Origin of the sequence: Falsiroseomonas tokyonensis (assembly GCF_019024325.1) — a bacterium.
Classification (GTDB): domain Bacteria; phylum Pseudomonadota; class Alphaproteobacteria; order Acetobacterales; family Acetobacteraceae; genus Falsiroseomonas; species Falsiroseomonas tokyonensis.
Window position 1 is genome coordinate 438,021 of record NZ_JAFNJS010000005.1, and the last position, 54,303, is coordinate 492,323.

A 54,303-nucleotide genomic window follows, 5' to 3' on the forward strand; every position below is an offset into this window, starting at 1 on the left:
GGCCTCCTTGCCCCGCAGCGCCGGCGCGCAGCCGCGCGGCACGGTCACCGCCTCCCTGCTCGGCAACCTGCCGAATATCCACCCCTGGCATGTCGGCAATGTGGAAACGGCGGCGGCCAATCTGCTGGCCTATTCCAACCTGCTGAAGGTGGGCGTTGATGGCTCGCTGCAGCCGGACCTGGCCGTGGCGCTGCCGCAGATTACCGATGACGGGCTGAACTACACCTTCGAACTGCGGCGCGACGTGCGCTTCCACAATGGCGACCGCCTGACCGCGGAGGACGTGCTTTACAGCTACGAGAAATACCTCAGCACCGGCCGCCGCCGTGGCAATCTGCGCCGCTTCATCGCCGATGTGCAGAAGGATGGCGATTACGTCGTCAAGGTCTCGCTGAAGGAGCCCTGGGTCGGCTGGATGCGGCTGATGGGCTACGAGGCCGCCATCGTCCGCCGCGGCAGCGACGTGACGAATGACACCGCGACGGGCGAAAACCTGTATCGCGGCAGCCGCATGGCCGGCTGCGGCCCCTTCATCCCGAAGAATTTCCAGGCCGATGTCGGCGTCGAGTTCGAGGCCTTCCCGGGCTACTTCGGCGGTGCGCCGGCGACGCAGACCATCAAGCTGGTGCGCATCCCCGATGCGGCGACGCAGCTGGCCAATCTGCGCACCGGCAGCGTGGACATCATCTCCAACTGCCCGCCGAAGGATTTCGCTCCGGTCAGCCGCGAGGCCGGCTTCGGCGGCGCGGTGCGGCCTTCCGCCGGCATCTTCTACATGCCGATGAACGTGGCCAAGGCACCCTTCGACAATATCAACCTGCGCCGCGCCGTCTCCTGCGCCGTGGACCGCGACTATATCTGCGAGGAAATCTATTCCGGCCTGGTCACCGCCAGCGCGCTGCCCGCCTCGCCCAATGAATTCTGGTACGAGGAAGACCTGGCGAAGCAGCTCGCCTATGACCCGGACCGCGCAAAATTCCACCTGCGCGCCGCGGGCATGCCGCGCGGCTTCGCCTTCGAGGCAATCGTGCCAGTGCCCTCGGCCTATGTGGAGGCGCGGGAGGCCGCGGTGGTGATGCAGGCCAACCTCGCCGAGGTCGGCATCCGCATGAACATCCGTCAGACCGACTTCGTCAGCATGTATCGCAGCGCGCAGAACGGCGACTGGCAGGCCTTCCCGCATCCCTCGATGCAGTCCTCAGTCGAGGACTATCTGATCTGGAACAACTACCACAAGGACGGCAACCAGGCGCAGTGGATGGGCTACCGCAACCCGGCCTATGACACCGCCGTGATGGAAAGCTTCCGCTACCTGGATGAGGCGCGGAAGAAGCCGGCGCTGCGCAAGGTGTCCGAGATTCTCGTCGATCATTGCCCGGCGCTGTGGATCGGGCGGCTGAATGCCTATCACCTGTGGCGCGCCGATGTGTCCGGCTTCGGGCCGCGCTATTCCTATTTCATGGACCTGACGTCCGCCAAGAAAGGCTGATGGCCCGCTTCCTTCTCGGCCGCGCGGCGACGCTGGCGCTGGTGCTGTTCGGCGCCAGCGTGCTGATCTTCCTGGTGGTGCGCGCGCTGCCGGGCGACCCCGCCATCGCGATGATGACCAGCAACGCGACGCCCGCCGAGATCCAGGCGATGCGGGAGGCGCTCGGCCTGCATCTGCCGCTGTGGCAGCAGTACCTCACCTGGGTGGGCGGCGCCGTCACCGGCGATCTCGGCCGGTCCTTCATGTATTCGAACGGCGTCGCCGCGATGATCGCGGAACGCTTTCCCGTCACGCTGCATGTCTCGCTGGTGGCGCTGGCCATTGCCATGGCGATCGCGATTCCGGCTGGCGTGCTCTCGGCCCGCTACAAGGGCGGGGCGCTGGACCATATGTTCCGCGTGGTGGCGATGATCGGCATTTCGATGCCGGTCTTCTGGCAGGGGCTGCTCTCCATCCTGCTGTTTGCAGTGATTCTCGGCTGGCTGCCGCCCGGCGGCTACCAGCCGCTGAGCGCCGGCCTCGGCCTGTCCACCGCCCACATCATCCTGCCGGCGGTGGCGCTCGGCACCGCCTATGCTGCGACCATCACCCGCATGCTGCGCTCCTCCATGCTTGATGTGCTGGGGCGGGAGCATATCGCGGTGGCGCGTGCGCATGGCGTGCCGGAACGCACCATCATCTGGACCGACGCCTTCCGCAATGCGCTGATCCCGACGCTGACCGCCGCGGGCTTTTCCTTCGGCTATCTGCTGGCCGGCGCGGTGCTGACGGAGGTGATCTTCAACCTGCCGGGCATGGGGCGGCTGCTGTATGAGAGCATCCTCTCGCGCGACTATCCGCTGGTGCAGGGCCTGGTGCTGCTGAACGTCACGCTGTTTGTGCTGATCAACTTCGGAATGGATGCGCTCTACGCCGTGCTCGACCCCCGGATCCGCCGATGAGCGCGACGCTGGCCGCGCCGCGGCGCCCGAACCGGCTGTGGATGGTGATGAAGCGCGATCCGCTCGCGCTGGTCGCCTTCGCTTTCCTGCTTGTCCTGGTGATCGTCGCCATCTTCCCCGAGCAGATCGCGCAGTTCCTGCCGAACCGTCCCTCCCGCCTCCGCCTGCGGCCGCCGGATGCCACCTTCTGGTTCGGGACCGACCAGTTCGGACGCGACATCTTTGCCAGATGCGTGCATGCAACGCGGGTTTCGCTGACGGTGGGGCTGACGACGGTGGGCATCGCGGTGGCCATCGGCGTGCCGCTCGGCGCCATCGCGGCCTTCCGCAGCCCAGGCTTCACGGACTCCGCCATCATGCGGGTCATGGACGTGCTGATGGCCTTCCCGCCCATCGTGCTGGCCATTGCGGTCGTGGCCGCACTGGGCACGCAGGACCTGGAATTCGGCCCCTTTGTCATCCCGCACATCATGAAGGTGATGGTGGTGATCGGGCTGCTGAACGCACCAAAAGTCGCCCGCATCGTGCGCGCCGCCGTGCTGGTGGAACGCAACGAGCAATATGTGATGGCCGAACGCGCGGTGGGCGCCAGCGAGACGCGCATCCTGTTCCGCGACGTGCTGCGCAACTGCGTCTCGCCCGTTGCCGTCTTCGCCACGCTGCTGGTGGCGACGAGCATCCTGACGGAGGCCTCGCTCTCCTTCCTCGGCCTCGGCATCCAGCCGCCGGAGCCGAGCTGGGGCGGCATGCTGGCCGATAGCCGCACCTATGTCATGTCCGGCCAATGGTGGCTGACCATCTTCCCGGGCCTGCTGATCTTCCTCACCGTCGTCGCCTTCAACCTGGCCGGCGACCTGCTGCGGGATGTGCTGGACCCGGCCCAGCTGACACGGCGTGGCGATGCCTGAGCCATTGTTCGAGGTGCGTGACCTGGTCACGCGATTCCGCAGCGAGGGTGGCGAAATCCGCCCCTCCCGCGGCGTCTCCTTCCACATCGCGGCGGGCGAAGTGCTGGGGCTGGTGGGCGAATCCGGCTCCGGCAAATCTGTCACCGCCCGCGCCTCCATCCGCCTGCAGCAACCGGAAAGCGCCACCATCGGCGGCGAGCTTTTCTTTCGTGGCCAGGATCTTCGCAAGCTGGATGCCGAGGCGCTGCGCGGCCTGCGCGCGAAGCAGATCGCCATGGTGGTGCAGGACCCCGCCGCGGCGCTGAACCCGGTGATGACCATCGGCGACCAGCTGACCCGCATCCACCGCCTGCATGGCGGCAGCGAGGCCGAGGCGCGGGAGGCGGCACTGCTCCTGCTGCGCCGCATGCGGATCGCGGAGCCCGAAAGCCGGCTCGCCGCCTATCCGCACCAGCTTTCGGGTGGCATGCGCCAGCGCGTGCTGATTGCCCTCGCGCTGATCTGCCGCCCGTCTTTGCTGATCGCGGACGAGCCCACCACGGCGCTGGATGTGACGGTGGAGGCCGAGATCCTGGCGCTGCTGGACGAGCTGCGTCGCGAACTCGGCATGGCCATGCTGATGATCTCGCACAACCTGTCGGTCATCGGCCGCATCTGCGACCGCGTCGCCGTGATGTATGCCGGCCGCATCATGGAGGAAGCGCCGACCCAGGCGCTGCTCGCCACGCCGCGCCACCCCTATACGATGGCGCTGCTCGCCAGCGTGCCGCGCGGCACCAAGCGCGACGGCCCGCTGCCCGCCATTCCCGGCGAGCCGCCGGATCTCGCGCGCCTGCCGCCTGGCTGTCCCTTCCAGGCGCGCTGCCCCGGCGCCGCGCCCCAATGCACCGCGGAGCAGCCGCTGCGCGACATCGCTCCCGGCCGCAAGGCCGCCTGCTGGCGCGCGGAGGCCGCATGACCCCGCCGCTGCTCAGCCTTGATGGCGTGTCGCGCCATTATGCGACCAAACCCTCCGTGCTCGGCCGGCTGCTGCCCAACCAGCCGGTGGTGCGTGCCGTGCAGGATGTGACGCTGGCCATCGCCCGCACCGAGATCCTGGGCCTGGTCGGCGAGAGCGGCTCGGGCAAGTCCACGCTCGGCCGTGTCGCCCTGGCGCTGGAGCCACCGACCACCGGCAAGGTGCTGTTCGACGGCACGCCACCGGGCGACAACCTGCCCGCCTTCCGTCGCCGCGCGCAGATGGTCTTCCAGGATCCGCAGAGCTCGCTCAACCGGTCGCTGACCATCGAGCGGATTCTCGAATCACCTCTGGTGGTGCATCGCTTCGGCAATGCCGCGGCGCGCCGCGAACGCATCGCCGAACTGCTCGGCACCGTCGGCCTGCGCGCCGACATGATGCGCCGCTATCCGCACGAGCTCTCGGGCGGCCAGCGCCAGCGTGTCGGCATCGCCCGCGCGCTGGCCATCGAGCCCGCCTTCATCGTGCTGGACGAACCCACCAGCGCGCTGGATGTCTCGATCCAGGCGCAGGTGGTGAACCTGCTGGTGGAGCTGCAGCAACGCCTTTCGCTGACCTACCTGTTCATCAGCCACGATCTGCGCCTGGTGCGCTGGCTGTGCGACCGGATCGCCGTGATGTATCTCGGCCGCATCGTCGAGATCGGCCCGGCCGAGGCGCTGTGGCACGCGCCGCGCCACCCCTATACCAAGGCGCTGCTGTCCGCCGTGACGGCGGAGACGCTGCAGCCGCCCGAGGCCGCCGGCGACGTGCCGAGCCCGATCCGCCCGCCGCCCGGCTGCGCCTTCCACCCGCGCTGCCCCGCCGCCGGCCCGCGCTGCTCGCGCGAGGCGCCGCGCGACGTGACGGCCAATGGCGTGACGGTGGCCTGCCATCTGCATGACGGAGGCGTTTCCTGATGAAGCTGATCATCGGCGGCAAATGGTCCTCCACCTGGACCATGCGCGGCTGGCTGGCCTGCAAGCTTTCGGGCCTTGAATTCGAGACGGAGACGCTGCTGCTGTCGCGCGACGACAGCAAGGCGAAGCTCGCCGCCATTTCCCCCACCGGGCTGATCCCGATCCTGTTCGACGGCGACCTCGCCATCACCGACACCTGGGCGATCGCGGAATATCTTTGGGAGAAGGCGCCGGGCTGCGACATCTGGCCGGCCGACCTGCCCGCGCGCACCGCGGCCCGCGCCTCGGCCGGGGAGATGCATGCGCATTTCGTCGAGCTGCGCGCGGCGATGCCGATGAACCTGGTGAAGCGCTGGCCCATCGCCAATGGCGTGCCGAGCAATGCGAAACTGCTCGGCCGTCCGGGCGTCGCGCCGCAGGTGGCGCGGGTGCAGGAAAGCTGGCGGCAGACCCGTGCGAATTGGGGGCAGGGCGGGCCGTACCTTTTCGGCGCGTGCTTCTGCTTCGCGGACGCCATGTGGGCGCCCATGGCCAGCCGCTTCCGCACCTATTCCGTGCCGCTGGCGCCGGACGCGCAGGCCTATGCGGATGCCGTCCTGGCACATCCCTTCGTCGCCGAATGGGTGGCGGGCGCCGAGGCGCAGGCGCGCGAGATCGGCTGGGAAGCCTGCGCCGCCTTTCCGTAATTCAGACCCTCAGGCGCCGGGCGGCGTCGGGGCAGTGCCCCGACCCGCGGCCTTGGCTCGCCGCATAAGCGGCGGCGCCCATTCGGGCGCAGGGTGCGCTATCCCGACTGGAGGCTCGGCCCCGCCAATTCCGGCTCCCGCGCTGCGCCGCGCAGCGGGCCGGTCGGAAAGCTGTAAAGCCGCTCCGGCCCCAGCAGGAATGCGCGGCCGCCGCGCGGAAACAGGGTCGCGATCGCCGGGTCGCGCACCTCCAGCCCACCGGTATAGGCGCCGAAGGCCGGCAGCAGCAGGCGGCGGCCATCGGTGAGGAAGCAGGGCCGTGTCACCGCGCCGGCGCGCACCGGCATGGTGGCCTTCGGGTGGTAATGGCCCGAGAGCTCGCCGGGCGGCAGGCCGCGGGCGGGATCCGCGATATGGCGGAAGACGAAGGGGCCACGCCGGAATTCCGCCATCGCGATGCCCGGCAGACCCACCGGCGGTTCCGGATCGTGGTTGCCGAGCACCCAGACCACCTCCGCCAGCGTGCCCAGCATCCGCTGCAAGGCCGCGCAATCCGAAGGGTGCAGCCGGGCGCAGCCGTGCCGGTCATGAAAACTGTCGCCCAGCAGCACCAGCCGTTCCGGCCGCCAGCGGCGCAGCGCCAGCGCCAGGCGTTCCAGCGTTTCCCGCGTGTCATAGGGCGGCACGAAGCTGCCGCGGGCGGCAAAGCTGCTGCCCTTCTCCAGATGCAGGTCGGAGACGACGAGCAGTTTTTCGGCAGGCCAGATGGCAAAGCCGGCGGGGTCCAGCATCAGGCGCTGGCCGGCGATGTGCAGAGGCGCGGCGGTCATCGCGGCGCGCCCAGGTTCTTCGGCGCGTTGCGGATGAAGCGCGCATTGCGTCGCTTCGGATCGCGCGGGCGGCGGGCGCGGTCGCGATCGCCGCGGGGAGGGATGGCTTCGGTCACGTTGGCCAGGATCTCGTTGAACAGGTCGGCGCCGTCGGTGGCTTCCGCGACGAGGTCCGCGGCCTCCGCCAGCAGCGCGTCCTGCGCCCCGCCGGCGACCCATTCGCGGCCTTCCTCGATCAGCGCCGGCACCGACAAGGGCGAGGCGCGGTCCAGCACCATGTGGCGGATGCCGCCCGCCCGCGCGCGCGCCAGCAGCAGGGAGATGCGCGCCACATCGGTCAGCCCCGCCGCCGCCTCCCGCCGCGTGGCGCGCAGCAGGATGTGGTCGGGCTCGTGCCGGCGCAGCACGTCGTAGATCAGATCGGCATTCATGGTCATCGCGCGGCCCGACTTCTCCTGCCCGGGATGGTTCTTCTCGATCAGCCCCGCAATGGTGGCGATGTTGCGGAAGGTGCGGCGGAGCATGCTGCTTTCGGCCATCCAGGCCTCCAGCTCCTCACCCAATATGTCCTCCTCGAACAGCCTTTCGATGCCGGTCGGCGCGAAGGCAGACCAGCAGGCGAGGACATAATCCGTGGCGAGATAGCCGAGTGGCGCCATGCCGAGCCGTTCCATCCGCTTGGTCACGAGCATGCCGAGCGTCTGGTGCGCCAGCCGTCCCTCGAAGCAATAGGCCACGAGAAACCAGCGCTCGCCCCGCGGAAAGGTCTCCACCAGCAGCCCGTCGCGGGGCGGCATGATGGAGCTGTGCTGCTGCAGCCGCAGCCATTCCCGCACGGATTCGGGCAGCGCCGGCCAGGATTTCGGATCGTGCAGGATGCCGCGCACGCGGGCGGCGAGATGGGTGGTCAGCGGCATGCGGCTGCCGGCATAGGCGGGCACGCGCGGCTCGCCCTCGCCGCCGCGCGTGACGACGCAGGCCAGCGCGTCCAGCCCCTCGAATCGCAAAAGCTGGCCGGCGAAGATGAAGCAGTCGCCGGCGGTGAGGGTGGAGACGAACCATTCCTCCACCTCGCCCAGCACCGGCCCGCCGCGCAGCCGGACCTTGACCAGGGGCGTCTCAACGATGGTGCCGAGGTTCATCCGCAGCTGGCGCGCGGCGGCGGGGCCGCGGATGTGGATCATCCCCTCCGCATCGCGGAACAGGCGGCGGAAGCGCTCGTAGGATTGCAGGGCATAGCCGCCATCCTCGACGAAGCGCAGCGCATCGTCGAAATCTTTCCGCGTCAGCGTGGCGTAGGGGGAGGCCCGCAGGATCTCGGCGTAGAGGTCGTCCGGGTGGAAGGGACTTGCTACCGCACATGCCAGAATGTGCTGGCAGAGCACGTCGAGCCCGCCCTCCCGCGGCGGGTCGCCATCCAACTCATGCGCCGCGACGGCCTGGCGGGCGGCGACGCATTCGATGACCTCGAAGCGGTTCGCCGGCACCAGCACGGCCTGGCTCGCCTCGTCCATCCGGTGATTGGCGCGGCCGATGCGCTGCAGCAGTCGCGACACACCTTTAGGCGCGCCCACCTGCACCACCTGGTCCACCGCGCCCCAGTCGATGCCGAGGTCGAGCGAGGCGGTCGCCACCACCGCGCGCAGCCGCCCCTCCGCCATCGCGGCCTCCACCTTGCGGCGCTGTTCCACCGTCAGGCTGCCGTGATGCAGGCCGATCGGCAGGTTGTCGTCGTTCAGCCGCCACAGCGCCTGGAAGCAGAGCTCCGACTGCGCGCGGGTATTGACGAAGACGATGGTGACGCCGGCGCCGCGAATGCGGCGATAGACCTCCGGCATCGAGGCCAGGCCCATATGCCCGCCCCAGGGCAGGCGGCCCTCCGGCAGCAGGATGTCGAGCGAAGGCTCCGCCCCCGCCGCGCCCTGCACCAGCGCCACATCGGTGGCGATGCCGGTGGGGGAGAGGAAGGCGCGCAGGGGGGCGGGATGCGCCACGGTGGCGGAAAGCCCGATGCGGCGTGCGCCGGGCGCCAGCGTCGCCAGCCGCGCCAGGCCAAGCGAAAGCTGGTCGCCGCGCTTGCTGCCGGCCAGCGCATGGATCTCGTCCACCACGATGGCGTGGAGCCCGGCGAACATCTCCGCCGCATCCGGCAGGGTCAGCAGCAGCGCCAGGCTTTCGGGGGTGGTCAGCAGGAAATTGGGGGGGTCCACCCGCTGGCGGGCGCGGCGATTGGCCGGCGTGTCGCCGGTGCGGGTCTCGATGCGGATCGGCAGGCCCATGGCCTCGACGGGGGTGGTGAGGTTGCGGGCGATATCGACGGCCAGCGCCTTCAGCGGCGAGATATAGAGCGTGTGCAGGCCCGGACGTGGGTTCTCATGCAGATCGACCAGGGAGGGCAGGAAGCCCGCCAGCGTCTTGCCGCCGCCGGTCGGCGCCACCAGCAGCGCGCTGGCCCCGCCTTGCACGGCGCCGAGCAGCGCCAGCTGGTGCGGCCGCGGCGCCCAGCCGCGATCGGCGAACCAGGCGCGAAAAAGTTCCGGCAATGTTCCCATTCGCCGGGGAATATGCTGGCGGAGCGGCGAAAGGGGAAGGGGTCTCGGAGCCTGACCCGGAAGGTCGGCGGCTGAGGGCCGGTCGCGGATTTTTCGTCCTGGCCAGGACGGCAACGCCGCCGATGCTGGTTGCACCGGCAAGTTGTCGGACGCCGCCAGGGCGGAAAAGATGTCCCGGACCGACCCGACGATCTTTTGGGTCAGGCTCTCAGCCCAACGCGGCCCGCAGTTCCGCCAGCGAAGCCTCCAGGCTGCGCCCCGCCGTGTCGATGCGCAGCGGCGGGCGGTCCCAGCCTTCGTAGGCGCGGCCCTTCACCGCCGCCCAGCTGGGTGGAACGAGGCCGGGGATGTCGATGTGCCGGGTCTCGACCCGGCGGCGGTGCTCGGCGGGGTCGGAGCAGACGACCTCCACCTCCACGATCCGTGCGCCGGCCCGCCGCGCCGCCTGGCGCCAGGCCGTGCGGGTGATCTGCAGCGGGTTCACGCTGTCCGCCACCACGTCCAGGCCGAGCGCGAGATTGGCCTCCGCCAGCGCATAGCCGGCCAGGTAACCGGCCGGCCCGACCTCCGCGATGCCGGCCTCGCGCAGCGCCTGCTCGATATGGTCGATGCGGATCCAGGTGGCGCCGAGCGCCTGGGCCAGGCCGCGAGCCAGGGTGGATTTGCCGGTGCCCGGCAGGCCGGCGAAGGCGAGGAGGAGGCTCACACCCGTTCCAGCGCCCGATGTGGCTCCGCCGGCAATTCCACGCGCAGCGTATCACCCGCCGCCAGCTCCCCGCCCTCCACCACCACCGCCATGATTCCGGCCCGCAGCAGCAGCGCCCCATCCGGCGCCCGTTCCAGCGTCGCCTTCATCAGCCCCTTCTGGAAATCGTCGAGCTGGTGGCAGGGGTTGCGCAGCCCTGTCACCTCCACCACCGCCGTCGCGCCCAGATGCAGCCGGCTGCCGCGGGGCAGGGCAAAGAGGTCGACGCCCTCCGTCGTCACATTCTCGCCGAGCGCGCCCGGCGCCACGTCGAATCCCTGGGCGCGCAGCGAGGCGAGGCGTTCGGCCGGGATCAGGTGCAGCTGGCGCAGGTTCGGCTGGTTCGGATTCGCCCGCACGCGGGACCGATGCTTTACCAGCTCCCCGCAATGCGCATCGCCCTGCACGCCGAGCCCGGCCAGCAGCGTGATGCGCGGCAGCACCGGCTTCGAGAACTCATGGCCCGACGAGGCCGCCACCGCCACCACACGACCCTGCATGCCCTGATCTCCGCCTGACGGCGGCGGTTATTGCAGGAATCCGATCCAGCGTCCCGCCAGCAGCGCGCCCAGCCAGGCCGCCAGCGACACCGCCGCCGCCACCCGCAGCCGCCCCGCCACCGCCCCGCCGGCCAGCGCCGCGCGCCAGGGCCGCCCGGCATGAAGCAGTGCCAGGTTCAGGACCGCCAGCGCCAGCAGCGCCAGCTTCGCCAGGAAGGCCGGATTCTCCAGGTAGGTCCCCGGCCGCGTGCTGAACAGCGCGAGGCCCGTCAGCGCCGCCAGGCCGAGCCCCACCCCCGCCACCCGCACCAGCGGCGGCGCCAGCACCGCCACCGGCGCGGCCCGGAAGGCGCCCAGCAGCCGCAGGTCGAGCGTCGCGATGGCGCCGACCAGCAGGCCGAGCCCCAGCACATGCGCCGCATTCACCAGCAGATAGAACGTGACGGAGCCGCGCAGCGCCACCGCGGGGGCGGAGGCCGCGAGCAGGTCCAGCACGCGCCGTCAGCCGCCCTGGATGCGCTCCGGATAGAAGTCGAAGCGCCGGTTGCCGGCGGTCACCCGCACCGCCTTCAGCCGACGCTCCGAACTGTCGCGGGACCGGTTGCCGAGCGCCACGATCTCCTGCCCCGGGCGCAGCGAGGTCTCGGTGAAGCCGGCGCGTTCGGTCTGGCGCGGATTGCCCAGCTCCACCGTCCAGATCTGGCCATTGGCCTCGACGCGCAGCGTCGGGTGCGGCGGGCCGACATAGATTTCCCGCACCGTGCCGGTCAGCGTGCCCTGCTCGCCCTCGGCCCAGGACCAGCCGTGATGGGCGAGCGCGGTGCCCGTGCCGGCCCCCAGGCTGGCGCCGATGCTGCCGAGCAGGCCGAGCGCGCCGCGCCGGCCGATTTTCGTGAAGGCCATGTCATCCTCCATCCCTTCGCCTGCCGCAGGTTGGGTCCACCTGTCGGCATGTCGAGTCGGGCAGGATGACAAGCCGTTCATCCGGGCAGGCGCGCATTCACCATCGCCACCAGGTCGCCGAAGGTCGGGCAGTCCGCCAGCAGCGCCGCATCCACCGCGGCGCCCGTCTCCGCCTCGATCTCCACGCTGATCAGCGTGTGGTTCAGGCTGTCCCAGCCGGGCACATCGGCGGCCTCCATCTCCGGCGCCAGGACGATCTCCCGGTCGCCGATCACCGTGCGGGCAATGGCCTGCAGATGGGCCAGGGTGAAGGCGGGCATGGGGGTCACTCCGGGCTGCGAAAGGTGGCGAGGTAGCGGTCGCGATTGGCGGCGCGGCTGATCTTGCCGCTGGTGCTCTTCACCAGCCAGCGATCGGCGACGATTCGCACGTCGCGCGGCTTCACCAGGAAGGTTTCCGTCACTTTCCGGCTGATGGCGGCACGGCAGGCAGCCTCCGCCACGCCGCTGGCGGCGTCATGCTCGGCCACGATCACCAGCTCCTCGCTGCCGGTCTGGTCGCTGTCCAGGCCGAAGGCCACGGCGCGGCCGGGGCGCAGCCCGGCGATGCCGCCGAGCGCCGCCTCCACATCGCCGGCAAAGAGGTTCTTGCCATTGACGATGATGATTTCCTTCAGCCGGCCGAAGACGAAGACCTGTTCGCGCAGCACCGCGCCGAGGTCGCCGGTGCGGAACCATGCCGCGATCGGCGGCTGGCCGCGATAGCCGGCAAACAGGAAGGGCGCGCGCACCGCGATTTCCCCGTAGTGGCCCGCCGGCAGCACCCGGTCGCCCTCTAAGACCGCCAGCTCCACCCCCGGCAGCGCGCGGCCGGAGGACATGACGAGCCGCGCGCCCGCGGGCGCCGGCTGCGCCAGCCATTCCTCCGGCACCGCCTCGCCCGGGGCCAGGTCGCGCGCAACGGCCAGCCCGATCCGCTCCGCCGGCCGGCCCTGGCTGACGGCAAAGACCGTCTCCGCCATCGCATAGCAGCCGACGACGCTTCCGGGGCGCAGGGCGAAGGCGGTTTCAAAGGCCTCGGCATCGGCCAGGCGGCAGGGTTCGGAACAGTCCACCCAGAGCTTCATGCTCTCCAGCCGCGCCGGCTTCAGCGCGCGCTTCAGCCGCACGAAATGGCGGAAGGCGAAGTTCGGCATCCAGGCGATGTCGCAGCCATCGGCCTCGATCATCTCGAAGAATCGGCCCGGCGCGGCGATCCATTCGAAGGGATCGAGCAGGGAGATGCTGTCGCCCCCCAGCACCGGCAGCAGGAAGCCCGCCACCAGCCCCATGTCGTGATAGAGCGGCAGCCAGGTGGCGACGGATAGCCGTGCCACGCCGAGCTCCGCGCGGAGCCCGGGCCAATAGGCGGCGAACTGCCCCGCCAGCATCCGCCCGCTGATCTCGACCGCCTTCTTGATGCCGGTGGTGCCGGAGGAGTGCTGGACGAAAAGCGGCGCATCCTCCGCCAGCCGCGCCCGCAATACGCCGAGCGCGGCGATGGACGGGCCGGTGGCGGTGGCCGGCGCCAGGCGCACCGTGGCGGCGAGAGCCGGGTCGATGGCGCGCACCGTCTCCGCCGTCGCCGCCTCGAGTACGCAGATCGCCTCCGGCGCGATGGCGGCGAGCGCCGCACGCTGCTGTTCGAAGAAATGCCGCTGGTCCTGCAGGGGCGAGGCCGGCGGGAAGAAGGCGCCGATCCGCCCGGCGGCGGCGATGCCGAGGAAGAGCGCCATCGCCTCAACCCCCGTGGCGCCGATCACCAGCACCAGGGCCCCGGGCCTCGTATGGGCCGCGACCCAGTCGGCGCGGGCGGTGACGCGCTGCCAGAAGTCGCGGCCCGTGACCGCCTCCCGCTGCCCCTGCCGCCAGTGGCGCAGCAGGATGCGATCCAGCCCGTCCTCCGCCAGCGGCGCGGTCATGCGGCCATGCCCCAGTTCTGCAGGCAGGCCAGCAGCGCCTCCGCATAGGCCTGCTCGAAGTCCAGCCCCTGGGCGCTGTCGGCCTCGTCGTCATTCGCCCAGACATAGCGCGGATGCGGATAGGGAACGGCGATCAGCGCCGTGCCATCCTCCAGCCAGGTCAGGCCACGGGTGCCGCCGCGGCGCGGCTGGCTGGTGAGGATCAGGCGGCAGTCCGGCTGGCCGGTGGCGCGCGCCAATGCCTGGCGCAGCGGGGCGAGGAAGGGGATGGGCGCCTTGGGTGGCACATCGACGCGGCTGTCGCCCATCAGGAAGACCAGCCCCTCCGCCCGGCAGGATTGGCGGAAGGACTCGGCGCGGAGGGTCAGCGACTGGCGCAGGCCGGCGTAATCCTCATCCAGCCAGGCGGGGCCGCGATGGTGGTTCCACACCGCGCCGCCATCCTGGCGCATGGCGATGCGCTGGCCCTGCGGCGTCGTCGCCTCCCGCATCAGCGCGGGCTCGGCATAGGCGCCGAAATCCTGCGCGATGGCCTGCACCACCGTATCCGCCTTATGCACCGCCATGCAGAAGGGATTCTGCAGGCTGATGAACTGCGGCGTGTCCCGGAAGCCCCAGCGGTTCACCAGTGTCCAGGGCAGGCAGTGCAGGCCGAGCGAGACGAGGGTGAGGGGGCCCTTACGGCCTGCTTGAAGCCGCAGGCGGAAATCCTGCCGCCGCGCCACCGCCTGCCAGACCGGGCGCAGCCCCGCATCCTGCTCTGCCCGGTCGCGCAGCGCATCCAGCAGCCCCTGCAGCAGCGACGGCTCCAGGCAGGCGCGTTCCCCGAAGCGAAGCAGGAACAGCAGATGCGAAAGGGAGGGTTGCGCAATCCGGTCGAGATGCGCGACCGCCTGGCGCAGCAGGGACTGGAAGGCCTCGTGCTTCTCGGCATGGAACAGCTGGCGCAGGCTGGCGCCGAGCGGGCCCTCCTGCGTCAGATCCACATCCGGCGCGGCCCGCGGCACGGCGTGGCTGGCGTTCATGCCTCGGCGGGCGCCGCCAGGCGCTGCAGCACGCCCCAGCGCAGCAGGCTGCGGATCAGCGTCAGCATGTAGCTGCGCTCGAACTCCTGCCCCGCCGGGCTGTCGGCCACCGCATCGTCGTGCCAGACGTAGTCGGGGGAAGGGAAGGGGCTGTAGGCGAAGGTGGTGCTGGCATTCACGCGCAGGCTGGCGGCCGCAGGCCGATGCGCGGTGTGGTTGGTGATCAGGATGCGGTTGCCGCCGCGGCCGGTGAAACGCGCTAGCGCCGCATCCAGTGCGGGCAGGAAATCCAGCTTCTCCTCCGGATATTCCACCTGGCAGCCGGCCAGCAGGAAGACCGCATCCGGCCGGCGGCAGGCCGCCCGGAACAGCGCGGCCTTGGCCTGCATGCTGGCGCGCAGCGGGGCGGCATCCTGCCCCAGCCAGTAGGGGCCGCGATTATGGTTCCAATGCGCCGCGCGGTCCTTGCGCATGGCCATATCCTGCCCGCGCGTGGTGGTGACGATGCGCAGCGTCTCCGGCGTGCAATAGGTGGCGAAATCCTCCTCCAGCGCCGCGATCATGCCGGGGATGCGGTGGCCGGCGAGGGAGAAGGGGCCGAAGAGCGCGGTGAAATCCTCCTCCCGCCGCAACCCCCAGCGGCCCGGCAGGTGCCAGGGCAGGCAGTTGGTTCCGAGCGAGATGAGGGAGACGCCGCCGGCGAAGCGGGTGGGCATCGCATCCCGGTAATTCTGCCGCCGCCGCGCGGCGCGCCAGGCCAGCAGTAGTTCGGGCGCGGCCAGCGCGGCGGGCCTGGTCGCATCCAGCGCGGCGGCGATCTCGGCCGGTGGCAGGCAGCAGCGTTCGGCGAAGCGCAGCAGCGTGGCGAGCCATTGTACGGTGGCCGGCGGCAGCGCGCCGCCCGGCAGCCCCGCTGCGCCGAGTGCGGCAAGCTGCCGGCGCGTGGCCTGCTGCAGCCCGGCATAGTCCTGCAATTCGAACAGATAGCGCAGCTGGATATAGCCGGCCTGCGGGTCCGCCGCCGCGTCGATGCCGGCCAGCGACTGCACCGCGCCGGGCAGGTCACCCGCTTCGCGAAGCCGCGCTGCCTGGCGCAGGGGGGAGGCGTCCGGATGTGTCATGCCTGCCGCTTGTCTGGGCGGGGCATTGGCCCCGCCGCCTGTTTCATCCGCCGCCTGTTTCATCCTCTGCCGGGCGGCATCGTCCCGGTGAAGGCCGGCGCCCCCGGGGGTCCGGCCGAGCGATATGTGCAGGGTAATGCCCATCCCGGCAAGGCCGCGCAGCAGGCAGTGGCCGATGCGCCGGTCGCCGCGGCAGGTCTCCGGCCAGCCTTCGCGCCTCAGCCTGCCGCCCGCCCAGCCCGGGGGGCGGGCCGGCTTCAGGCACCGGACTCATCCGCGGCACCCGGCTTGCCGGCGCCACCCGCCTGGCCTGGGCGCTTCAGGATCAGCCCGCGGCCGGCAAGGTCCAGCAGCACCGTCTCGCCCAGCCGGGTCCATTCGCGGCGATTGCCGGCCCAAAGTTCCTGCATGTCCTCGCGCAGCTTGGCGCTGCTCAGCCCGGGATTGGCGCGCAGATGCAGCTGGCGCCAGATGCTCTGGCCCAGGGTGCGGGAGAGTTCCGGCAGGTCCTCCATCACCGGCTCCGGCAGGGTCTGGGCCGCGGCGGGGCGGGGCGGGGCGGGGGGGGCGCTTGGCGCCGCGGAAGGCGGCTCGGCCGGGGTGGCGGCGAAATTGGGCACGGCCAGGCCGATGGCGATATGCGCGCGCAGCGCCTCCGCCTGTTCCGGCCGGGCCAGCTGGGCGACGATGAACAGGTCGCGCCCGCTCTCGCTGCCATCCCGCGGGTTCCAGTGGCCGGCATAGGTGATGTCGAAGCCCAGCTTCTCCAGCAGCGGCCGCACCAGGCCGTAGCTCTGGAATTCGAAGCGCGCGCAGGTCTGCCCCTGGAAGGCGAAGTAGCGTCGGATATCGGCCAGCAACCGGGCAAAGCCGGCCTCCGTCGTCGCATCCGCCAGCTGCAGCACCAGCCAGCCGCCGGGCCGCAGCAGCAGCGCGGCGTTCAGCCAATAGGCAAGCTGGTATTGCAGGTCGACATGCACCATGGCGTCGATGCTGAAGACCGCGTCGATGTCCCGCGCCAGGCCCTCGCGCTCGAACAGCTTCAGCATGCCGTCCGGATGCACCGGATCGACCGGCTGGAAGCCCAGCCGCCCGGCGGCCACCGCCTCTGGCAGCTTCGCCGCCGCCGCCTTCATCAGCCGCTCGCTGACATCGAAGACGGTCAGCTGCAGCGTGGGATTGGCCTGCAGCACCTCCGCCGTGAAGCGGGCATCGCCGGTGCCGATCTCGATCGCCCGGCGCCAGCGGCCGATCTCCGCCATGTCGAACAGCCGCCGGCGCACCGCGGCCGCATCCGGCCGGTCCCCCCGCCCCGCCAAGGCGCGGGAGGCTTCGCGAGTCCAGTAGTCGGCATAGGAATCGGGGCGGCCGGACTGGCCGGGCGGGGTCGCGGCGGGGTCGGCGCGCAGCGCGTCGCGGAAGGCTTCGGCCTTCGCCGGATCGGCCAGTCGGGCGCTGAGATAAAGGTCGCGCGGCGGCCGGCCGGGATGGTTGGACCAGGGCTCCAGCAGCTCGATCTCGAAGCCCAGCCGCGTGAGGATGGCGCGCACGATATCGGTCGAGAGGTATTCGAACTTCGGGCAGATGCGGCCCTGCATCCGGTAGAACTTGCGAATGTCGCGCAGGATCTTCTGGAAGCCACCGCCGGTATTGGGGTCGGCCAGCGTCATCAGCACGCGGCCGCCGGGCTTCAGCAGCAGCGCCGCATTCATCCAATAGGTGGTCAGGTAGGTGAGGTCGACATGGACCATGGCATCGATGCTGAAGACTGCATCCAGCCGCCGCGCCTGCCCTGCCTCCGCCAGCAGGGTGAACATCCCGTCGGGATGGGCCGCATCGATCTCATGCAGCGAAAGCCGGCCGGCCTTGATGTCGTCGCCCAGCCGCGCCGCGGTGGCATCCAGGAAATTGCGGGAAACATCGAAGCCCCAGACCCGCACCGCCTGGCCTGCGCGCAGCACGCGCTCTGTGTACTTGCCGCTGCCGCCGCCGATCTCGATCGCTGCCTGCCAGGACTGTACGCCGGCGGGGACGAAGAGCTTGTCGAAGATGCGCTGCCAGCTTGCCTCATTGCCCCATTCCTGGCCGGGCCAGGCGAGGCGCTGGTCCTCCTTCTGCAGGCGCGGGAAGGACTCGGCGACATAGACGTCCCAGAGCTGGCCATAGGTCTGCTTCTGCATTGCGCCCCGCTTCGTCCCGGCTCCGCCCGGTCGCGGCCCCCGGCCACTTCTGGCATAGGTTACCAGGGGGTTACTCGGGAGGGAAGCCAATGCTGCGGCGCGGCGCGGCGGGGCCTTCCGCCTTTCGTGTTGCCCTGGCCGCGCCTGCACGGTGCCGCGGCCCCTTGTCTGCCTCGCCGGCCGAGCGATCTGGGGTGGCATGCCTCACCCCGAGACCTGGATGCGCGTGACCCCGCAGGGCCTCTACTGCATCCCCGGCGATTTCTTCATCGACCCCGCCCGCCCCGTGCCGATGGCCGTCATCACCCACGGCCATTCCGACCATGCGCGGCCCGACCATGGCCGCGTGCTGGCCAGCGCCGAGACGCTGGCGGTGATGCGCATCCGCATGGGGGCGGACCGCGCCGGCCGCCAGCAGCAGGTGGTGGCGATGGGGGAGGTCGTGACCCATAACGGCGTCCAGATCCGGCTGGTGCCGGCGGGCCATGTGCTGGGGTCCTGCCAGGTGGTGCTGGACTGGCAGGGCAGCCGCATCGTCATTTCCGGCGACTACAAGCGCCGCCGCGACCCCACCTGCGCGCTGTTCGAGCCGGTGCCCTGCGACGTCTTCGTCACCGAGGCCACCTTCGGCCTGCCGGTCTTCCGGCACCCGGATGCGGGGGCGGAGATCGGCCGGCTGCTGGAAAGCCTGCGGCTGTTCCCGGAGCGCACGCATCTCGTCGGCGCCTATGCGTTGGGCAAGGCGCAGCGGGTGATCGCCTTGCTGCGGGAGGCCGGCTGGGACCGGCCCATCTATCTGCACGGCGCGCTGCTGGCGCTGTGCGAGCTGTACGAAAGCCTCGGCGTGAAGCTGGGGCCGCTGGCGCCGGTGCCGGTGCCGGCCAAGCGGGGCGGCGGCGGGCTGCTGGCGGGGGAGGTCGTGCTGGCGCCGCCCTCGGCCGAGGCCACCGCCTGGGTGCGGCGATTGGCGGAGCCGGTGATCTGCGCCGCCTCCGGCTGGATGCGCGTGCGCCAGCGCGCCAAGGCCAAGGGCGTGGAACTGCCGCTGATCATCTCCGACCACGCCGATTGGGACGAGCTGCTGGACACGGTGGCGGAGGTGCAGGCGCCCGAGGTCTGGGTGACGCATGGCCGCGACGATGCGCTGGTGCATGCGCTCGCGCTGCGCGGCATCCGCGGCCGTGCGCTGCATCTGCTCGGCCGTGGCGATGAGGAGGAGGACCAGGCGCCGGCCGAGGTGGTGGCGGAGGCCACGGCATGAGCCTGCCGGCTTTTGCGAGCCTGCTGGAACGGCTGGCCTTCACCCCGGGTCGCCTGGCGAAACTGGCCTTGCTGCGGCACTGGTTCGAGACCCAGCCAGACCCGGATCGCGGGATCGGCCTCGCTGCGCTGACGGGCGAGCTGGTCTTTCGGGCCGCCAAGCCGGGGATGGTGCGGGAGCTGGTGGCGGCGCGCACGGACCCGGTGCTGTTTGGCCTCTCCTACGACTATGTCGGGGATCTCGCCGAGACCGTCGCGCTGATCTGGCCCGCGCGCCACGGCGTGAATACGCCGCCGCCCGGCCTGGCGGAGGTGGTGGCGGCGATGGGATCGACGCCCAAGGCCGCACTGCCTGATCTGCTGGCCGGCTGGCTGGATGCGCTGGATGCCAATGGCCGGCTGGCGCTGATCAAGCTGGTGACGGGTGGGCTGCGCGTCGGCGTCTCCGCCCGGCTGGCCAAGACCGCGCTGGCCGAATGGGCCGGCGAGGATGTGGCGGAGGTGGAGGAGGTCTGGCATGGGCTGACCCCGCCCTATCTCGACCTGTTCGCCTGGCTGACGGAGCAGGGGCCGCGGCCCTCCTCCGAGGATCGCCCGGTGTTCCGCCCGCTGATGCTGGCGCATCCGCTGGAGGAGCCGGATTTTCCAAGCATCGGGCCGGAGACACATCGGGCCGAGTGGAAGTGGGACGGCATCCGGGTGCAGCTTTCGGCCACGCCCGGCGGCCGCGCTTTGTGGTCGCGCGGCGCCGAGGAAATCTCGGGCGGCTTTCCGGAAATCGTCGCGGCGATGGACTTCCATGCCGTGCTGGATGGCGAGCTGCTGGTGATGCGCGACGGGGAAGTGGCCCCCTTCGCCGACCTGCAGCAGCGCCTGAACCGCAAGGTGGTGACGCTGAAGATGCAGGCGACGCATCCCGTCGGCGTGCGGCTCTACGACATCCTCTTCGACGGCGCCGAGGATTTGCGCGCGCTGCCCTTCGATGCGCGCCGTGCCCGGCTGGAGGCCTGGTTCGCGCGCACGCAGCCCGCGCGCATGGACCTCTCCGAGCTGATCCCCTTCGCCAGCATGGCGGAGCTGGAGGCGGTGCGCGCCGGCGCCCGCGAAGCCGCGATCGAAGGCCTGATGTTGAAGCGCGCCGACAGCGAATACGCCGCCGGCCGCCAGAAGGGGAAATGGTGGAAGTGGAAGCGCGCGCCGCTCGGCGTGGATGCGGTGCTGATGTACGCCCAGCGCGGCCACGGCAAGCGCAGCAGCTTCTATTCGGACTTCACCTTCGGCCTCTGGCGCCCGGACGGGCAGGGGGGGCAGGAGCTGGTGCCGGTGGGCAAGGCCTATTCCGGCTATACCGATCAGGAGCTGCTCTGGATCGACCGCTGGATCCGCAACAACACCACGGCCCGATTCGGCCCGGTGCGGGAGGTGGAGAAGACCCTGGTGATCGAGGTGATCTTCGACGCCGCCCAGCGCAGCGGCCGCCACAAATCCGGCGTCGCGCTGCGCTTCCCGCGCATCGCCCGCCTGCGCACCGACAAGCCGGCGGAGGAGGCGGACCAGCTGGCGACGCTGGAGGCGATGATCGTGGGGGAGGAGGCGGCGGATTGACCCGGGCGGCGCGCGCATGGTCGCCTGCCGCATCGCCGGGGAAGGAAACCACGCCATGCCGCTCGTCCCGAATCACGTCCGCCGCCGCCTGGCCGAAGGCAGCCTGGCGCTGGGCTTCGGCGTGCACCACCTGCGCGGCAGCGCCACCGGGCTGATCGCGCAGGCGACCGGCTTCGACTGGCTGTTCATCGACATGGAACACGGCGCGATGAGCGTCGACGATGCCAGCCGCATCGCCGTCGCCGCGCTGGGCCAGGGCATCACGCCCATCGTGCGCATCTGCAAGGACGCGCTGCATGAGGGCACGCGCTGCCTGGACAATGGCGCCATGGGTGTGGTGGTGCCGCATGTGGATACGGCGGCGGAGGCCGAGGCCGTGGTGCGCGCCTACCGCTTCCCGCCGCTTGGCGCGCGCAGCTGGGGCGGTCCGCCCTTCGCCTATGGCCTGGGCGCGGTGGATGCCGGCGCGGCGCAGGCCGAGCTGAATGCGGAGATCCTGGTCGCGGTGATGATCGAGACGCCGGAAGCCGTGGCCAATGCGGAAGCGATCGCCGCGGTGCCGGGCGTGGACGTGCTGATGTTCGGCACCAGCGACCTGACGGCGACCATGGGCATTCCCGGTCAGATCGGCCACCCGGATGTGCGCGCCGCCTATGCGAAGGTGGGCGCCGCCTGCGCCGCCCGGGGCAAGGTGATGGGCATGGGCGGCGTGTATGACGAGAAGGTGGCGCCGGACTACATCGCCCTCGGCGCGCGCTTCATCCTGGGCGGCAACGACCATTCCTTCCTGATGGCGGGTGCCGCACAGCGCGCAGGCTTCCTGCGCGGACTGGGCTGAGGCGGCCGGCAGGGCGCGGCCCGCCGGGGCCGCGTGCCGGGCGTGATCGCGGCGCTTGCGAACGCTTCGCAATTGCGCTATTGCCCGGCCACGCCACGTCAGACGAGAGACCCAAGCAATGCGCCGTCGCCATCTGCTTTCGATGCTCGCCCCCGCCGGCCTTGCCCTTCTGGCCTCGGCCGCGCTGTCCCCGGCCGCCCTGGCCCAGGGCCAGGAAATCAATGTCTATTCCTCCCGCCACTACGATACCGACCGGGAGCTGTACGATACCTTCACCCGGGAAACCGGCATCCGCATCCGGCTGATCGAGGGCGATGCGGACCAGCTGATCCAGCGCATCCGGACGGAGGGGGCGAACAGCCCCGCCGATGTGCTGATCACGGTCGACGCCGCCCGCCTGGCCCGCGCCAAGGAAGCCGGCATCCTGCATCCCGTGCAGAGCGAGGTGCTGACCAGCCGCATCCCGGCCAATCTGCGGGACCCGGAGGGCCATTGGTTCGGCGTGTCCAAGCGCGCCCGCGTCATCATGTATGACCGCCAGGCCGGCCGGCCGGAGGGTCTGAACCGCTTCGAGGACCTGGCCGATCCGCGCTTCCGCGGCCAGATCTGCGTCCGCAGCGCGTCTCACCCCTACAACACCTCGCTGACCGGCTCGGTGCTGGCGGCCAATGGGCCGGAGGCGACGGAGGCCTGGGCGCGCGGCCTGGCCAACAACATGGCCCGCCCGCCGCAGGGCGGCGACCGCGACCAGTTCCGCGCCATCCCCTCCGGCCAGTGCAAGCTGGCGATCGCCAATACCTACTACCTGGGCGGCATGCTGACCTCCCAGAGGGCCGAGGACCGTGAGATCGCGCAGCGCATCGGCGTGATCTTCCCGAACCAGGGCGAGGGCGATCGCGGCGCGCATGTGAACATCTCCGGCGCCGGGGTGGTCCGCACCGCCCCCAATGCCGCGGGCGCGCAGCGCTTCCTCGAATACCTGACCAGCCCGCGGGCGCAGGAGATCTTCGCGGTGGGCAATATGGAATACCCGGTCGTGGCCGATGCCCCGGTGCATCCGGCGCTGGCCGGCTTCGGCAGCTTCCGCGAGGACCAGCTGAACGCCGGCATCTATGGCGCCAATTCGGCCGAGGCGCTGCGCATCATGCAGCGCGCGGGCTGGCGCTGAGGATCGGCGGCCGGCGCCGGGCCCCCAGCCTCGGACCCCGGCGCCAGGTTGCAGGGCGGGCGGCGGATGCACGCCTGGGCGAAAGGGACCGGCTGGCGGCTGCCCATCCGGTGAGAATCGTTCGCGTTCCAAAACCCCTGGTGCAAAAAGGATCGGCTGCATGTATGTCTGCATGTGCAATGCGCTGACGGATAAGCAGATCGCCGCCGTCGTGGCGGCGGGCGCCGACCGCCCGCATGATGTCTATGCGGCCTGCGGCTGCCGCGCCCAGTGCGGCGGCTGCACGGGGACCATCCTTTCGATGGTCCGCGCGGGGTGCAGCGCCGGCGGCAAGTAGCCGCCCCGCCCGCCTCCCGGCCGGGCCACTGGTGCTGGAGAGGATGCGGACGTGCGCGACGCCAAGGTCATCGAATATCTGAACATGCAGCTCACCAACGAGCTGACCGCGATCAACCAGTATTTCCTGCATTCCCGGACGCTGCGGCACTGGGGCGTGACCAAGCTGGCACGCAAGGAATACGAAGAGTCGATCGAGGAGATGAAGCACGCCGACTGGCTGATCGAGCGGATCCTCTTCCTCGGCGGCCTGCCCAATGTGCAGCGGCTGAACCAGGTGCTGGTGGGCCAGAACGTGCAGGAAATCCTCGAATGCGACCTGAAGCTCGAGGAGAAGGCGCTGGTCGACCTGCGCGACGGCATCGCGCATTGCGAATCGGTGCGCGACTATGTCTCCCGCGACCTCATGCTGAAGATCCTGGCGAATGAGGAGGAGCACGAGGACTTCCTCGACCGCCAGTTCGACCTGATCCGCCAGATCGGCATCGAGCGCTACATCCTGCTGAACAGCGACGCGGCGCCCGACCAGGAGTAACTTCTACGCTGTAACGCTGCTGCCGCCGAACACCACCTGGCGGCGCAGCGCCGGCGTGAACAGGCCGTAGAGCATCGGCAGGTCCGGCGCGCTGGCGGCATCCAGTGCGCCGCGCTGGTCCTCCGTCAGCCGCAGGTCGGTAGCCGCGATGTTGTCGTGCAGCTGCGAGACGCGGCTGACGCCCATCAGGGCGGTGGTCACGCCCGGTGTGCCCAGCACCCAGGCCACCGCCACGCGGGACATGGGCTGGTCCATGCCCTGCGCCACCTCGCGCAGCGCCGCGACGATTCGCCAGTTGCGCTCGGTGAAGAGCATGTCGCCAAAGGGATTGGCGCCGTCGAGGCGCTTGTCGCCCTCCGACCGCGCGGCGCCGCCGGCCTCATGGGGCAGGCCGCCCTGGCGCGCCGGGCCGGCCTCGACCGTCGCGCGGTCGTATTTGCCGGTCAGCAGCCCATAGGCGAGGGGACTCCAGGGCAGGAAGCCCAAGCCCAGCTCCCGCGCCATCGGCAGATGCTCCGCCTCCAGTTCCCGGCTCACCAACGAATAGAAATGCTGCACGGCGATCGGCCCCGGTTTTCCGTGAATCGCGGCCAGGGTCGCGATCCTGGCCACATACCAGGCGGGCGCATTGGAGATTCCCCAATAGCGGATGCGGCCGGCGCGGATCAGCGCCGCCATCGTCTCCAGCAACTCCTCCGCCGGCGTCACCGTGTCCCAGACATGGGCCCAGTAAAGGTCGATGTGATCCGTCCGCAGCCGGCGCAGCGAGCCCTCGAGCGCCTTATGGACATGCTTGGCGCCGTTGCCGCCGGCCTGCGGACCCTGTCCGTCGGCGAAGCCGGACTTGGTGGACAGCACGATGCGGTCGCGCAGCCCGCGCGCGGCGATGATGGCGCCCAGCATCTCCTCGCCCGCGCCGCTGGCATAGACATCCGCGGTGTCCACCAGATTGCCGCCGGCCTCGACATAGGCGTCGAACACCGCCTCCGCCGCCGCCTGGTCCATGCCCCAGCGGCCGACGCCGAAGGTCATGGTGCCCAGCGCCAGCGGGCTGACGGCCAGGCCGGAGCGGCCGAGGGTGCGGTAGTCGGCGAGGGCCATGATGCATATTCCATAGTGATTACTATGGAAGGTCATCGCCCGCTTGTCCGCCCTGGTCAAGGACAATATAGTGATCGCTATGAAACCCTCCGCGCATCCGCGACGCGGCGGCCGCCCCCTGTCTTTCGACCGAGACGCGGCGCTCGACGCCGCCATGCGGCTGTTCTGGCAGCAGGGCTATGAGGCGACCTCGGTGGCGGAGCTGACCCAGGCCATGGGGATTACCCCGCCCAGCCTCTACGCCGCCTTCGGCGACAAGCGCCGCCTGTTCCGGGCGGCGGTGGACCGCTACCTGACCGGCGCGCGCACGGTCGAGCAGATCATCGGGGAGGCGCCGACCGCCCGCGACGCGGCGCGGGACCTGCTGATGGCGGCTGCCCTTGGCGACACCGGCGAGTCCACGCCACCCGGCTGCCTGTTGGCCAGCTCCCTTGTCACGGGCTCCGCAGAGGCGGCGGCCCTGCGGGAGGAGTTGGCAGAGATCCGGCGCGGCATCGAGGCCCGGCTGCGGGCGCGCATCGCGCAGGAGCAGGATCCGGGCGAGGCCGAGGCGTTGGCCGGCCATGTGATGGCGGTGATCCAGGGCATGTCCACCCTGGCCAAGGATGGCGCGGACCGGGCCAAGCTCCTGGCGATCGTCGAGACCGCCCTGGCCGGCTGGCCGCCGGGCTAGCGCCCGCCCAGCGCCCGCGCGATGGCTTGGCCTTCCTCCACCACGCTGCCCTGGCCTGGGCTGCGGCCGGCGCGGCGGTACCAGTAGCCGGCATTGGCTTCGTCGCCCTCCACCCGATGCAGCCAGGCATGCACCCAGGCGGCGTCGGCGCCCGGCTCGGCCTGGGCGATCTCATGCGCCGCCTGCCAATCCCCCGCCTGGGCCAGGCGAACCGCCTGCAAAAGCGCCTCGTCCGTCATCCCCGCCGCATCCCCCGCACGAGCGCCGCCACCGGCAGCAGCCCCACCAGCACGATCAGCAGCGCGGCGGTGGAGGCCTCCGCCAGCCGCTCGTCGGACGCCAGGTTGTGCACCCGCACCGCCAGCGTGTCGAAGTCGAAGGGCCGCACGATGAGGGTGGCCGGCAGCTCCTTCATCGTATCGACGAAGACCAGCACCCCCGCCGTCATCAGCGCCCCGCGCGCCAGTGGCAGCTCCACCAGCCGCACCGCCTGCCCCGGCGTGCGGCCCAGCACGCGGGCGGCGCCGAAGAGGCTCGGCCGGATCCGCGCCAGCCCTGATTCCACCGCCGACAGCGCCACGCCCAGAAACCGCACGAGATAGGCAAAAACGAGCGCCGCGATGCTGCCCGAAAGCAGCAGCCCGGTGGAGATGCCGAAGCGCGCCCGCATCCAGGCATCCAGCGCATTGTCGAAGAGCGCGAAGGGCACCAGCGCGCCCACCGCGATGACCGATCCCGGCAGCGCATAGCCCAGCGCTGCCACGCGGTTGGCCGAGGCCCGCAGGCGGGAGGGGTGCAGCCGCTGCCCCCAGGCCAGCAGCGCCGCCAGCGCCACGGCGAGCACGGCGGCAATGCCCGCCAGCGTGATGGAATTCAGCGCATAGGGCAGGGTGCGGCGGTGGTCCAAGGGGTCGCCGGCTTCCAGCATCAACCCGAACAGCGCGCCGGCGGGGATCAGGAAGCCGAGGCAGACGGGAAGGGCGCAGGTCAGGATCGCCGCCGCCTCCTTCCAGCCGCGCAGCACCACCGGCCGCAGCGGCGGGCTGCGCGTGGTGGTGGGGTGGAACCGCCGGCCGCCGCGGGAGGCCCGCTCCGCCAGCAGCAGCAGGGCCACCAACCCCATCAGGGCGGTGGCCAGCTGCGCCGCGGCCGGCCGGTCCCCCAACCCGAACCAGGCGTCGTAGATGCCGGTGGTGAAGGTGCGCACGGCGAAATGCTGCACCGTCCCGAAATCCGCCAGCGTCTCCATCAGCACCAGCGCCACGCCGCCGGCCAGCGCCGGGCGCGCCATGGGCAGCGCCACATGCAGGAAGGTGCGCGGCAGGCCGTGGCCGAGCGTGCGGCTCGCCTCCAGCAGACACACGCTCTGCTGCAGGAAGGCGGTTCTGCACAGCAGATACACGTAGGGGTAGAGTACGGCCGCCAGCATCAGCGCGGCGCCGGGCAGGCTGCGGATCTCGGGGAACCAGTACTCACCCCAGCGCAGCCCCGTCGCCTCCCGCAGCGCGGTCTGCACCGGGCCCGCCACATCCAGCAGCCAGACATAGGTATAGCCGCAGACATAGGCGGGCATGGCCAGCGGCAGCAGCAGCGCGATCTCCAGCAGGCCGCGGCCGCGGAAGGCGCAGCTGGCCACCAGCCAGGCCGTCACCGCCCCCATGATGGCGGCAAGCGTGCCGACCAGCCCGGCCAGCAGCACCGAATTGGCCAGCAGCTCCGGCAGCAGGGTCTGGAAGATATGCGCCTGGTCGTCGCCCAGCGGCGCCACCGCGGTGACCAGCACGGCGGCCAGCGGCGCCGCGATCAACCCGGCGGCGAGCAGCGAGATCCAGGCCCAGGCCGGCGCCAGGCGTCGGCTGCGCGGCGGTCCCGGCTGCTGGCGTTCCGCCGGAAAGCCGGCCAGCGACATGGGCGAGGTCAGCCTTCCGCCTTCGCGGCCAGCTGGGCGGCGCTGACGCGCTTCACCTCCAGCCGGTCGTCCAGCCGTGCGTACCAGCCGGCGCCATGCATTCGCCCCACCAGGCCGAGGGCGGGGCTGTCGATGTAGCAGCGCTCGACGTCCATCACCGCCTCGTCCCGCACATGCATGGCGCGCACCTGGCCCAGCACCAGGCTGTGGCTGGCGCCCAGCGTCACGGTCTGGAACAGGGTGCATTCCATGGCCACGGGGCTGTCGGCCAGCCGCGGCGGGGCCACCTTGGTGGAGGGCAGGGTGGCCAGGCTCGCCTGCGCAATCTCATCCACCCCCGCCGGGAAATCGGCGGCGGTGATGTTCATGCCGGGCAGGGTGGCCTCGGTCACCAGGCAGATGGTGAATTCACCGGTGGCCAGGATATTCGCCATGGTGTCCTTCGGCAGGCCGCTCGGCCGGTTGCCGACGCCGAGGCCAATGATGGGGGGGTCGGAGCCAAAGACATTGAAGAAGGAATAGGGCGCCGCATTCCGCACCCCGGCCGCGTCCTGCGTCACCACCCAGGCGATCGGCCGCGGCACCACGGTGGCGGTCAGCAGCTTGTAGCGGCTGGCGGTCGGCAGGGCATCGAGGTCGAAGAGCATCGGCGGGCTCCGGCAGGTTGAGGCCCTACTGCCGCCCGGCGCCGCCCTTGTCGAGGCCCCGCGGGCCGGCCCGCCCTGCCTTCAGCAACGGCGGCTTTTCGGCACCTGCATCCCGCGCAGCTCTCCTTCCGCGACCAGCTCCGCCGATTCTGCGAGCGCCGCCGTCAGGGGCAGGCCCAGCGAGCGTGCGATGCGGGAGAGCGCGGCGCCGCAGGCGCGCAGCGCCTCCACCGAGACCGTGCCAGGGTCGTCGCCCAGCTCCAGCGGCCGCTCCATCGGGTCCACCATGTCGAAGACGAAGGTCCGGCTGCCATCCTCGTGCCGGGTGACCAGGGGGGTTTCCTGCAGCAGGGCGCGCAGCAGGTCCTGGTCTGGCAGCGTTTCCAGCCGTCCTTCGCGGTCACGAACAAAGAGGGTGATCCGTGCGACCTGGCTCATGGTCCTCCGCGGCCGATGCCACCTGGCTGCGGTGCGGCCCGGGAGGGGCCACACCGTTGGTTGGCACAGCACCGTCTAACGAAACCACCACGGGTTGAATGTCAAGCCGAAATGGTTGTATTTCGCTCAACCAACGGTATCGGGTGCAGCCATCCCGCGCAACAGAACAGAATCCACGTTTCCCAGGGCGCGCTGGCCCATCGCGTCGCGCGTCTCGATGGTGGCGCTGCCGAGATGCGGCAGCAGCGCGACATTCTCCAGCCCCAGATAGCCGGGGAAGATCTTCGGCTCCCCGTCATAGACATCGAGTCCCGCGGCGCGGATCTGGCCGGAGCGCAGCGCCTCGACCAGCGCCGCATCGTCCACGGAACCGCCGCGGCCGGTGTTGATCACCAGCGCGCCGGGGCGCATCCAGGACAGGCGCTCGGCATTCAGCCATTTCCGCGTCGCCTCCCCGCCCGGCATATGCATCGACAGGATATCGATGGCGCCCAGGAATTCCCGGTCCTCGCCATGGAAGGTTGCGCCCTGCTCCAGTTCCGGCGGCACGCGCCGCAGGTCGCGGTAATGGATATCCATCCGGAAGCCGCGCGCCATGGCGGCCAGTTCCCGTCCGATGCGGCCGAAGCCGGCGATGCCAAGGCGCTTGCCCTCCAGCGTCACGCCCATCAGCTGCGTCGGCGCCCAGCCTTCCCACTTTCCGGCGCGCACCAGGCGCTCGCCCTCGCCGGCGCGGCGGGCGGCCATCAGCATCAGGGTGAAGGCGGTCTCGGCGGTGGCGAAGGACAGCACCTCGGGCGTATTCGCCACCGTGATGCCGCGCGCCTTGGCCGCCGCCACGTCGATATGGTCGGTGCCGACGGAGAAGGTGGCGATGATCTTCACGCTGTCCGGCAGGGCGGCAATCGTGGCGGCGCCCATCGGGTCGCCGGCGGCGCAGAGGATGCCGGCGGCCTGTACCTCGGTGGCGCGGCGGGCGATCTCGGCGCCGTCGCGGTACCAGGGGTCATCGGCGCTGTTCAGCCGCGCATCGTAGTCGCGCACGGCGCGCGCCTCGATGGCCTCGGGCAGGCGGCGGGTCAGCAGCAGGATGGGCTTCGGCATGGTGCGTCACATCTCCCAGGCGGTGTCCACCCTGGTAGCAGACGCAGCTTGGCTTGCCAGCCGGGGCCGCAGGTAGCAGGTTCCGGCGCAAGCGCCGGACAGGAGTTCCGGCCCAAGCCGGCAAGGGAAAGACAACATGGATCTGGGTCTCAAGGGCAAGCGCGCGCTGGTCATGGGCGCCTCAAAGGGCCTCGGCCGCGCCATCGCGGACAGCCTGGCGGCGGAGGGCGCCGCGGTGGTGGTCAGCGGCCGCGACCAGGCGAAGCTGGATGCGGTGGCGGCTGAGCTGAAGGCCGCCGGCGCCTCCGCCGCCTTCGGCGTGCCGGCCGATGTCGCGAATGGCGCCGACATGGACCGCTTGGCGGATGAGGCCACGCGCCTGATGGGCGGCGTCGATATCCTGGTGCTGAACCATGGCGGCCCGCCGCCCTGCATCGCCTCCGAGATCACGGATGCGTCCCTGCACACCTGGTTCGAGCAGATCGTCGCCTCCCCCATCCGCATCTGCAACCGGCTGATGCCGGCGATGCGCAAGCAGGGCTGGGGCCGGGTGATCGTGGTGGGCAGCACCGGCATGCAGCACCCGATTCCGAACCTGGCGCTGTCCAACACCCTGCGCGCGGCGATCTGGGGCTGGCTGAAGACCTTCTCCGGTGAGGTGGCGAAGGACGGCGTGACGATGAACGTCCTGGCGCCGGGCAGCATCATGACCGACCGCATCAACCAGAATGCGGCCTCCCGCGCCGAGAAGGCCGGCACGACGGCGGAGGCGGAGATCGCGCAGATGGCCTCCGAAGTGCCGGCGCGGCGCATCGGCCGGCCCGACGAATTCGGCCCGATGGGCGCCTTCCTGGCCAGCGAGCAGGGCGCCTATATCACCGGCAGCATGATCCGCGTCGATGGCGGCCGCGTCCGCAGCATGCTCTAGGATTTGTCGCTGTGATCCCGAACCTCTCCCCCGATGTCGAACTGGCCGCAAAGCTGTTCGACGAGCTGCGCGAAGCGAGTTTCGACGGTGTCGGCATCACGCGCGACGCCTATGGCGCCGGCGAGCGCCGGGCGCATGAGATCGTGCGCGCGGCGGCGGAGGGGATCGGGCTGGAATGCCGCGCCGACCCCGTGGGCAACCTGCTGATGACCCTGCCGGGCAGCGACCGCGCGGCGAAGCGCGTGCTGCTCGGCAGTCACCTCGACAGCGTGGCGGAGGGGGGCAATTTCGATGGCGCCGCCGGCGTGCTGTGTGGGCTGGCGACCGTGGCGGGGATGAAGCGCGCGGGCTTCGTGCCGGGGCGGGACGTGACGGTGGTGGCGGTGCGGGCGGAGGAGGCGGGCAGCTGGTTCCCGATCTCCTACCCCGGCTCGCGCGGCGCGCTCGGCCTGCTGAAGGCCGAGGAGCTGGCGGTGAAGCGGCAGGACAATGGCCGCTCGCTGGCGGACCATATGCGCGACGAAGGTTTTGAGCCGGGCTTCGTCGAGCGCGGCGGCAAGACCTTTTCGAGTGACGACACCGCGGCCTTCCTCGAACTGCATATCGAGCAGGGGCCGGTGCTGGAAGGGCAGGGCGTGCCGGTCGGCATCGTCACCGGCATTCCGGGCTCCCGCCGCCTGCGCGCGGCGCGCGTGCTGGGCGAGTACAATCATTCGGGCGCGACCCCCCGCAAATACCGGCGCGATGCGGCGATCGCACTGGCCGAGCTGGCGCATCGCGTCGATGACCGCTGGGTGCAGCTGGAGGCGCAGGGCCACACGCTGGTCGTCACCTTCTGCGTCATGGGCACGACGGAAGACGCCGGCTTCACCAAGATCGCCGGCGAGGCGCGCTTCCAGCTGGATGTGCGCAGCGTGAACCCGCGCAGCTGCGACCTGCTGATGGAGACGCTGTATGACGCGGTGCCGGGGATCGAGGCGCGCCGTGGCGTGCGCTTCGAACTCGGCGCCGAGACCACCAGCCGCGCCGCGCCGATGGATGCGGCCATCCGCGAAGGCCTGGCGCGCGCGGCCGATTCACTGGGTGTGAAGCATCTGGCGATGGCGAGCGGCGCCGGCCATGATGCGGCCGCCTTTGCCATGGCGGGCATCCCCGCGGGGATGATCTTCGTCCGCAACCAACATGGCAGCCACAATCCGAAGGAAGCGATGCGGATGGACGATTTTGCCCAGGCCTGTGCCGTCGTGACGCGTTGGGCGAGCGAGGTCGCGCAGTGACCATTGGCGCGCGTTTGGCCGTCGATATCGGCGGCACCTTCACCGATGTGGCCGTCGAACGGGACGGCGAGCGCTGGACCGGCAAGGTGCTGACCACGCCGCATGCGCCGGAGCTTGGCGTGCTGAACGGCGTGAAGCTGGTCATGGAGAAGGCGGGACTGACGCCGGCCGATATCGCGCTGGTCATTCACGGCACCACGCTGGCCACCAATGCGATCATCGAGCGCAAGGGCGCGAAGACCGCGCTGCTGACCACCGAGGGCTTCCGGGATGTGCTCGCGCTGGGCAATGAGTCCCGCTACGACCAGTACGACCTGAATATCGACCTGCCGCAGCCGCTGATCCCGCGCCGCTGGCGCCTGACGGTGCCGGAGCGGCTGGACAATGAGGGCCATGTCCTGCTGCCGCTGGACGAGGCCGCGCTGCGCGCGCAGGTCGCGGTGATGCGCGCCGAGGGCATCGAGAGCCTGGCCATCGGCTTCCTGCATGCCTTCGTGAACCCCGCGCATGAGAAGCGCGCCGCCGCCATCGTGCACGACATGTGGCCGGACCTGCCCATTTCGCTGTCGTCCGAAGTCTCGCCCGAGATGCGGGAATGGGAGCGTTTTTCGACAACCGCCGCCAATGCCTATGTGCAGCCGCTGATGGCGAGCTATCTGCGCCGCCTGGAAAAGGGCCTCGCGGCCGGCGGCTTCACCTGCCCGCTGTTCATGATGCTCTCGGGCGGTGGCCTCACCACGCTCGACACCGCCGCGCGCTTCCCGATCCGCCTGGTGGAGTCCGGCCCGGCGGGCGGCGCCATCTTCTCGGCGCATGTCGCGAAGCAGCGCGGCTGGTCCAAGGTTCTGTCCTTCGACATGGGCGGCACCACAGCCAAGGTGTGCCTGATCGACGATTTCGCGCCGCAGGCGTCCCGCACCTTCGAAGTGGCGCGCGTCGGGCGTTTCAAGAAGGGCTCCGGCCTGCCGCTGCGCATCCCCGTGATCGAGATGGTGGAGATCGGCGCCGGCGGTGGCTCCATCGCGCATCTCGATGCGCTCGGCCGCATCCAGGTGGGGCCGGAAAGCGCGGGCGCCGATCCGGGCCCGGCCTGCTATGGCCGCGGTGGCGACAAGCCGGCCGTGACGGATGCGAACCTCTCGCTCGGCCGCTACGAGCCGGACCTCTTCGCGGGCGGCGCGCTGAAGCTGCATGTGCAGCCCGCGCTGGATGCGCTGGAGGCGCATGTGGGTCGCGGGCTCGGGCTGGCGCCGGAAATGGCGGGGCTCGGCGTGGTCGAGATGGTGGATGAGAACATGGCCAATGCGGCACGTGTCCATGCCATCGAATCCGGCAAGGGCTATGGCGGCCGCGGCATCATCGCCTTCGGCGGCGGCGGGCCGGTGCATGGCTATCGCGTGGCGGAGAAGATCGGCGTGGACCGCGTGCTGGTGCCGTCCGGCGCCGGCGTCGGCTCCGCCATCGGCTTCCTGCGGGCGCCGGTTGGGTATGAGGTGGTGAAGTCCCTCTACCAGCGTTTCCGCACCTTCGACGTGAATGCGGTGAATGCGCTGCTGGCCGAGATGTCGGCGGAGGCGTCGCGCGTTGTCGCGGAAGGCTCCTTCGGCGCGCCGACCGAGGAGCATCGCATCGCCTTTATGCGATATGTCGGCCAGGGCCATGAGATCAACGTGGCGCTGCCCGCGCGGCCGCTCACGGTGCAGGACGTGGCCGAGATCCGCGCGGCCTATGATGCCGAATACACACGCTTCTACGACCGGCCGGTGCCGGGCAGCGATGTCGAGATCCTGTCCTTCGCGGTGACGGTTGCGACGGTGGCGGATGCGGTGGAGCCGGTCGCGCCCGTCGCCGATGCGCCCGCCCCGGCGCCAATCCGCGTGCAGCAGGTGCGTGACACGGCCACGGGCCAGGTGGCGCCCTGGCAGGTCTATGACCGGCCCGCGATGCCGCCTGGCTGCACCGTGCCCGGCCCCTGCATCGTCGCGGAAGCCGAGACCAGCACGCTGGTCGGGCCCGGCTGGCGTTGCCGCGTGGATGGCCTCGGATACCTTGAACTCACCCGCGGGGAGGCTGCGTGATGTCGGATGCCCTGACAAAAATCCAGCAGCAGATCCAGTGGAACCGCCTGATCGCGGTGGTGGAGGAGCAGGCGCAGATCATGATCCGCACCGCCTTCTCCACCACGGTGCGGGAAGCCGGTGACCTTTCGGCCGGCGTCTTCGACCTGCAGGGCCGCATGCTCGCCCAGGCCGTTACCGGCACGCCGGGCCATGTGAATTCCATGATGGAATCGGTCGGCCACTTCCTCGCGAAATTCCCCGCCGAGACGATGAAGCCGGGTGACCACTATATCACCAACGACCCCTGGCTCGGCACAGGCCACCTGCACGACCTCACCGTCGTCACGCCGGCCTTCCAGCGCGGCAGAATCGTCGGCCTGTTTGCCAATACCGCGCATGTCATCGATGTCGGCGGCCTCGGCATGGGCCCCGAGGGCCGCAGCGTCTTCGAGGAGGGGCTCTATATCCCCATCGTGAAGTGCTTCGACCAGGGGAAGCCGAACGAGACGCTCTTCGATTTCGTCCGCGTCGGCACCCGCACGCCGGTGGAGCTGGAGGGCGACATCTACTCCCTCTGCGCCTGCAACGATGCCGGCGCCAAGAGGCTGGTGGAGATGCTGGACGAGTTCGGCATGGACAGCCTGGACCCGCTGGCCAGCTACATCTTCGACAGCTCGCTGAAGGCGACGCTGGAAGAAATCGCGAAGATTCCCCAGGGCAGCTACGCCGCCCAGATCACCTCGGACGGCTACGAGGCCCCCGTCACGCTGAAGGCCGCGATGACGGTGAAGGCGGATGAGATCGTGGTGGACTATACCGGCACCTCCGGCCTTTCGGGGCGCGGTATCAACGTGCCGGCCTCCTACTGCCGCGCCTATTCCTGCTTCGGCATCAAGGTGGTGGTGGCGCCGGAGATTCCGAACAACTGGGCGTCCCTGGCTCCCTTCCGCATGGAGATCCCGGAGGGCTGCATCCTCAATGCGCCGCGGCCCTATCCGGTCTCGGTGCGGCACGTGGTCGGCCAGCTGCTGCCGGACCTGATGATGGGCTGCCTGCACCAGGCGGTGCCGGATCGCGTGACGGCGGAGGGCTCCTCCGCCCTGTGGAACCCGCCCTTGCGGGGCGGAGCCCAAGTCTCGGGCGCGGCTGCGGAGCTGCCGGATTTCGAGATCATCACCTTCAACTCCGGCGGCACCGGCGCGCGTCCCACCAAGGACGGCATGGACGGCACCGCCTTCCCCTCCGGCGTGCGCACCATGCCGGTGGAGGCGACGGAAAACGTCGCGCCCGTGATCTTCTGGCAGAACCAGATCCGCGAAGGCTCCGCCGGCGCCGGCCGCACCCGCGGCGGCTTCGGCAAGGTCATGGAGATCGGCACCAAGGGCGAGGCCGAATTCGCCGTGAACGCCATCTTCGACCGCGTGGCCAATGCGCCCAAGGGCCGGGACGGCGGTGGCGACGGCGCGGCCGGCTGGGTCGGCCACACCGATGGCACCACCATCCGCACCAAGGGGTTCCAGATTGTCCCCAAGGGCAAGCGCCTGTTGCTGAACCTGCCCGGTGGCGGCGGCATGGGCGACCCGAAGCAGCGCGACCGCGCGCTGGTGGCGCGTGACGTGGCCGATGGGCTGATCAGCCCGGAGCAGGCGAAAGCGCTCTACGGCGGCTGAACCCGTTCCGGTCTAGTAGCCTTTTCAAGGTGTAACCGAAGCCTCCGCCGCTCTTGGGCTGGCGGAGGCAGCCCCCAACTCCGGGGCATGATCGAAACCACCCGACGCGCCGCGCTCGCCGGCGGCTTTTTGCTGATGGCTGCCCCGGCACTGCGGGCGCAGCCACGCCCCCCGGCCGGGCGCCTGGCCGCCGGCCTCGAACTTGCCGGGGAGACGCCCGGCCTGCGCAGCCTGATCGTCGCCCAGAACGGCACGCCGATGGCGGAGCGGGTGTTTCGCGGGGGCGGGCTGGACCGGCCCACCAATATCAAGTCGGCCTCCAAGACCATCCTCGCCATGCTGGCCGGCATCGCCATCCAGCGGGGCGTGCTGCGCGGGCTGGATCAGCCGGTGGCGCCGATCCTCGGCAGCCGCATCCCGCGCGATGCGGACCCCGCGGTGCGGCGCATCACGCTGGGCAATCTGCTCTCCATGCAGGCGGGGCTGGAGCCGACCTCCGGCGCCAATTACGGCCGCTGGGTCAGCAGCCGGGACTGGGTGGGCTTCGCGCTGTCCCGGCCGATGGTGGATGAGCCGGGCGGGCGGATGCTCTATTCCACCGGCACCTCCCACATCCTGGCCGCCGTCCTGGCACGTGCCAGCGGCCGCAGCATCCGGGACCTGGCAACGGAGTGGCTGTTCCAGCCGCTCGGCCATGCCGTGCCGGAGTGGACGCGGGACCCGCAGGGCCTGCACTTCGGCGGCAATGAGATGGCGATCTCGCCCCAGGCGCTGCTGGATTTCGGCGAATGCTGCCGCAATGGCGGGCGCCATGCGGGCCGCCAGGTGATCCCGGAGGCCTTCCTGCGCGACTCGTGGCGGCCGCGTGGCCAGTCCTTCTGGTCGGGTCAGAGCTATGGCCTCGGCTGGTGGATCGCCGAGGCGCGGGGCGAGCCGGTGGTCTTCGCCTGGGGCTATGGCGGGCAGATGGTCTATCTGCTGCCGGGGCTGGGGCTGACGGTGGTGATGACCTCGGATGCCGATGTGCCCCGCGTCCGCGGCCAGGTGCAGACCCGGCACGCGCTGTTGGTGGAGGGCATCCTGCCGGCCTTTACCGAGACCTAGTCGTCCGGCGCACCCTTTGTCTCGTCCGTCACACCCGGCGGGTCCGGGTAGAGGTCGGAGGGCACCTTCGCCTTCGGGTTCCGGGTGGTGCCGCCCTGCTGCACCTTGTCGGCGGTGTTCTTGCTGGCGGGGTCGGCGCTGTTCATGCGCTCGGCGGCGCCGGTCGGCGGGGTCTTGCTGTCCTGGGTCATGCGGCCTGAACGCGCTGGCGGGGCAGGGGCTCCCTATCGGAAAGCGGCGCCGCTTGCCATGATCGCGGCGCCTCATCCAAGGGACCCCCGGCATGGCGCTCCGCTGCGACCTCATCATCCGCGACGCGACCCTCATCGACGGCACCGGCGGGCCGCGGCGCACCGGCGACCTCGGCGTGAAGGGCGACCGCATCGTGGCGATCGGCGACCTCGGCGGCGCCTCCGCGGACCGGGAGGTGATGGCCACCGGCCGCGCCCTCGCGCCCGGCTTCATCGATGCCCATACGCATGACGACCGTGCGGTGCTCTGCGGCCCCGCCTGCACCACCTGCAAGACCAGCCAGGGCGTCACCACCGTCGTCGTCGGCTGTTGCGGCGTCTCCCTCTCCCCGGCGCGCTTCAAGCGCATGCCGCCGCCGCCGCTGGACCTGATCGGCGCCGAGGGCTGGTGGCGCTTCGGCGACTTCGGCGACTATGCCGAGGCGCTGCGCAAGCAGGGCAGCGAGGTGAACACCTACGCCCTGGTCGGCCACCAGACCATGCGGGTGGAGGCAATGGATGGCGACGTGATGCGCCCCGCCAATGACCGCGAGATCCACCACATGCACCAGCGGCTGAAGCAGTCGCTGGCCGAGGGCGCCTCCGGCTTCTCCACCGGCCTCTACTACGACCCCAACAAGCACGCGACGACCGAAGAGGTGATCGCGGTGGCGGAGGCGCTGCGCACCACCGGCGGCCTCTATTCCACCCATATGCGGGACGAGGCCGACAAGGTCCTGGCCTCGATCGAGGAGACGATGAAGATCGGCAAGAAGGCCGGCGTCGGCGTGCAGATCAGCCACCACAAATGCTCGCTGCCGGAGAATTTCGGCCGCTCGACCCAGACGCTGCCGCTGATCGCCGAATATGCGCGGACGCAGGAGGTGGCCTACGACGTCTACCCCTATCCGGCCGGCTCCACCGTGCTGATGCCGGACCGGCTGCGCGACGACGTGAAGGTGATGATCACCTGGTCCGTCCCGCACCCCGAGATGGCGGGCAAATACCTGCATGAGATCGCGCGCGGCTGGAACAGCGACATCAAGGCGGCGGCCGAGCGCCTGACGCCCGCCGGCCAGATCAGCTTCCAGATGGATGAGGAGGATGTGCGCCGCATCATGGCGCATCCGCTGTCGATGATCGGCAGCGACGGCATCCCGCACGACGCCCATCCGCATCCCCGCCTCTGGGGCACCTTCCCGCGGGTGCTGGGGCATTACGTGCGCGATGTCGGCCTGTTCTCGCTCGAGACCGCCGTGCACAAGATGACCGGCCGCTGCGCCGAGGCCTACGGCATCGTCGATCGCGGCACGCTGGTGGAAGGCGCCTATGCCGACCTGGTGCTGTTCGACCCCGCCACGGTGATCGATGCCGCCACCTTCGAGACGCCAACCCTGCCTTCGATCGGCATCGAGGAAGTCTGGGCCAATGGCGTGCCCACTTTCCGCGCCGGCTTCGGCGACAAGGGCGGGGCCACCGGGGAAAAGCCGGGCAGGCTGGTGACGCGCCATCGCGGCTGAATCGCTCCCACCGCCGCGGCCGCGCGCCTGGTACCAGCCTGCGCCGACCCCGGCCAATGACCTGGGGCCGACGGGAAGCGGGCAGCCCCTTGGGCGGCCGGACCCAAAGCCACGCACCGCCCGCAACGCGCTGATCATGGGGCTGCTGCTGCTGGTCGCGCTGTTCCTCGGCGCGCAGCTGTTCAGCGGCGGCTGGACCGCCCGGCCGGAGATGGAGCCCTATGTGAAGGCCGGCACCCGGGCGGGGGCGGAGCGTCTGCAACGGGACCTGCTGGCGGCGCATCCGCCCGGCGCCAATCTTGGCCCGCTGATGGCCCGGCTGCAGCGCTACGGCTTCACCTGCCATCCGGTGCGGAAGGACGGCGTGGCGGAGACCTGCCGCTTCCGCCTGCGCCGCAGCGACGACCAGGTGCTGACGGCGGAGGTCGATCTCGGGCATGATGGGCTGGTGGTGCAGGCCATTGCGGTGCGCATGGCGCTGGCGCCAAACTGAGCTTTCAGAACGTCAGCATTGCTGTCACGATCCGCGCATGGACTGGTTGCCCCTCTTCGGCTTCGCCATCGCCTCCTCGGTCACGCCGGGGCCGAATGTGCTGATGGTCGCGGCCTCCGCCGCTGCGCACGGCCTCCGGCGCGTCTGGCCGCATATGCTGGGCATCACCTTCGGCTTCGGGGGGATGATCCTGGTGGTGGGGCTGGGCCTGGCGGGGCCGCTGCTGGCCAGCCGGGTCCTGCATGAGGTGCTGCGCTGGGCCGGCGCGCTGTGGCTGCTGTGGCTCGCATGGAAGATCGCGACGGCGCCACCCCCCCAGGCCGTGGGGCAGGGGGCCGCAAAGCCGCCGTTGGGTTTCGTGGGCGGCGCGCTGTTCCAATGGGTGAACCCGAAGGCCTGGATGATTGCCGCCGCCGTGGTGCCCGCCTTCACCCGGCCGGGCGAGCCCATGCTGCCGCAGGTGGTGGCGATTTCGCTGGTCTTCCTGTCCATCACGCTGCCCTGCCTGCTGGTCTGGGCCGGCATCGGCGTCGGCACCGGAAGGCTGCTGCGCAAGCCCGCGCATCTGCGCGCCTTCAACATCGCCATGGCGCTGCTGCTGGTGGCCAGCCTGGTGCCGATGCTCCGATAGGGGGGCGGCGGTAGACGTCCGCGCTTTCGCGCCTTAATCCCGGGGGTAACCCCGGGAGACGCCCTCGATGGACATGCACCAGCCCGCCACCGATCCGCATGCCGAGATCCGGGAGGAAGTGCGGAAGCTCTGCGCCCGCTTCCCCGGCGAATACTGGCGCGAGCTGGATGCCCGCCGCGGCTACCCCACGGAATTCGTCAATGCGCTGACGGAAAGCGGCTACCTGGCCGCGCTGATCCCCGAGGAATTCGGTGGCGCCGGCCTGCCGCTGGCGGGTGCCGCCGCGATCCTGGAGGAGATCCAGGCCAGTGGGTGCAACGGCGCCGCCTGCCACGCGCAGATGTACATCATGGGCACCATCCTGCGGCATGGCAGCCCGGCCCAGAAGGCGCAGTACCTGCCCGCCATCGCCGAGGGCCGCCTGCGCCTGCAGGCCTTCGGCGTCACCGAGCCCACCAGCGGCACCGACACCACCGCGCTGCGCACCACCGCCCGCCGCGAAGGCGACAAGTACATCGTCAACGGCCAGAAGATCTGGACCAGCCGGGCGGAGCATTCCGACCTGATGCTGCTGCTGGCCCGCACCACGCCGCGGGACCAGGTGACGAAGAAGACCGAGGGCCTGTCCACCTTCATCGTCGACATGCGGACCGCAAAGGGCCTGACCATCCGCCCGATCCGCACCATGATGAACCACAATTCCTGCGAGGTCTTCTTCGACAATATGGAAGTGCCGGCGGAGAACCTGCTCGGCACCGAGGGCAAGGGTTTTCGCTACATCCTGGACGGCATGAATGCCGAGCGGCTGCTGATCGCCGCCGAGTGCATCGGCGACGCCAAGTGGTTCATCGCCAAGGCCAGCGCCTATGCGAAGGAACGCGTGCTGTTCGGTCGCCCGATCGGCCAGAACCAGGGCGTGCAATTCCCCATCGCCAAGGCCTATGCCCAGATGCGCGCGGCGGAGGCCATTATCGAGAAGGGCCTCGCCAAATTCGCCGCCGGCCAGAACTGCGGCGAGGAGGCGAATATGGGCAAGATGCTGGCCGCGGAGGCCAGCTGGGCCGCCGGCGAGGCCTGCGTGAACACCCATGGCGGCTTCGGCTTCGCCGAGGAATACGACATCGAGCGCAAGTTCCGCGAGACGCGGCTGTACCAGGTGGCGCCGATCAGCACGAACCTGATTTTGTCCTATATCGGCGAACACGTGCTGGGCATGCCGCGGAGCTACTGAGGATGATCCCCGTCGCGATCGCCTACGACTTCGATGGCACGCTCGCGCCGGGGAATATGCAGGAACACGTCTTCCTGCCGGCGCTGGACATCAAGCCGGACGTGTTCTGGGCGAAGACGGAGCGGCTGGCGCGGGACCAGCAGGGCGACCCCATCCTCACCTATATGCACCAGATGCTGCAGGAGGCGCGCGATGCCGGCCTGCCGATGCGACGCGAGGACTGGGTCGCGCATGGCCGCGACATACCGCTTTTCGCGGGTGTCGAGAGCTGGTTCGACCGCATCGATGCGGCGGCCAGCGCGCGCGGCATCGCCGTTCAGCACTACGTCATCTCCTCCGGCCTGCGGGAGCTGATCGACGGCACGCCGATCCGCAGCCACCTCGCAAAAGTCTTCGCCTCGGGGTTTCTCTACGATGCTTCGGGCGTTGCCGTCGCAGCGGCGATCGCGGTGAACTACACCACCAAGACGCAGTACCTGTTCCGCATCAACAAGGGCGCGCTGGACATCGCGGACAACAAGGCGGTGAACGCCTATCAGCCGCCGGACCAGCGGGCGGTGCCCTTCAGCAACATGATCTTCATTGGCGATGGAGAGACGGACATCCCCTGCTTCCGGCTGGTGAAGGAACAGGGGGGCCATTCGATCGCCGTCTACAATCCGACCCATGCGGCCGGTCCCGAACTGGGCCAGCGCCTGATCCAGGAAGGCCGCGTGCATTGCGCCGTGGCGGCGGATTACCGGGAGGGTGGCCCGCTGGAAGCGCGGGTCCTCGCCGTGCTCGACCTGCTGCAGGCCCGCGCCCTGGTGACGGCACCGGAGACACCCCGCCCATGACTGCCAAGCCGCTGGAAGGCCTTCTCGTCGTCGCCATGGAACAGGCCGTCGCCGCGCCGACCTGTTCCGTGAAGCTGGCCGATGCCGGCGCCCGCGTGATCAAGATCGAGCGCGCGGAGGGCGACTTCGCCCGGGGCTACGACACCGCCGCGGCGGGCCAGTCCAGCTATTTCGTCTGGCTGAACCGCGGCAAGGAATCCCTCACCCTCGATATCAAGCAGCCCGGGGACAAGGCGCTGCTGGCCCGCATCCTGGCGCGCGCCGATGTCTTCATCCAGAACCTCGCCCCCGGCGCCATGGCCCGCGCCGGCTTCGGCAGCGCGGAGCTGCGCGCGAAACATCCGCGCCTCATCACCGTCGATATCTCCGGCTATGGCGAGGAAGGCGACTACGCCGCGATGAAGGCCTATGACCTGCTGGTGCAGGCGGAATCGGGCCTGGCCGCCATCACCGGCCACCCCGCCGGGCCGGGGCGCGTCGGCGTTTCGGTGGTCGATATCGCCTGCGGCATGAACGCCCATGCGGCGGTGCTGGAGGCGCTGATCGCGCGGTCCATCACCGGCCAGGGCACCGGCATCGCCGTCTCGCTCTTCGACGGCATGGCGGATTGGATGAACGTGCCCCTGCTGTATTTCGAGGGCACCGGCAAGGCGCCCGCCCGCGTAGGCCTCGCGCATCCCTCCATCTGCCCCTATGGCGCTTTCGCCACGGCGGATGGGGCGCTGGTGCTGATCTCGATCCAGAACGAGCGCGAATGGGCCGCCCTCTGCGCCGGCTTCCTGGGCGAGCCCGGCCTTGCCACCCGGCCCGGCTGGTCCTCCAACAATGACCGCGTGGCGAACCGCCCGGCGGTCGATGCGCATGTCGCCAAGGCTTTCGCCGGGCTGACGCGGGATGCCGCGGCGGCGCGGCTGAACGCGGCGGGCATCGCCTATGGCTTCGTCAATGGCGTGGCGGAGCTGGCCAGCCACCCGGCCCTGCGCCGCCTGGTGGTGGAAACCCCCAATGGCCCGGTACCTGTCGCGGCCCCCGCGGCGCGGCTGGCCGGGCAGGCGCGCAGCTACGGCCCGGTGCCCGCGCTCGGCGCGCACAGCGCCGCCATCCGCGCCGAATTTGCCGCCGAATGAAGCCGGCCTTTACGATCGGCTAGCCTCCCGCCGCTAGGCTGCGCGCCGCCATCGACTGGAAGTGCCGCATGAACCGCCTGGCCTCGATTCGCCTGCAACTGGCTGGCGGCTTCGCCGCGGCCGCCATCTTCGCCTGCCTGGCCCTCTCGGCCTGGTCCTGGTGGGCCATGCAGGATCGCCATGCGGCTGCGGCCGTCCAGGCCCTGGCGCAGGGTGAGGCCTCGCTGGACGACGCCCTGGCCGAGGAACAGCATCGCCAGCTGATCCTGGCCCGTGCCCTGGCGGCGCTGCCCCAGGTCCAGGCGGCCGCGGCCGCCAAGGACCGCGAGGCCATGCTCGCCGCCATCCTGCCCGCCTTCGAGGCGCTGCGCGCCGCCGGCGACGTGACCAATATGTCCTTTGTCGTGCCGCCCGGCGTCACCCTGCTGCGGCCCCATGCACCGACCAATTTCGGCGACGACATCACCACCCGCCGCCCCGACATGGTGGCGGTGCTGCAGGGCGGCCCGGCCAGCAGTGGGGTGGAGCAGCTGGTCAGCGGCACCGGCATCGCCGCCATCGTGCCGATCCGCCAGGGCGGGCAGGTGGTGGGCGTGCTCAATGTCGCCACCGTCTTCAACCAGGCCGAGCTGAACCGGATCCGCGATGCCACGGGCCTGGCGATCGCGGTGCATGCCGTGCGGCCGGATGCGATCCGCACCTTCGGCGCCACGCCCGGCTTCCGCCGCGTGGCGGATGACGCGGCGCTGCGCGCGGCGCAGACCCAGCCGCCGGCGCCCTGGGCCACGCGGCAGGACGGCGTGCCGGTGATGGTCACGCTGAAGCCGCTGCGCAATTCCCAGGGTCACACGGTGGCGGTGGCGGAACTGCTGCTGGATCGCAGCGGGGCGGAGGCCGAGGCGGCGCAGGAGCGCGCCTGGCTCGCCGGCCTGGCGCTGGGCGTGCTGGCCCTGGTGATGCTGCTGGCGGCGGTGCTCGGCCGCGCCATCGCCGGCCCGATCGATCGCATGACGCGCGCCATGTCGGACCTCGCCGGCGGGCGGCTGGAGACGGAGATCCCGGGCCTCAGCAAGGGGGGCGAGCTCGGCGCCATGGCGCGGGCCGTGCAGGTGTTCAAGGACAATGCCCTGGCCGTGCGGCGGCTGGAGGCGGAGCAGCGCGCCGCGGAAGGGGCCGCCGCCGCCCAGCGCCAGGCCGATATGCGCAAGCTGGCCAGCGACTTCCAGGCGGAGATCGGCGGCATCATCGAACAGGTGGCGGCCGCGGCCAGCCGCATGGAGAGCTCCGCCAAGGGGCTCACCGCCTTTGCCGAACGCTCCAGCGAAAAGGCGGGCGCCGCCAGCGATGCGACCCAGGATGCCAGCGCCAATGTGCAGACCGTCGCCGCGGCGACGGAGCAATTGGCCACCAGCGTGAACGAGATCTCGCGCCAGGTGGTCAATTCCTCCGCCATCGCCAGCCGCGCGGTGGCCGAGGCGCAGGCAACGGATGGCCGCGTGCAGGGGCTTTCGGCGGCGGCCAACCAGATCGGCGACGTGGTGCGGCTGATTTCCGACATCGCCGCCCGCACCAATCTGCTGGCGCTGAACGCGACCATCGAGGCCGCTCGCGCCGGGGAGGCCGGGAAGGGCTTCGCCGTGGTGGCGGCGGAGGTGAAGAACCTGGCCGAGCAGACCGCGCGCGCCACCGGGGAGATCGGCGCCAAGGTGGGCGAAATCCAGACGGCGACGGCGGAATCGGTCGGCGCCATCCGCAGCATCGGCCAGGTGATCGACGAGATGGCGGAGATCGCGCGCGGCATCGCCGTGGCGGTGGAGGAACAGGGCAATGCCACCCGCGACATCGCCCGCAACGTGCAGCAGGCGGCGCGCGGCACCAGCGAGGTAGTGGGCCATATCGGCGGCGTGGCCGAGGCGGCGCAGGAGGCCGGCGCCTCCGCCGGCGGCCTGCTGCAGGAAGCCAGCGGCCTGTCGCGTCAGGCCACCCGCCTGCGCAGCGAGGTCGCGACCTTCCTCGGCACCATGCGCGCCGCGTGATGGCGGCGCGCTACTTCCGCCCGGCGATCCGCCGGTTCTCCAGCCGCGAGAGCAACCGCACGAAGGGCCAGAGCAGCAGGAAGTAGATCACCGCCGCCACCATGATCGGCGTCGCGTTGTAGGTGATGCTCTGCGCCTGGCGTGCCTGGTAGAGCAGTTCCGGCACCGCGACGACGCTGGCGATGGAGGTCAGCTTCACCACCTCCAGCGTATTGCTGATCAGGTCGGGCAGGACGTTGCGCACCGCCTGCGGCAGCACCACGAAGATCCAGACCTGCCAGCGCTTCAGCCCCAGCGCGCGTGCGGCTTCGGGCTGGCCGCGCGGCACGCTCTCGATGCCCGCGCGCAGGATCTCGGCATAATAGGCGCCGGTGTTCAGCAGGAAGGCCAGGGCGACGGAGCCCCAGGCGCCGAGGTCGATGCCGCCGAAGGGCAGGGCGGCATAAAGAAAGATCAGCAGCACCAGCGGCGGAATGGCGCGGAAGAAATCCGTGAAGGCCATCAGCGGCCAGCGAAGCCAGGGGGTCTTCTGCGTCGACAGCACCGCCAGCAGCACGCCCATGAGCATGCCGAGCGGCACCGTCATCAGCGCCAGCAGCATGGTCTGCAGCAGCCCGATCCACAGCAGGTGGGAGGAGGCGACGGCGATCTCGGCGTTGAGGAAGGCCTGGACGAAGTCGTTCATCGGCGCCACGCGAAGCGCGTCTCGATCCAGCGCCCGGCGATGACGACGGGGATGAAGAGGACGATATAGGCCAGCGCACCGAGGGTCAGCGGCGTCGGGTTGCCGGAAAAGGCCATGCCGGATTGCGCCGCCCCGAGGATTTCGGAAACCGCGACGACGCTGCCCAGCGCCGTGCCCTTGGTGATGGCGATGGTGCGGTTGACCAGCGGCGGCACCGCGATGCGGATCGCCTGCGGCAGCACGATTTTTGTCAATGTCGGCAGGAAGTGCAGGCCCAAAGCCCGGCCGGCTTCCCACTGGCCCTGCGGCACGGCCGAGATGCCGGCCCAGAAGATCTCCTCCGCAAAGGCCATCAGCACCAGCGTCAGGGCGAGCCAGGTCGCCCAGAAACCGGACATGGAAAGCCCCGCCGCGGGCAGACCGAAATAGATCAGCACGATGATGACCAGCGGCGGCAGTGCGCGGAACACGTCGACGATGAAGATGATGCCCCAGTTCACCACCCGCAGCCCGAAGGCGCGCAGCACCGCCAGCGCCAGGCCGAGCGTGAGCCCGGCCAGGATCACTAGCACCGCCAGCAGGATCGTCACCCCCAACCCCGCCAGGATCATCGGCGCGTATTGCGCCGCGACCTCGGGGTTGAGGAAGTTCTGGGCGAAGGCCTGCCAGCCCGTCATGCCATCAGGCCCCGCAGCTGCATTCAGCAGCGCGGCTCGCGCGGCGCCGGGTCGTAGCCCGCCAGGCCCGGCACGCCGGTGCCCGGGAAGACGGTGTTCTCGGCATCATCCGCCGCCGGCGCCGTGCCGAACCACTGCTGCGAGAGGCGTGCGATCGTGCCGTCCCGCTTCATGCATTCCAGCGCATTCTCGAGCTGCACGCGCATCTCGGTCGCGCCCAGCGGCAGCGGCGCGGACCAATGCGCGCGGGTGTCGGTCATCACGAAGTCGGCCACGAATTGCGGCGTGCGGGTGGCGGCGTAGCGCACCACGGTATTGCCGCCGAGATTGGCGTAGGCGCGGCCCGAGGTCACCGCCTGCACCGCATCTGTCTGCGTGTCGTAGGTCTGCACGGTGAAGCCGTAGCGCGCCGCATTCGCCGCGGCCCAGGCGTCATAGGCGCTGCCCTTGTTCACGCTGATCGCCTTGCCGCGCAGGTCGTCCATGCTGCGGATCGGCGCGCTGCCGCGGCGGATGCCGAACTGGAAGGCGGTGTAGAGATAGCCCTCGGTGAAGAGCATATTCGCCGCGCGCTCCGCCGTCGCCGTGGTCGGCGCGCAGAGGAAGTCGTAGCGGCCGGCATTCATCGCCGGGATCAGGCCGGAGAAGCTGGCGCTGTCGATGGTCAGCTCGCGGCCCATGCGCTTCGCGGCTTCGCGGAACAGGTCGATGTTGAAGCCCTGCACGCCGCCCTGCAGCGTCGGGAAGGCATGCGGCGCGAAGGTTCCGTCCACGGCGCAGCGCAGCGGCGGCTGGCCTTGGGCGAGCGCAGCGGTGGTGGTGAAGGCCATGCCGAAAAGGCATGCGGCAAGCAGGCGGCGCATGGTGAAGCTCCCGATTTATGAAGTTGTCTCCCGGGCCGGACGATCCCATCGCGGGGGATTCGGCGCAACCTCCAGGGACCCTCGGCTGCCGCATTTCGGGGCAAATGTGGAGCGATTTTCATAATACTCCGGCGATTGCCCCAATCCTGCCGCGACAGCGTCGCGCCGGGGCCAAGCCCTGCGCGTAGAACCCAGCATGTCAGCACGGACCTTTTGGAACCTCGCCATGCCCCGTTTCGCGCTTCTGCTGGTCGGTCTCGGCCTCGTCGCCATCCTCGGCACGGTGACGCTGGTGCTGGGCGATGCAACGCTGCCAGGCCGCGTGCCCCTGTTCGCCGCCGCCTGCCTGGCCGGCTTCGGCGGGCTTTCCCTGGTGGCCGGCCTCTGGCTGCTGGAGCCCTCCGGCCGGGGCCGGGCCGCGAATCAGACCTTTTCGGGGTAAAGCCCCCGCAGCCCTTCTTCGGAGGCGGCGCAGCGGCCGCGTTCCGTGATCAGCCCGGTCACCAGCCGCGCCGGGGTGACGTCGAAGGCGGGGTTGGCGGCGGCGCTGCCCTCGGCCGCCACGCGGATGGTCTCGATCCGGCCATCTGCGGTGCGGCCGGTGAGGTCGGTGACCTCCGCCCCGCTGCGCTCCTCGATCGGGATCTCCGCCACGCCGTCGCCCACCGTCAGGTCCAGCGTGGAATGGGGCAGGGCCACCCAGAAGGGCACGCCGTTGTCGCGCGCCGCCAGCGCCTTCAGGTAGGTGCCGATCTTGTTGGCGACGTCGCCCTGGCGCGTGACGCGGTCCGTGCCGACGATCACCATATCCACCTGGCCATGCTGCATCAGGTGCCCGCCGGCATTGTCGGCGATGATGGTGTGCGGCACGCCGTGCTTGCCGAGTTCCCAGGCGGTCAGCGCCGCGCCCTGGTTGCGCGGGCGGGTCTCATCCACCCAGACATGCACCGGAAGGCCGGCGTCATGCGCCATGTAGATGGGCGCCAGCGCCGTGCCCCAATCCACCGTTGCGATCCAGCCGGCATTGCAGTGGGTGAGGATGTTCACCCGGTCCTTGCCCTGAGCGGCCGCCTCGATCAGCGGCAGGCCGTTCTCGCCGATCCGGCGGCAGGTCTCGGCATCGTCGTCGCAGATCGCCGCCGCCTCGGCATAGGCCGCGGCCACGCGCTCACTGGCCGGCAGATTGTGGAGCGCCGCGCGCATGCGGGCCAGCGCCCAGCGCAGGTTGATGGCGGTGGGGCGCGTTTCGCCCAGCTCCGCCACCACGCGCTCCAGGTTTTCGGTCGAGGCGTCCTGGCGCAGCGCCAGCGCGACGCCATAGGCGGCGACGGCGCCGATTAGCGGTGCGCCGCGCACCTGCATGCTGCGGATGGCCTGCGCCACCTGGCCGGGCACGGTCAGCCGCAGCACCTCCAGCGACCAGGGCAGCCTGGTCTGGTCGAAGATGCGGATGGACCAGCCGTCGCTGGGTTCGACCCAGACGCTGCGATAGGAGATGCCGTCGATCTTCATGTTCAGTCCGCTGCCTCAGATCCGCTGGTGCAGCGCGCAGACCAGGGTGAAGAGGCGCCGCGCCGTCTCGAAATCGATCTCGACCTTGCCGTCCAGCCGTTCCGTCAGCAGGGTCGCGCCCTCGTTGTGCAGGCCGCGGCGGCCCATGTCGATGGCCTGGATGCGCGCCTCCGACCCGCCCTCGGCCACCGCCTTCTCATGGCTCTCGACCACCATGTGGTAGTCCTTGATGAGCCGGCGAAAGGGACCCAGCGCCAGGACCAGCGCATGCAGCGGCGCATCCGCCGCGTCGCGGATTTCCAGCATCAGCCGCCCGTCGCGCACCGCGATGGCCAGGCCGAAGGGCCCCGGGCCCAGCCCGGCCGGGCGGAAGCGGTTGCCGGCCAGCAGATCCTCCACCGCCTGGCGCCGATCGGCCTCGGCATAGGGGCTGGGCAGCAGGGCATGGCCGTCCGGCAGTTCGATGCGGATCAGGTCGCGCAGACCGGCGGGCTGGCTGTCAGGCATGGTCTTGGCGCGGCGGTCCCGGCGGCGCTGCGACCCCCTTGGGGGACGCCCCCAACGGCGCAGACCCCAGCGGCGTCGCCTCCTCGGGTGCCTCGAAGCCCAGCCGCACCATCCAGCCCACGGTCGCGCCCTTGATCGGTCGCAGCAGCAGGGTGCAGGCGATGGCGAAAGCCGGCAGCCAGACCACCATGTGCAGCCACATTGGCGGCATCCAGGCCTTCTCCACCCAGAGCACGGGCGGGAACAGGATATGGCCGGCCACGAAGATGGTCACATAGGGCGGCAGGTCGTCCGCGCGCAGCGCGCCGAGCGGGGCCTGGCACACCTCGCAATTGTCGACGACCCGGAGGAATCCCTTGAAGACCTTGCCCTCGCCGCAGACCGGGCAGCGGTTGCACGCACCCCGGCTGACCGCCGTCCAGAAGGAGGTGGGGGGAGTCTCGGTATAGGCGGGTGCCGGTCGGGTGGGCTCCCAGCGCGTCATGAGGCGTTCCTTTCGGCCTTGTCGCCTGCCACTGGAGTGCCCGGTGGCAGGCGCGGCCGTTGTGCGATGCAATATGTCGTCTCGGAGGCAACCGATCAAGCTTGGCGCGGCCCAGGCGCCACGAAGACGAGCCTGGCGGCCTTCGGCATGCCGCCCGCTTGCAACGGGATCCGTGCAGGGCGATCCTGTCCCAACGCGAGGCAGGGCGCGAGGTTCGGCCCTTGCGGGAGGGCGGATGGATGGCGGACCGGATCCTGGTGATCAACCCGAACAGCAGCGCCAGCTGCACCAGCGGCATCGACGCCGCGCTGGACGGCTTCCGCGCCCCCGGCCTGCCGCGGATCGAGGTGACGCAGCTGGAAGGCGGCCCGCCGGCCGTGGTCACCTGGCGGGACTGGTTCGGCGTGGCAGAGCCGCTCTGCCGGCTGGTGGAGCGGGAGGCCGCTGCCGCCTATGTGATCGCCTGCGTCTCCGACCCCGGCGTGGATGCGGTGCGGACGGTCACCCGCGCGCCGGTCTTCGGCCCGCTGCGCAGCGCGGTGGCCGCGGCGCTGGCGCGCGCCGACCGCTTCGGCATTATCGCCTTCGGTGACCCGTCCCTGCCGCGGCAGCGCCGGGCGCTGCAGGCCATGGGGGTGGAGGGCAGGTTGCTCGGCCACATCCCCCTGAACCTGCCGATGGAGGTGCTGACCGATCCCGCCGCGCCCCGCGCCGCGCTGATCGCCGCAGCGCGGCGCATCGCGGAGATGGGGGCGGAGGCGGTGATCCTCGGCTGCGCCGGCATGGCCTTCCACCGCGCGGCGGTGGAGGAGGCCTGCGGCATCCCGGTGATCGAGCCCTGCCAGGCGGCGGTGGCGCTGGCGCTGCAGGCGGTGGTGGCGGCGCAGCCCGCCCGGGTTCTTGCCCAGGCGGCGGAGTAGCGCCGGCCTACTTCAGCTTCGGGCCGGCCGGCTTGCCGTCCCAGCTCTGCACCATCCAGGTATAGGCGGTGGTCCAGGCCGGGTCGGTGTTCGGCGGCAGCCGGCCCGCCTTGAGGTCGGCCAGATCCACATCCGCCAGCTGCAGATGCGGCGTCTCGCCGGGCTTGGAGACCAGCCCCTCATCGGCGCCCACCGCATGCAGGCGGTCCCACATCCGGGCCTGGCCCTCATCCGCATCCCAGGACCAGCGGCCTTCCAGCGCCAGCACGAAATCGGCGGCCAGGCCGTACTGGTGCAGGCTCTCGAAGGCCTGGACCGGGGTCAGGATGCGGCCGGTGCGGCTGCGGCCGGAGGCATAGAGGTGGTTCTGCCGCCAGGGGCCGCGCATGCCCTCATAGATGCCGAAGGGGATGCCCTCCGCGTTCAGCCGGGCCACGGTGCGCAGGGCGCGGTTGCGGAAGGCGGGGTGCAGCATCTTCGGGTCGCGGTTGACGCGGTCCACATTCCGCCAGGGGAAGGTCTCGGTCACGTGCTGCGGTGCCTTGGCACCGGCCACCTGGCGGCGCAGCAGCCCGGCCGGGGCGAAGCCCTGCTGGCCGGAGGGCGCCTCCACCGGCAGCCAGCCTTCCGCGACCTCTCCCACCAGCACCAGCACCTGGTCGATCGGCAGCGTGCGGATCGCCTTCTGGTCGGGTCCCGGCCCCTCGCGCAGCTCCGTATTGGCGATGACGCGATACAGGACGGGGTAGGCGGAAGCTTCACTCATGCGGAACGACCTTTTGGGGAGGGTCTCTAGGGTAACGCGGCGCTACCGGCTTCACCAGCCAGGGGGGCGTCAGGCCTTGGGCGACCAGACGGAAGGCGGTTCGCTGCCGGTCTGGCCGGTGATGCGGCCATAATGCTCCGGCCGGCGATGGCGGGCAAAGTTGAAGATGGTGCTGCGGCCGAGCTCGCACATGCCGAGGTCGCAATCGGCGACGATCACCTCATCCGCCCAGCTGGTGGCCTGGGCCATGATCTCGCCCTGCGGATTGACGATGATGGAATGGCCGAACAGCTCGTGCCCGTCCTCCGTCCCCGCCTTGGCGACGCCGACGCCGAAGCAGGAATTCTGGTAGCAGCCGGCCTGGATCGAGAGGTGGCTATGGGCGACGCGCAGGTGATGCGCCTCGAAGCCCCGGTTTTCCATGTTCAGGCTGGGCGTGTTGTAGCCGAGCATGACCAGCTCCACCTGCTGCAGCCCCAGCACGCGCCAGGCTTCCGGCCAGCGGCGGTCGTTGCAGATCAGCATGCCGACATTCACCGGCCCGGCGCTGCCGACCGGCGCGCGGACCACGGGGAAGCCGAGGTCGCCCGGCTCGAAATAGCGTTTTTCAAGATGCTGCACGGTGCGCACCGGGTCGTATTCCGCGTGGCCGGGCAGGTGCACCTTGCGGTATTTCAGCACGATCTCGCCGCTGGGATGCACGAAGACCGCGGTGTTGTAGCGATGACCGTCGGCCGTCTTCTCGGCGTAGCCGAGATGAAAAGCCACGCCGAGGCGCCGCGCCGCGTCGAACAGCGGCGCCGTCTCGTTGGACGGCAGCGCATGCTCGTACCAGTGGTCCGCCTCGGCCAGGTTCTCATGGTACCAGCGCGGGAAGAAGGTGGTCAGCGCGAGCTCGGGATAGACCACCACCTCCGCCCCCCGGCGCGCCGCGGTCTCCATCAGCCCGACCATGCGCGCCACGGCGACATCGCGGCCCTCGGCCTTCTGAATGGGACCCATCTGGGCGGCGGCGACAACGAGGCGACGGGACATCGGGTGGTCTCTCACGGCTGGTGGCCGGCAGATGCCAGAGCGGGCGGGGCAAGGCCAGCCCCACCCCCCTGCACATCGCCCGGCAGCGGGGCTTTGACGTGGGTGTTAAAGCACGGCGCGTACTTGATCATAGGTTAAGAAATCACCTTTTCCACGCGCCATGGTTGCAGTATGTGGGCCTAGGACAATTCCTACGGTGTCAGCCTTGGCGAAACCTGTTCAGCTCCCGGTTTTCGCATCGCGCCTGCGCACCACCCTGATCACCGGCGCGCTCTGCCTGCTGCTGGGCGCCGTCTTCTCCACCGTCGCCCTGATGCGGGAGCGGGACAGGTTGGTGCAGGACCACGGCGCCCGCCTGGCCGCGGTGGCCGGTGCCATGGCCGCCCGGCTGGATGCAGGCCTCAGCGCCTGGGCCCGCGATGTCGCCCTCCTTGCGCGTTTCGCCGCCTTCCAGCAGGACCCGCCCGACCCGGCCGCGGCACGGCGCCTGCTGGAGGATCTGCAGACCCGCTCGCCAGAGTTCTCCTGGATCGGCTTCGCCGGCCCCGATGGCCGGGTGATCGCCGCCACCGGCGGGCTGCTGGAGGGGCGCGACGTCTCTGCCCGCCCCTGGTTCGGCGGCGGGCTGCGCGGCCTCTACCTGGGCGATGTGCACCCGGCCGTGCTGCTGGCGCGGCTGCTGCCGGCTTCGGAGGGCGGGGACGGTGCCTATTTCGTCGATGCCGCCGCCCCCGTCATCGGCGCGGATGGCCAGCTGCGGGGCGTGGTCGCGGGCCATATGAACTGGCTCTGGGCCGAGGGCGTGCGGCAGGAGATGCTGCGCCTGTCCAGTGAACGCCCGGCGCCCGAGCTGCTGGTGGCGGGTAGCGACGGCAATCTTCTCCTGGGGGCGGAGGCGGAGCGGGGCCAGGCCGTGCCGGGCACCGCCATCCTTCGCGCGCGCCAGGCGCTGCAGGATGGCTGGCAGGAGGAGGCGGATGGCCCGCTGACCGGCTTCGCCCCCACCCGCGGCACGGCGGATCATCCGGGCCTCGGCTGGGTGGTGCTGGCGCGACGGGACATGGCCGCGGTGCTGGAGCCGCTCTGGACACTCGGCCTCTGGCTCGCGCTCGGCACGCTGGGCCTTGCCGCGGCCGGCGGGCTGCTGGCCGGCAGCGTGGTGGCGCGCTTCGGCACCGCGCTGCGGGCGATGAATGACGGCCCCGGCGGGCGGGATGCGGCGGAGGAGCTGGACCGGCTGGCGGCGACGCTGAAGCGGCTGCGCAACACCGCCTATCGCGACCCGCTGACCGGCCTGCTGAACCGCGCCGGCTTCGCCGCCTGGCGCGAGGCCAATCCGGCGGCGGAACGCGACTGCGCCCTGCTGGCGCTGGACCTCGATGGCTTCAAGCCGATCAACGACCGGCTGGGCCATGCCGCCGGCGATGCGGTCCTGGTCGCGATCGGCAGCTGGTTCGAGGCCAATCTGCGCATGGGCGACTGCGCCGTGCGGATGGGCGGCGACGAATTCCTGGTCTGCCTGCGTGGCCCCGCGGCGATGGCGGAGTCGGCTGCGGCGGAGGTGGCGGCGCGCTTCCAGGCGGCCCTGACCGAGGGGCTGACAACCTCCGAGGGCCGCATGCAGCTGGGCTGCAGCATCGGCATCGCCATCATCCCCCGCGACGCGCCGGGGATCGAGGCGGGCATCCCCAAGGCGGATGCCGAGCTGTATCGCGTGAAGCGGCTGCGCAAGGCCGAGACCGTTTCCCTCCGCTGACGCGGCTTTCCTCCGCTGACGCGGCCTCAGGCGGGCGGTTCCGCCCCCACCTGCTCGACGATCCGGCCATACCATTGCGGCCGGCGATGCGCCGCGAAGTTGAACATCTTCTCCTTGCCCTGGCGGCAGGCATCCAGGTCGATTTCGGCCAGGATCACCTCATCCGCCGTGGTCTTGGCCTGCGCCACCACCACGCCATTGGGGTCCACGATCACGGAACCGCCGATCAGCCCGGCGCCGTCCTCCACCCCGGCCTTGGCGACCGCGATGGCCCAGGTGGCGTTCATATAGGCATTGGACTGTGCGGCCAGGATGGAGTGGAAGGTGCGCAGCTGCTCGCTCTCACCCTCTCCGCCATTCGGGTCATAGGCGGCGGAATTGTAGCCCACCATCACCAGCTCCACCCCCTGCAGGCCGAGGCAGCGCCAGCCCTCCGGCCAGCGGCGGTCGTTGCAGACCAGCATGCCGAGCACAGGCCGGCCCCAGTCCTGCGGACCGCGTGCCACCGGGAAACCCATGTCGCCATACTCGAAATACATCTTTTCGAGCTGCTGGTACTTCTGGCCCGGCTTCACCTGGTCCGA

General features: G+C 70.5%; 55 protein-coding genes (2 of these 55 running past the window's edge). 28 read left to right on the forward strand and 27 right to left on the reverse strand.

Annotated features, from left to right (window positions below; translation table 11 throughout):
* The 6 genes in view from J3S20_RS18895 to J3S20_RS18920 are tightly spaced (each overlapping or abutting the next) and all read left to right on the forward strand, a layout consistent with a single transcriptional unit that may run on beyond the window.
* On the forward strand, nt 1–1,489 hold the 3' portion of the coding sequence (locus J3S20_RS18895) for an ABC transporter substrate-binding protein (RefSeq protein ID WP_216838054.1). It extends 59 nt beyond the left edge of the window; 1,489 of the gene's 1,548 nt are visible here — the last part of the coding sequence; its start codon lies off the left edge, out of view; its stop codon occupies nt 1,487–1,489.
* Complete coding sequence (locus J3S20_RS18900) at nt 1,489–2,430, forward strand: ABC transporter permease (RefSeq protein WP_216838055.1); 942 nt, start codon at nt 1,489–1,491, stop codon at nt 2,428–2,430. Before J3S20_RS18895 ends, J3S20_RS18900 begins: the two co-directional genes overlap by 1 nt.
* Nucleotides 2,427–3,338 carry an ABC transporter permease gene (locus tag J3S20_RS18905; RefSeq protein ID WP_216838056.1) on the forward strand — a complete coding sequence of 304 codons (912 nt, stop codon included), beginning with the start codon at nt 2,427–2,429 and terminating at the stop codon, nt 3,336–3,338. Before J3S20_RS18900 ends, J3S20_RS18905 begins: the two co-directional genes overlap by 4 nt.
* A complete protein-coding gene (locus J3S20_RS18910; RefSeq protein ID WP_216838057.1) occupies nt 3,331–4,296 on the forward strand; it encodes an ABC transporter ATP-binding protein in 966 nt (321 codons plus the stop codon). Before J3S20_RS18905 ends, J3S20_RS18910 begins: the two co-directional genes overlap by 8 nt.
* On the forward strand, nt 4,293–5,255 hold the full coding sequence (locus tag J3S20_RS18915; protein WP_216838058.1) for an ABC transporter ATP-binding protein: 963 nt from the start codon (nt 4,293–4,295) through the stop codon (nt 5,253–5,255). The genes J3S20_RS18910 and J3S20_RS18915 overlap by 4 nt, the downstream gene beginning before the upstream one ends.
* A complete protein-coding gene (locus J3S20_RS18920) occupies nt 5,255–5,941 on the forward strand; it encodes a glutathione S-transferase N-terminal domain-containing protein (protein WP_216838059.1) in 687 nt (228 codons plus the stop codon). Before J3S20_RS18915 ends, J3S20_RS18920 begins: the two co-directional genes overlap by 1 nt.
* A 98-nt stretch (nt 5,942–6,039) precedes the next feature.
* On the opposite strand, the gene pdeM is transcribed toward J3S20_RS18920, so the two are convergent.
* The 11 genes from pdeM to J3S20_RS18975 all read right to left on the reverse strand — a co-directional run bounded on the left by pdeM (nt 6,040) and on the right by J3S20_RS18975 (nt 17,757).
* Nucleotides 6,040–6,771, reverse strand: coding sequence for a ligase-associated DNA damage response endonuclease PdeM (gene pdeM, locus J3S20_RS18925; protein WP_216838060.1), 732 nt, complete (start codon nt 6,769–6,771; stop codon nt 6,040–6,042).
* Nucleotides 6,768–9,323: a ligase-associated DNA damage response DEXH box helicase gene (locus J3S20_RS18930; protein ID WP_216838061.1), complete on the reverse strand. Its 2,556-nt coding sequence runs from the start codon at nt 9,321–9,323 to the stop codon at nt 6,768–6,770. Before J3S20_RS18930 ends, pdeM begins: the two co-directional genes overlap by 4 nt.
* Before the next feature lie 208 nt (nt 9,324–9,531).
* Nucleotides 9,532–10,029 carry an AAA family ATPase gene (locus J3S20_RS18935; protein WP_216838062.1) on the reverse strand — a complete coding sequence of 166 codons (498 nt, stop codon included), beginning with the start codon at nt 10,027–10,029 and terminating at the stop codon, nt 9,532–9,534.
* Entirely contained in the window at nt 10,026–10,568 is a 543-nt protein-coding gene (locus tag J3S20_RS18940; protein ID WP_216838063.1) for an MOSC domain-containing protein, read from the reverse strand. The genes J3S20_RS18935 and J3S20_RS18940 overlap by 4 nt, the downstream gene beginning before the upstream one ends.
* 27 nt (nt 10,569–10,595) lie before the next feature.
* Nucleotides 10,596–11,063 carry a DUF2214 domain-containing protein gene (locus J3S20_RS18945; protein ID WP_216838064.1) on the reverse strand — a complete coding sequence of 156 codons (468 nt, stop codon included), beginning with the start codon at nt 11,061–11,063 and terminating at the stop codon, nt 10,596–10,598.
* 6 nt (nt 11,064–11,069) lie between these two features.
* Nucleotides 11,070–11,471 carry a DUF6152 family protein gene (locus J3S20_RS18950; protein ID WP_216838065.1) on the reverse strand — a complete coding sequence of 134 codons (402 nt, stop codon included), beginning with the start codon at nt 11,469–11,471 and terminating at the stop codon, nt 11,070–11,072.
* A 77-nt stretch (nt 11,472–11,548) separates the two neighbouring features.
* Complete coding sequence (locus J3S20_RS18955) at nt 11,549–11,791, reverse strand: acyl carrier protein (RefSeq protein WP_216838066.1); 243 nt, start codon at nt 11,789–11,791, stop codon at nt 11,549–11,551.
* Between the two features lie 5 nt (nt 11,792–11,796).
* Nucleotides 11,797–13,431, reverse strand: coding sequence for an AMP-binding protein (locus J3S20_RS18960; RefSeq protein WP_216838067.1), 1,635 nt, complete (start codon nt 13,429–13,431; stop codon nt 11,797–11,799).
* Nucleotides 13,428–14,456 carry a hypothetical protein gene (locus tag J3S20_RS18965; protein WP_216838068.1) on the reverse strand — a complete coding sequence of 343 codons (1,029 nt, stop codon included), beginning with the start codon at nt 14,454–14,456 and terminating at the stop codon, nt 13,428–13,430. Before J3S20_RS18965 ends, J3S20_RS18960 begins: the two co-directional genes overlap by 4 nt.
* Nucleotides 14,453–15,577 (reverse strand): papain-like cysteine peptidase, encoded by a 1,125-nt coding sequence (locus J3S20_RS18970; RefSeq protein WP_216838069.1) that lies wholly within the window; start codon nt 15,575–15,577, stop codon nt 14,453–14,455. Before J3S20_RS18970 ends, J3S20_RS18965 begins: the two co-directional genes overlap by 4 nt.
* A 257-nt stretch (nt 15,578–15,834) precedes the next feature.
* Nucleotides 15,835–17,757 (reverse strand): methyltransferase, encoded by a 1,923-nt coding sequence (locus J3S20_RS18975; RefSeq protein WP_216838070.1) that lies wholly within the window; start codon nt 17,755–17,757, stop codon nt 15,835–15,837.
* A 199-nt stretch (nt 17,758–17,956) separates the two neighbouring features.
* Between J3S20_RS18975 and J3S20_RS18980 the strand changes: the two genes are divergently transcribed.
* The 6 genes from J3S20_RS18980 (at nt 17,957) to bfr (ending at nt 23,499) form a co-directional block, all read left to right on the forward strand.
* Nucleotides 17,957–19,018 (forward strand): ligase-associated DNA damage response exonuclease, encoded by a 1,062-nt coding sequence (locus tag J3S20_RS18980; protein ID WP_246602983.1) that lies wholly within the window; start codon nt 17,957–17,959, stop codon nt 19,016–19,018.
* A complete protein-coding gene (locus J3S20_RS18985) occupies nt 19,015–20,622 on the forward strand; it encodes a cisplatin damage response ATP-dependent DNA ligase (RefSeq protein WP_246602984.1) in 1,608 nt (535 codons plus the stop codon). Before J3S20_RS18980 ends, J3S20_RS18985 begins: the two co-directional genes overlap by 4 nt.
* A gap of 55 nt (nt 20,623–20,677) precedes the next feature.
* The gene (locus J3S20_RS18990) at nt 20,678–21,460 is read left to right on the forward strand and encodes an HpcH/HpaI aldolase family protein (RefSeq protein WP_216838071.1); all 783 of its coding nucleotides are present in this window, start codon (nt 20,678–20,680) and stop codon (nt 21,458–21,460) included.
* 142 nt (nt 21,461–21,602) lie between these two features.
* Nucleotides 21,603–22,628 (forward strand): Fe(3+) ABC transporter substrate-binding protein, encoded by a 1,026-nt coding sequence (locus J3S20_RS18995; protein WP_216838072.1) that lies wholly within the window; start codon nt 21,603–21,605, stop codon nt 22,626–22,628.
* A 160-nt stretch (nt 22,629–22,788) separates the two neighbouring features.
* A complete protein-coding gene (locus J3S20_RS19000; RefSeq protein ID WP_216838073.1) occupies nt 22,789–22,965 on the forward strand; it encodes a (2Fe-2S)-binding protein in 177 nt (58 codons plus the stop codon).
* Nucleotides 22,966–23,016: 51 nt separating this feature from the next.
* The gene (gene bfr, locus J3S20_RS19005) at nt 23,017–23,499 is read left to right on the forward strand and encodes a bacterioferritin (RefSeq protein ID WP_343215249.1); all 483 of its coding nucleotides are present in this window, start codon (nt 23,017–23,019) and stop codon (nt 23,497–23,499) included.
* 3 nt (nt 23,500–23,502) lie between these two features.
* Here the strand turns inward: bfr and J3S20_RS19010 are convergent, their stop codons facing one another.
* On the reverse strand, nt 23,503–24,600 hold the full coding sequence (locus J3S20_RS19010; RefSeq protein ID WP_216838074.1) for an aldo/keto reductase: 1,098 nt from the start codon (nt 24,598–24,600) through the stop codon (nt 23,503–23,505).
* A gap of 79 nt (nt 24,601–24,679) precedes the next feature.
* Between J3S20_RS19010 and J3S20_RS19015 the strand changes: the two genes are divergently transcribed.
* Nucleotides 24,680–25,273 (forward strand): TetR/AcrR family transcriptional regulator, encoded by a 594-nt coding sequence (locus J3S20_RS19015; protein WP_216838165.1) that lies wholly within the window; start codon nt 24,680–24,682, stop codon nt 25,271–25,273.
* On the opposite strand, the gene J3S20_RS19020 is transcribed toward J3S20_RS19015, so the two are convergent.
* The 5 genes from J3S20_RS19020 to J3S20_RS19040 all read right to left on the reverse strand — a co-directional run bounded on the left by J3S20_RS19020 (nt 25,270) and on the right by J3S20_RS19040 (nt 29,371).
* Nucleotides 25,270–25,512 (reverse strand): hypothetical protein, encoded by a 243-nt coding sequence (locus J3S20_RS19020; protein WP_216838075.1) that lies wholly within the window; start codon nt 25,510–25,512, stop codon nt 25,270–25,272. The two genes, J3S20_RS19015 and J3S20_RS19020, sit on opposite strands and share 4 nt — an antisense overlap.
* Nucleotides 25,509–27,182, reverse strand: coding sequence for an ABC transporter permease (locus J3S20_RS19025; protein WP_216838076.1), 1,674 nt, complete (start codon nt 27,180–27,182; stop codon nt 25,509–25,511). The genes J3S20_RS19020 and J3S20_RS19025 overlap by 4 nt, the downstream gene beginning before the upstream one ends.
* An 8-nt stretch (nt 27,183–27,190) precedes the next feature.
* Nucleotides 27,191–27,829, reverse strand: a complete 639-nt coding sequence (locus J3S20_RS19030) for a flavin reductase family protein (RefSeq protein ID WP_216838077.1) — start codon at nt 27,827–27,829, stop codon at nt 27,191–27,193.
* Between the two features lie 81 nt (nt 27,830–27,910).
* Complete coding sequence (locus J3S20_RS19035) at nt 27,911–28,267, reverse strand: hypothetical protein (RefSeq protein WP_216838078.1); 357 nt, start codon at nt 28,265–28,267, stop codon at nt 27,911–27,913.
* Nucleotides 28,268–28,393: 126 nt separating this feature from the next.
* Nucleotides 28,394–29,371: a 2-hydroxyacid dehydrogenase gene (locus tag J3S20_RS19040; protein ID WP_216838079.1), complete on the reverse strand. Its 978-nt coding sequence runs from the start codon at nt 29,369–29,371 to the stop codon at nt 28,394–28,396.
* Between the two features lie 136 nt (nt 29,372–29,507).
* Between J3S20_RS19040 and J3S20_RS19045 the strand changes: the two genes are divergently transcribed.
* From J3S20_RS19045 to J3S20_RS19065, 5 genes are all read left to right on the forward strand, one after another.
* Entirely contained in the window at nt 29,508–30,299 is a 792-nt protein-coding gene (locus J3S20_RS19045; protein WP_216838080.1) for an SDR family oxidoreductase, read from the forward strand.
* Between the two features lie 11 nt (nt 30,300–30,310).
* The gene (locus J3S20_RS19050; protein WP_216838081.1) at nt 30,311–31,576 is read left to right on the forward strand and encodes a Zn-dependent hydrolase; all 1,266 of its coding nucleotides are present in this window, start codon (nt 30,311–30,313) and stop codon (nt 31,574–31,576) included.
* A complete protein-coding gene (locus J3S20_RS19055) occupies nt 31,573–33,654 on the forward strand; it encodes a hydantoinase/oxoprolinase family protein (protein ID WP_216838082.1) in 2,082 nt (693 codons plus the stop codon). The genes J3S20_RS19050 and J3S20_RS19055 overlap by 4 nt, the downstream gene beginning before the upstream one ends.
* On the forward strand, nt 33,654–35,306 hold the full coding sequence (locus tag J3S20_RS19060) for a hydantoinase B/oxoprolinase family protein (RefSeq protein WP_216838083.1): 1,653 nt from the start codon (nt 33,654–33,656) through the stop codon (nt 35,304–35,306). The genes J3S20_RS19055 and J3S20_RS19060 overlap by 1 nt, the downstream gene beginning before the upstream one ends.
* Nucleotides 35,307–35,393: 87 nt before the next feature.
* Nucleotides 35,394–36,410: a serine hydrolase domain-containing protein gene (locus J3S20_RS19065; RefSeq protein ID WP_216838084.1), complete on the forward strand. Its 1,017-nt coding sequence runs from the start codon at nt 35,394–35,396 to the stop codon at nt 36,408–36,410.
* Here J3S20_RS19065 and J3S20_RS19070 read toward each other — a convergent pair.
* The gene (locus tag J3S20_RS19070) at nt 36,407–36,601 is read right to left on the reverse strand and encodes a hypothetical protein (RefSeq protein ID WP_216838085.1); all 195 of its coding nucleotides are present in this window, start codon (nt 36,599–36,601) and stop codon (nt 36,407–36,409) included. The two genes, J3S20_RS19065 and J3S20_RS19070, sit on opposite strands and share 4 nt — an antisense overlap.
* Nucleotides 36,602–36,693: 92 nt before the next feature.
* Here J3S20_RS19070 and J3S20_RS19075 point away from each other — a divergent pair, with 92 nt between their 5' ends.
* From J3S20_RS19075 to J3S20_RS19105, 7 genes are all read left to right on the forward strand, one after another.
* Nucleotides 36,694–38,160, forward strand: coding sequence for an N-acyl-D-amino-acid deacylase family protein (locus tag J3S20_RS19075; RefSeq protein WP_216838086.1), 1,467 nt, complete (start codon nt 36,694–36,696; stop codon nt 38,158–38,160).
* Between the two features lie 136 nt (nt 38,161–38,296).
* Nucleotides 38,297–38,653 (forward strand): hypothetical protein, encoded by a 357-nt coding sequence (locus J3S20_RS19080; protein WP_216838087.1) that lies wholly within the window; start codon nt 38,297–38,299, stop codon nt 38,651–38,653.
* A gap of 37 nt (nt 38,654–38,690) precedes the next feature.
* On the forward strand, nt 38,691–39,284 hold the full coding sequence (locus J3S20_RS19085) for a LysE family translocator (protein WP_216838088.1): 594 nt from the start codon (nt 38,691–38,693) through the stop codon (nt 39,282–39,284).
* A gap of 67 nt (nt 39,285–39,351) precedes the next feature.
* The gene (locus tag J3S20_RS19090) at nt 39,352–40,515 is read left to right on the forward strand and encodes an acyl-CoA dehydrogenase family protein (protein ID WP_343215250.1); all 1,164 of its coding nucleotides are present in this window, start codon (nt 39,352–39,354) and stop codon (nt 40,513–40,515) included.
* A gap of 2 nt (nt 40,516–40,517) precedes the next feature.
* Nucleotides 40,518–41,351, forward strand: a complete 834-nt coding sequence (locus J3S20_RS19095; protein ID WP_216838089.1) for an HAD family hydrolase — start codon at nt 40,518–40,520, stop codon at nt 41,349–41,351.
* A complete protein-coding gene (locus J3S20_RS19100) occupies nt 41,348–42,478 on the forward strand; it encodes a CaiB/BaiF CoA transferase family protein (RefSeq protein WP_216838090.1) in 1,131 nt (376 codons plus the stop codon). Before J3S20_RS19095 ends, J3S20_RS19100 begins: the two co-directional genes overlap by 4 nt.
* A gap of 68 nt (nt 42,479–42,546) precedes the next feature.
* Nucleotides 42,547–44,514 (forward strand): methyl-accepting chemotaxis protein, encoded by a 1,968-nt coding sequence (locus tag J3S20_RS19105; RefSeq protein WP_216838091.1) that lies wholly within the window; start codon nt 42,547–42,549, stop codon nt 44,512–44,514.
* Between the two features lie 10 nt (nt 44,515–44,524).
* Here the strand turns inward: J3S20_RS19105 and J3S20_RS19110 are convergent, their stop codons facing one another.
* The 3 genes from J3S20_RS19110 to J3S20_RS19120 are packed head-to-tail and all read right to left on the reverse strand — an operon-like array spanning nt 44,525 to nt 46,739.
* Nucleotides 44,525–45,199 (reverse strand): amino acid ABC transporter permease, encoded by a 675-nt coding sequence (locus J3S20_RS19110; RefSeq protein ID WP_216838092.1) that lies wholly within the window; start codon nt 45,197–45,199, stop codon nt 44,525–44,527.
* The gene (locus tag J3S20_RS19115) at nt 45,196–45,876 is read right to left on the reverse strand and encodes an amino acid ABC transporter permease (protein ID WP_216838093.1); all 681 of its coding nucleotides are present in this window, start codon (nt 45,874–45,876) and stop codon (nt 45,196–45,198) included. Before J3S20_RS19115 ends, J3S20_RS19110 begins: the two co-directional genes overlap by 4 nt.
* A 23-nt stretch (nt 45,877–45,899) precedes the next feature.
* Nucleotides 45,900–46,739: a transporter substrate-binding domain-containing protein gene (locus tag J3S20_RS19120; RefSeq protein ID WP_216838094.1), complete on the reverse strand. Its 840-nt coding sequence runs from the start codon at nt 46,737–46,739 to the stop codon at nt 45,900–45,902.
* A gap of 226 nt (nt 46,740–46,965) precedes the next feature.
* On the opposite strand from J3S20_RS19120, the gene J3S20_RS19125 reads away from it, so the two are divergent.
* Entirely contained in the window at nt 46,966–47,181 is a 216-nt protein-coding gene (locus J3S20_RS19125) for a hypothetical protein (protein ID WP_216838095.1), read from the forward strand.
* On the opposite strand, the gene mtnA is transcribed toward J3S20_RS19125, so the two are convergent.
* Genes mtnA through J3S20_RS19140 form a run of 3 tightly spaced genes read right to left on the reverse strand, consistent with a single transcriptional unit; the run spans nt 47,163 to nt 49,242 of the window.
* Complete coding sequence (mtnA, locus tag J3S20_RS19130; RefSeq protein ID WP_216838096.1) at nt 47,163–48,251, reverse strand: S-methyl-5-thioribose-1-phosphate isomerase; 1,089 nt, start codon at nt 48,249–48,251, stop codon at nt 47,163–47,165. The two genes, J3S20_RS19125 and mtnA, sit on opposite strands and share 19 nt — an antisense overlap.
* Before the next feature lie 15 nt (nt 48,252–48,266).
* Nucleotides 48,267–48,758, reverse strand: coding sequence for a UPF0262 family protein (locus tag J3S20_RS19135; protein ID WP_216838097.1), 492 nt, complete (start codon nt 48,756–48,758; stop codon nt 48,267–48,269).
* Complete coding sequence (locus tag J3S20_RS19140; protein WP_216838098.1) at nt 48,751–49,242, reverse strand: DUF983 domain-containing protein; 492 nt, start codon at nt 49,240–49,242, stop codon at nt 48,751–48,753. The genes J3S20_RS19135 and J3S20_RS19140 overlap by 8 nt, the downstream gene beginning before the upstream one ends.
* A gap of 239 nt (nt 49,243–49,481) precedes the next feature.
* Between J3S20_RS19140 and J3S20_RS19145 the strand changes: the two genes are divergently transcribed.
* On the forward strand, nt 49,482–50,162 hold the full coding sequence (locus J3S20_RS19145) for an aspartate/glutamate racemase family protein (protein ID WP_216838099.1): 681 nt from the start codon (nt 49,482–49,484) through the stop codon (nt 50,160–50,162).
* 7 nt (nt 50,163–50,169) lie between these two features.
* On the opposite strand, the gene J3S20_RS19150 is transcribed toward J3S20_RS19145, so the two are convergent.
* Nucleotides 50,170–50,928 (reverse strand): M15 family metallopeptidase, encoded by a 759-nt coding sequence (locus tag J3S20_RS19150; protein ID WP_216838100.1) that lies wholly within the window; start codon nt 50,926–50,928, stop codon nt 50,170–50,172.
* Nucleotides 50,929–50,997: 69 nt separating this feature from the next.
* Nucleotides 50,998–51,963 (reverse strand): N-carbamoyl-D-amino-acid hydrolase, encoded by a 966-nt coding sequence (locus tag J3S20_RS19155; RefSeq protein WP_216838101.1) that lies wholly within the window; start codon nt 51,961–51,963, stop codon nt 50,998–51,000.
* A 205-nt stretch (nt 51,964–52,168) separates the two neighbouring features.
* Here J3S20_RS19155 and J3S20_RS19160 point away from each other — a divergent pair, with 205 nt between their 5' ends.
* On the forward strand, nt 52,169–53,719 hold the full coding sequence (locus tag J3S20_RS19160; RefSeq protein WP_216838102.1) for a GGDEF domain-containing protein: 1,551 nt from the start codon (nt 52,169–52,171) through the stop codon (nt 53,717–53,719).
* Between the two features lie 26 nt (nt 53,720–53,745).
* On the opposite strand, the gene J3S20_RS19165 is transcribed toward J3S20_RS19160, so the two are convergent.
* On the reverse strand, nt 53,746–54,303 hold the 3' portion of the coding sequence (locus J3S20_RS19165) for an N-carbamoyl-D-amino-acid hydrolase (protein WP_216838103.1). Its footprint extends 390 nt past the window's final position; 558 of the gene's 948 nt are visible here — the last part of the coding sequence; its start codon lies off the right edge, out of view; its stop codon occupies nt 53,746–53,748.

What these genes read in the sequence shown, in the direction of transcription:
- J3S20_RS19035 (WP_216838078.1), bottom strand. Translation starts at nt 28,267, where the DNA reads ATGAGCCAGGTCGCACGGATCACCCTCTTTGTTCGTGACCGCGAAGGA.
- J3S20_RS19025 (WP_216838076.1), bottom strand. Translation starts at nt 27,182, where the DNA reads ATGTCGCTGGCCGGCTTTCCGGCGGAACGCCAGCAGCCGGGACCGCCG.
- J3S20_RS19120 (WP_216838094.1), bottom strand. Translation starts at nt 46,739, where the DNA reads ATGCGCCGCCTGCTTGCCGCATGCCTTTTCGGCATGGCCTTCACCACC.
- J3S20_RS19125 (WP_216838095.1), top strand. Translation starts at nt 46,966, where the DNA reads ATGCCCCGTTTCGCGCTTCTGCTGGTCGGTCTCGGCCTCGTCGCCATC.
- J3S20_RS18950 (WP_216838065.1), bottom strand. Translation starts at nt 11,471, where the DNA reads ATGGCCTTCACGAAAATCGGCCGGCGCGGCGCGCTCGGCCTGCTCGGC.
- J3S20_RS19095 (WP_216838089.1), top strand. Translation starts at nt 40,518, where the DNA reads ATGATCCCCGTCGCGATCGCCTACGACTTCGATGGCACGCTCGCGCCG.
- J3S20_RS18930 (WP_216838061.1), bottom strand. Translation starts at nt 9,323, where the DNA reads ATGGGAACATTGCCGGAACTTTTTCGCGCCTGGTTCGCCGATCGCGGC.
- J3S20_RS19000 (WP_216838073.1), top strand. Translation starts at nt 22,789, where the DNA reads ATGTATGTCTGCATGTGCAATGCGCTGACGGATAAGCAGATCGCCGCC.
- J3S20_RS19090 (WP_343215250.1), top strand. Translation starts at nt 39,352, where the DNA reads ATGGACATGCACCAGCCCGCCACCGATCCGCATGCCGAGATCCGGGAG.
- J3S20_RS18970 (WP_216838069.1), bottom strand. Translation starts at nt 15,577, where the DNA reads ATGACACATCCGGACGCCTCCCCCCTGCGCCAGGCAGCGCGGCTTCGC.
- J3S20_RS19155 (WP_216838101.1), bottom strand. Translation starts at nt 51,963, where the DNA reads ATGTCCCGTCGCCTCGTTGTCGCCGCCGCCCAGATGGGTCCCATTCAG.
- J3S20_RS19020 (WP_216838075.1), bottom strand. Translation starts at nt 25,512, where the DNA reads ATGACGGACGAGGCGCTTTTGCAGGCGGTTCGCCTGGCCCAGGCGGGG.
- J3S20_RS19070 (WP_216838085.1), bottom strand. Translation starts at nt 36,601, where the DNA reads ATGACCCAGGACAGCAAGACCCCGCCGACCGGCGCCGCCGAGCGCATG.
- J3S20_RS19080 (WP_216838087.1), top strand. Translation starts at nt 38,297, where the DNA reads ATGGGGCTGCTGCTGCTGGTCGCGCTGTTCCTCGGCGCGCAGCTGTTC.
- J3S20_RS19115 (WP_216838093.1), bottom strand. Translation starts at nt 45,876, where the DNA reads ATGACGGGCTGGCAGGCCTTCGCCCAGAACTTCCTCAACCCCGAGGTC.
- J3S20_RS19150 (WP_216838100.1), bottom strand. Translation starts at nt 50,928, where the DNA reads ATGAGTGAAGCTTCCGCCTACCCCGTCCTGTATCGCGTCATCGCCAAT.
- J3S20_RS19015 (WP_216838165.1), top strand. Translation starts at nt 24,680, where the DNA reads ATGAAACCCTCCGCGCATCCGCGACGCGGCGGCCGCCCCCTGTCTTTC.
- J3S20_RS19100 (WP_216838090.1), top strand. Translation starts at nt 41,348, where the DNA reads ATGACTGCCAAGCCGCTGGAAGGCCTTCTCGTCGTCGCCATGGAACAG.
- J3S20_RS18990 (WP_216838071.1), top strand. Translation starts at nt 20,678, where the DNA reads ATGCCGCTCGTCCCGAATCACGTCCGCCGCCGCCTGGCCGAAGGCAGC.
- J3S20_RS19060 (WP_216838083.1), top strand. Translation starts at nt 33,654, where the DNA reads ATGTCGGATGCCCTGACAAAAATCCAGCAGCAGATCCAGTGGAACCGC.
- J3S20_RS18915 (WP_216838058.1), top strand. Translation starts at nt 4,293, where the DNA reads ATGACCCCGCCGCTGCTCAGCCTTGATGGCGTGTCGCGCCATTATGCG.
- J3S20_RS18995 (WP_216838072.1), top strand. Translation starts at nt 21,603, where the DNA reads ATGCTCGCCCCCGCCGGCCTTGCCCTTCTGGCCTCGGCCGCGCTGTCC.
- J3S20_RS19105 (WP_216838091.1), top strand. Translation starts at nt 42,547, where the DNA reads ATGAACCGCCTGGCCTCGATTCGCCTGCAACTGGCTGGCGGCTTCGCC.
- J3S20_RS18920 (WP_216838059.1), top strand. Translation starts at nt 5,255, where the DNA reads ATGAAGCTGATCATCGGCGGCAAATGGTCCTCCACCTGGACCATGCGC.
- J3S20_RS19040 (WP_216838079.1), bottom strand. Translation starts at nt 29,371, where the DNA reads ATGCCGAAGCCCATCCTGCTGCTGACCCGCCGCCTGCCCGAGGCCATC.
- J3S20_RS18985 (WP_246602984.1), top strand. Translation starts at nt 19,015, where the DNA reads ATGAGCCTGCCGGCTTTTGCGAGCCTGCTGGAACGGCTGGCCTTCACC.
- J3S20_RS19030 (WP_216838077.1), bottom strand. Translation starts at nt 27,829, where the DNA reads ATGCTCTTCGACCTCGATGCCCTGCCGACCGCCAGCCGCTACAAGCTG.
- mtnA (WP_216838096.1), bottom strand. Translation starts at nt 48,251, where the DNA reads ATGAAGATCGACGGCATCTCCTATCGCAGCGTCTGGGTCGAACCCAGC.
- J3S20_RS19085 (WP_216838088.1), top strand. Translation starts at nt 38,691, where the DNA reads ATGGACTGGTTGCCCCTCTTCGGCTTCGCCATCGCCTCCTCGGTCACG.
- J3S20_RS19010 (WP_216838074.1), bottom strand. Translation starts at nt 24,600, where the DNA reads ATGGCCCTCGCCGACTACCGCACCCTCGGCCGCTCCGGCCTGGCCGTC.
- J3S20_RS18905 (WP_216838056.1), top strand. Translation starts at nt 2,427, where the DNA reads ATGAGCGCGACGCTGGCCGCGCCGCGGCGCCCGAACCGGCTGTGGATG.
- J3S20_RS18960 (WP_216838067.1), bottom strand. Translation starts at nt 13,431, where the DNA reads ATGACCGCGCCGCTGGCGGAGGACGGGCTGGATCGCATCCTGCTGCGC.
- J3S20_RS19065 (WP_216838084.1), top strand. Translation starts at nt 35,394, where the DNA reads ATGATCGAAACCACCCGACGCGCCGCGCTCGCCGGCGGCTTTTTGCTG.
- J3S20_RS18900 (WP_216838055.1), top strand. Translation starts at nt 1,489, where the DNA reads ATGGCCCGCTTCCTTCTCGGCCGCGCGGCGACGCTGGCGCTGGTGCTG.
- J3S20_RS19145 (WP_216838099.1), top strand. Translation starts at nt 49,482, where the DNA reads ATGGCGGACCGGATCCTGGTGATCAACCCGAACAGCAGCGCCAGCTGC.
- J3S20_RS18940 (WP_216838063.1), bottom strand. Translation starts at nt 10,568, where the DNA reads ATGCAGGGTCGTGTGGTGGCGGTGGCGGCCTCGTCGGGCCATGAGTTC.
- J3S20_RS19110 (WP_216838092.1), bottom strand. Translation starts at nt 45,199, where the DNA reads ATGAACGACTTCGTCCAGGCCTTCCTCAACGCCGAGATCGCCGTCGCC.
- J3S20_RS19135 (WP_216838097.1), bottom strand. Translation starts at nt 48,758, where the DNA reads ATGCCTGACAGCCAGCCCGCCGGTCTGCGCGACCTGATCCGCATCGAA.
- J3S20_RS18965 (WP_216838068.1), bottom strand. Translation starts at nt 14,456, where the DNA reads ATGAACGCCAGCCACGCCGTGCCGCGGGCCGCGCCGGATGTGGATCTG.
- J3S20_RS18910 (WP_216838057.1), top strand. Translation starts at nt 3,331, where the DNA reads ATGCCTGAGCCATTGTTCGAGGTGCGTGACCTGGTCACGCGATTCCGC.
- J3S20_RS19140 (WP_216838098.1), bottom strand. Translation starts at nt 49,242, where the DNA reads ATGACGCGCTGGGAGCCCACCCGACCGGCACCCGCCTATACCGAGACT.
- J3S20_RS18975 (WP_216838070.1), bottom strand. Translation starts at nt 17,757, where the DNA reads ATGCAGAAGCAGACCTATGGCCAGCTCTGGGACGTCTATGTCGCCGAG.
- J3S20_RS19075 (WP_216838086.1), top strand. Translation starts at nt 36,694, where the DNA reads ATGGCGCTCCGCTGCGACCTCATCATCCGCGACGCGACCCTCATCGAC.
- pdeM (WP_216838060.1), bottom strand. Translation starts at nt 6,771, where the DNA reads ATGACCGCCGCGCCTCTGCACATCGCCGGCCAGCGCCTGATGCTGGAC.
- J3S20_RS18955 (WP_216838066.1), bottom strand. Translation starts at nt 11,791, where the DNA reads ATGCCCGCCTTCACCCTGGCCCATCTGCAGGCCATTGCCCGCACGGTG.
- J3S20_RS19045 (WP_216838080.1), top strand. Translation starts at nt 29,508, where the DNA reads ATGGATCTGGGTCTCAAGGGCAAGCGCGCGCTGGTCATGGGCGCCTCA.
- J3S20_RS18980 (WP_246602983.1), top strand. Translation starts at nt 17,957, where the DNA reads ATGCCTCACCCCGAGACCTGGATGCGCGTGACCCCGCAGGGCCTCTAC.